This window comes from Geomonas ferrireducens (assembly GCF_004917065.1).
GTDB classification, from domain to species: domain Bacteria; phylum Desulfobacterota; class Desulfuromonadia; order Geobacterales; family Geobacteraceae; genus Geomonas; species Geomonas ferrireducens.
Genome location: NZ_SSYA01000002.1, coordinates 1,558,316 through 1,599,554 on the forward strand (window position 1 = coordinate 1,558,316; position 41,239 = coordinate 1,599,554).

Consider the following 41,239-nt stretch of genomic DNA (forward strand, 5'->3'; position numbering starts at 1 on the left):
CCAGTTGATACTGCGTATGCTCGCCCTTTTGGAGAAAAACGCGCGGCTCACCGAGGAAGGTACCTTCAAAGATTACCAGTTCTACCTGGACGGTGTGGATTTCATCAGGAACTACGCCGACCGTTTTCACCACGCCAAGGAGGAGGATGTCCTGTTCGAGGCGCTGGTGGCGAACGGCATGCCGAGGGCGAACAGCCCGGTGGCTGCCATGCTGATGGAGCACGATCTCGGTCGCGCCTTCGTGAAGGGCATGGAAGAGGCGGCGACCAAAGCGCTTAACGGCGAGGCAGGGCAGGAAGAGGCGATCGTCGCGAACGCAAGGGGTTACCTGGAGCTTTTACGCGAGCACATCGGGAAGGAAGATGACATCCTCTACCCGCTCGCGGAGAGGATTCTCCCGGAAGGGGTGCGCCCGGAGATCGTGGCGAAGTACCAGGAGGCGGAGGAGAAGGCCGCTAAGGGGCTCGAGGAGCACTACCGTAGCGTGGTGGAAAAGTACGAGAAAGGCTAAAAGCCACCCGGATCACAGAGGACACAGAGGAAAAGCCAAAGCGACACAGAGTAAAAAACGAAAGGTTTTGTTTTCCCCCCGGCAGTAGCCTTTCCTCTGTGTCCTCTGTGGACCTCCGGGTCCTCTGTGTTCCGGGCTTCGGGTTATAAAAAAAGGGCGGGGTCAAATGACTCCCGCCCTTTTTGCGTTCTGTTTGCACCCTTTTTATTCGAGGTTGTCCTCGATCCTGATGAAGGTGCTTCTGGCGCGGATCACCTCGAAGGTGTCGATCTCGGCCAGGGCCTTTCTCATGTCGTCCTCACGGGCCTCGTGGGTCATGATGACGATGGGTACTTCGTCCGCGGCACTCCTTGCACTCTGCAGCATGGAGGCGATGCTGATGCCGCGCGCGCCGAGCGCGCCGGCGATGCGGGCCAGTACGCCCGGACGGTCGAGCGCCTGGAAGCGGATGTAGTACTTGCTGACGATCTCGCCCATCGGCTTGATGGGGAGGTTGGTCACGTTGCCGTCCAGGTACCCTAGCGGAGCGCAACGACGGGTGATCCCGGCGCACATGCTGCGGGAGAGGTCGACGATGTCGCCGACAACGGCGCTCGCTGTCGCTTCCATACCGGCGCCGCGGCCGTAGAACATGACCGGGCCCACGAAATCGCCGGTGAGACGGACCGCGTTGAAGACGCCGTGCACGTCGGCGAGCGGATAGTCGATCGGGATCATGGTCGGGTGCACGCGCGCCTCGATCTTGCCGCCGTCCATCTTGCCGATGGCCAGAAGCTTGATGCGGTAGCCGAAGGTCTCGGCGAAGTCGACGTCTTCGGAGGTGATCGAGGTGATCCCCTCGGAGTAGACGTCCTTCAGATCTATCCTCGTGCCGAAGCAGAGGGAGAGGAGCAGGCAGAGTTTGTGCGCGGTGTCGACCCCTTCGATGTCGAAGGTGGGATCGGCTTCGGCGTACCCCATCTCCTGGGCGCTCTTCAGCACCTCAGCGAAATCGGCCCCTTCCTGGGTCATGCGGGTGAGGATGTAGTTGCAGGTGCCGTTCACGATACCAAGGACGGTGGAGAAGCGGTTACCTGCCATGTTCCCCTTGATCGCGGAGAGTACCGGGATCCCCCCGCCTACCGCGGCCTCGAAAAGGACCTCGACGCCGTTCTCTTTGGCGGCGGCGTAGATCTCTTCGCCGTGCACAGCGAGAAGCGCCTTGTTGGCTGTGACCAGGTGCTTGCCGTGGGCGATCGCCTTGAGCGCGAAGCTGCGCGCCGGCTCGTAGCCGCCGATCAGCTCGATGACGACGGAGATCTCCGGGTCGGTGAGCACGTCGTCCGCGTTCCTGGTGAGGATGATCCCCTCGGTGTCCACGCCGCGGTCGGTGGTGATGTCGAGGTCAACGATGGCCTTCAGGGAGATCCGGGTGCCGGTCTTCTCCGTGAGGAGGGCGGAGTTCTGTTTGAGCAGCTTCACGACGCCGGCACCGATGGTGCCGAAACCAAGTAGGCCTACTTTTATCTCTTCCATACTCCCTCTTTGATCATTTCATGGTTTGGAAATTGAATGTTGTCGAGCTGCCTTTCCCCCCCTTTGCGAAGGGGGGCAAGGGGGGATTTTGCCAAAGTAGCCACAGCGTTCAGTTGTTCGACGTAATCAAATCCCCCCTGTCCCCCCTTCGCCAAGGCTACGGGGGACAGGCTCCCCCTTCGCAAAGGGGGGAACGCTGGGGCACGTGCAGCGCTACGTGGGGGCTGCCCAAAGAGGAACTGTCCACGCAGCTTGCTGTTTATTCCTTGTCCGTCACGGTGGAGGCGATCTCGTCGAGGATGCCGTTCACGAAGGAGGCGGAGTCGTCGGCGCCAAACTTCTTGGCGACTTCGATCGCTTCGTTCATGGTGACGTTCTTCGGGATGTCCGGACGGTACACAAGCTCGAACACGGCAAGGCGCAGGATGTTCAGGTCGACGCGCGCCATGCGGGACATGCTCCAGTGCTTGGACTTCTCCGCGATACGGGCGTCGATCTCGGCAAGATGCGCGGCGACACCGCTCACAAGCTCGGTGGCGAAGGCATACGCCTTGGAGTTGGCCAAAAGGGTCGGCTCCTCTCCCTCGCCGAAGCTCTCGATGATCCTCTTCAGCGTGTGGTTCGGGTCCTGGGACACCAGGTCCTTGGAATAAAGCGCCTGCAGGGCGAGTTCCCTGCCTTCTCTACGCGTGGTCAATTATTTCATCTCCCTGTACAGATTGGCGGTCTCGATGACCGTCATGGCGGCGTCGAAGCCCTTGTTGCCGGCCTTGGTCCCGGCGCGCTCGATCGCCTGCTCGATGGTGTCGGTGGTCAGCACGCCGAAGGCGACGGGGATGCCGGCGTCAAGGGAGACGTGGGCAACGCCCTTGGAAACCTCGGCGCAGACATAGTCGAAGTGGGGGGTGGAGCCGCGGATCACGGCGCCCAGGCAGATGAGGGCGTCGTACTTGCCGGTTTCGGCCATTTTCTTAGCGGTGAGCGGGATCTCGAAAGCGCCCGGAACGCGCGCCACGGTGATCTGCTGGTCGTCGGCACCGTGACGCACCAGTGCGTCCAGGGCCCCCTCGAGCAGTCTCTCGCCGATGAAGCTGTTGAAGCGGCCGACAACGATGCCGAACCGGAGCCCTTCCGCGGTCAGTTTTCCCTCTACGTATTTAGGCATGATATGAACTCCTTAGAAACAGGTTGAGGTTGCGGCCAAAGTCGAGAACATCCGACCGGACCGCAACCCGTATTTTTCTGCTGACAGCCGAAGTGAAGGTGCAGGGGGCTAGATGTTTTCCAGCAGGTGCCCCATCTTCTCGCGCTTGGTCTTCAGGTATTTCTCGTTGCTCTTGCTCGGCTTGATCTCTATGGGCACCCGCTCCACGATGTCGATGCCGTACCCTTGGAGGCCGATCAGCTTCTTCGGGTTGTTGGTCATCAGACGGATCTGCTTGACGCCCAGGTTAACGAGGATCTGCGCGCCGATGCCGTAATCGCGCAGGTCGGCCTTGAAGCCAAGCGCCAGGTTCGCCTCGACGGTGTCTTTTCCCTGGTCCTGCAGGGCGTAGGCCTTCAGCTTGTTGGTGAGCCCGATGCCGCGTCCTTCCTGGCGCATGTAGAGGATGATCCCCTTTCCTTCCTTCTCGATGCGCTCCATGGCGGAGTGCAGCTGCTCGGCGCAGTCGCAGCGCACGGAGCCGAAGACGTCACCGGTGAGGCATTCGGAGTGCACGCGCACGAGGACCGGCTCTTCGCCCTTGATGTCCCCCTTCACGAGGGCCAGGTGCTCGAGCTTGTCGATGTCGTTCTCGAAAGCGACGGCACGGAAGTCACCAAAGGAGCTCGGGAGCGCAACGTCTACGGAGCGGCGCACAAGAGACTCGTGCTTCAGGCGATAGGCGACCAGGTCGGCGATGGTGCAGACCTTGATGCCGTGCTCCTTGGCGAACTTCTTGAGTGCCGGCATGCGGGCCATAGTGCCGTCCTCGTTCATGATCTCGCAGATCACGCCGGAAGGCTCGAGCCCGGCAAGACGGGCGAGGTCGACGGAACCTTCGGTCTGGCCGCTTCTGACCAGTACGCCGCCGTTTTTGGCGCGCAGCGGGAAGATGTGGCCGGGACGGGCGAGGTCGGAGGCCTGCGCGTCGGGCGCCACCGCGGTCAGGATGGTGTGGGCGCGGTCGGCGGCGGAGATGCCGGTGGTGACACCCTTCTTCGCCTCGATGGAAACGGTGAAGGCGGTGCCGAAGGAAGAGGTGTTGTCCTGCACCATAGGGGGCAGGTCGAGACGGTCGCAACGTTCCGTGGTCATGGTGAGGCAGATCAGGCCGCGGCCGAAGCGGGCCATGAAGTTGATCGCCTCGGGAGTCACGCACTGGGCCGCCATGGTGAGGTCGCCTTCGTTCTCGCGGTCCTCGTCGTCCACCAGGATTACCATCCTGCCGGCCCTGATCTCCTCAATGGCTTCCTCGATGCTTGAAACAGACATTTCTATACCCTCTCCTTGGTTCAGTGTCGGCCGGGAATTCATGACGGCTGTCATATCCCGGACCGATTGGTTGGACAACAAACCTTGCAGGTCGTTGACCATAACAAAAAAACGGTGAAAGTGGAAGCGAAAGCGGCTACATAAAGCCGTTTTTCGCCAACAGGTCCAGGGTGACGCCGCCTTCCCTTGCCTCCCTACCCGCGAGCAGGCGCTCCAGGTAACGGCAGAGAAGGTCGGTTTCTATGTTCACCTCGTCCCCCGCGCGCTTTTGCAGGAGCGTGGTTTTCGAGGCGGTGTGCGGGATGATGTTGACGCTGAAGCTGTCCGGGCCGACGCTGTTCACGGTGAGGCTGATGCCGTCGATGGCCACCGATCCCTTGGCGGCGATGTATTTAGCGAACTCGGCCGGGAAGCGGAAGCTGAAGACGATGTTGCCGGCGACCTCGCGGCGTTCGGTGACGGTGGCGACGCAGTCGATGTGCCCGGAGACGAGGTGGCCGTCCAGGCGGTCGGACAGGCGCATGGCGCGTTCCATGTTGAGCGGCGAGCCGCTTTTGAGGTTCTTGAAGGCGGTGCGGTCGATGGTCTCCGGGGAGACGTCGAAGGTGACCGCGCCGCCGCCTTTGCGGACCACGGTGAGGCAGGCGCCGTTGATGGCGATGGAGTCGCCGATCCTGATCTCGTCGAGCGGGAGCGCGGTCTTGACGGTGAGGCTCCCCGAGGCGCCGCGGCGCTCGATGGAAACCAGCTCGCCTACTGTTTCTATTAGACCTGTGAACATTGCATTTCCTTTTTTAGGATCGTCAGACCTGTCAGACCTGTCAGACCTGTCAGACCGGTCAGACCGGTCAGACCGGTCAGACTAGTCAGACTAGTCGGACTGGTCGGACTGTCGGACTGTCGGACGGCTGCTCGCTATTGCGGCTTCCCGGGCTGCACCGGGCTTCCTTCCACCAGAAGGTCGGCTCCTATCTTTTTTACGGTCATCCCTTCCAGGCGGATAGCGTCGGCCATGAGGGGCACGCCTTCGCCGGCGAAAAGACCGGTACCGGCGCCGCCGACGAGCTTCGGCGCCAGGAAGAACATGCAATGGTCGATGAGCCCCGCCCTCAGCGCGCCTCCGGCCAGATGATGCCCCCCTTCAAGCAGAACGGACTGCACGCCGCGCTCACCCAAACGCTCGAAAAGATGCTCCAGATCGACGCGCCCTTCCTTCTGCCGACAGACAAGCACTTCGGCGCCGCGCGCCCGCACCGCGTCGATCCGCGCGAGGTTGCCGCTGCAGGTGGCGATCACGGTCTTCGCTTCGGACTTCAAACTGAAAAGGGCGGCATGCAGCGGCAACCTGAGCGTCGAATCGACGATGACCCGCAGAGGGTCCTTGCCGCCGGGGACGCGACAGGTGAGCAGCGGGTCGTCCTTGATGACGGTGCCGACTCCAACCATGATGGCGTCTAGCTTCCCGCGCAGACGGTGCACTTCGCGCCGCGCGGCGTCGCCGGTGACCCACTTGGAATCGCCTCCTGCGGTGGCGGTCTTCCCGTCCAGGGTCATGGCGCTCTTCAGCACCACATAGGGGCGCTTGGTCTGCATCCACTTGATAAAGCCGAGGTTCAACGCGCGGCTCTCGGCCTCTAAAAGCCCGACCTCGACCTCGATCCCCGCCTCTTCGAGCATGCGGATGCCGTTGCCCGAGACGACCGGGTTCGGGTCGACCATGGCTACGAAGACACGCGCAACGCGGGCCTCGATGAGCGCCTTGGCGCAGGGAGGGGTCTTGCCGAAATGGGAGCAGGGCTCGAGGGTCACATAGACATCGGAACCTTCTGCCTTTTCCCCCGCGGCACGCAGGGCGTGCACCTCGGCATGCGGCGTGCCCGCCTTTTTGTGCCACCCTTTGCCGACGACGGCGCCGTCCTTCACGATGACGCACCCGACCGCCGGGTTGGGAGCGGTTTTCCCCACCCCTTTTCTCGCTTCGGCGAGCGCCATGCGCATCATTTTTTGATGGGTTGCGGACATTGGTTTTCCCTGTCTCAGTCGCGCCGCGCGGCGCGTGATCGCACGTTTCCCGCTTGTTCAAACTCCCCACTTTGCGAAGGGGGGCCGGGGGGGATTTGCTTTTTGGTTGGCACGTCCAAACAGCTGCTGCCTGTATCTGCATTCAGCCTGCACAGTTCGAAGGGATCGCAGGTCTAAAGGCAAATCCCCCCTGTCCCCCCCTTCGCAAAGGGGGGGACGCTGGGGCAAGTGCAATGATTTAATAGGTAGCTGTACTACATGTTCCCAGGCCCTTAAAGAACCTTCGCACAGTGGGAACCCGGGTGCTCATGCCGTGCTTCTATTTCTTTAAGAGGTCCTGCAGCTCGACCATGAACTCACTGATGTCCTTGAACGAGCGGTACACGGAGGCGAAACGGACGTAGGCGACCTGGTCGACGGCGTGCAGCTCGGACATGATCCACTCGCCGAGGGTGGTGGTCGGAATCTCCCGCTCACCCGACTCCTGCATCTTCGTTTCGAGGCGATCAACGAGCTTCTCGATGGTATCAACCGAGACGGGGCGTTTCTCGCACGCCTTCTGGATGCCGGCGACGAGCTTCATCCGGTCGAAGGGCTCGCGCCTGCCGTCACGCTTGGTGACTAGCGGCAGCACTTCCTCGACGCGCTCGTGGGTGGTGAAGCGTTTGGCGCACGACTCGCACTCGCGGCGACGGCGTATCGCGGCGCCGCCCTTGTCCGGGCGGGAGTCGATCACCTTGCTGTCGCTGAATCCGCAAAAGGGGCATTTCATGGCTGCGCCTCCTCGTACTTCTCGACGAGGATGCCGGACTCGCGGATCATCTCCTCCGCCAGCTGGTCAGGGTATCCGGTAAGGTAGACCACCCGCTTGATCCCCGAGTTGATCACCATCTTCGAGCAGATGATGCAGGGCATGGTGTTGCAGTACAGGGTCGCCCCTTCAATGGAGGTGCCGTGCTTCGCCGCCTGGATGATGGCGTTCTGCTCGGCGTGCAGGCCGCGGCAGAGTTCGTGGCGCTCACCGGACGGTATGCCCATCTGTTCCCTCAGGCAGCCGATGTCCAGGCAGTGGGCAGTCCCGGATGGCGCACCGTTGTAGCCGGTGGCGAGGATGTTCTTGTCCTTCACCAGTACCGCGCCGACCTGTCGTCTCAGGCAGGTGGAACGCTTGGCGACCAGGCGTGTGATCTCGATGAAATATTCATCCCAGCTGGGACGTGCCATAAGTAGCCCTCTCATGTGAAATTTGGCCAGAATAGCGGTTTTCTGAGGCCCGGTCAAGCGGCGTGAGAGAATGGCGGAGCGCTTTCACATGAGACGCTGGCGCGCGTGGTGACAACGGCAACTTCTTCGTGCTCAGGCGGTGCCGCGGCGGAGAGCTGCACGCCCCCCCAGAGCTCGGCGGCGAACAGGGCCACGGCGGCAAGTCCCACCGCAGCTGCCGCGTGAAAAACGGCGGTGAGCCCAAGCGTTCCCTGCAGGAGTGCTCCCAAAAGCGGCCCCGCCACGAACCCGGCGTTCAGCACGGCGTTGAAGGTCCCCACGGTCGCCCCCATGCCGTACCGGGTCCCCTCCTCGACGAGGAGCGCGCTGCTCGCCGGCTGGGAGACGACGCTGAAAACGCCGATGGCGACCGCCAGTACCAGCATGGAGCCGAAACTTGTTGCGGCGGGAATGAGCAGGTACAAAAGGGAAACCGCGCCGCCGCCGAGAAGCACCAGCAGCGGGCGCGGCGCCCGGTCGGACAGGATCCCCATCGGGCGCAGCAAAAGCGTCATCGCGGCGGTACCCGAGGCGAGCACGAGTCCCGAGCGCAGCCCGGAAAGCCCCAGCTTGCTGCTAAGCAGGATGGGTAGGAAGGAGCCGGAAAGCGAGATGCCGCAGGCGCGCCCGAAGATGAAGGCAAGAAGGCCGCGGTAGCTGCCGCGCTGCAGCCCCAAAAGCGGGACGACGCCCCCCGGCACCGCAGAGCGCCCCGCGCGGAGGGCAGCATGTGGCAGGCGCCGCAACGCGAAGAGGAAGGCGGCGAGGCTTAAAAGCGTCACGGCGGCGAAGATGCCGGGATAGCCCCAGGTGTCTTTCAAGGCTCCACCTATCAGCGGCCCGAGGCCGAGCGGCGCGTAAAAGGAGATGTCGAAGGTCGCCATCACCCTCCCCCGCTCCTCTTTTCCGGTGGCGCTTCCGACCATGGAGAGGATGACCGGACGGAACATCGCGCAGCTCACCCCCTGAACGAGGCGTAGCAGGATGAGCTGAAGGACATCACGGGTGCAGAGGTAGCCGACGGATACCGCGAGGTAGAGAAAGAGGCTCGCAAGGACGATCCTGCGGTAGCCGACCCGGTCCGCGCACGCTCCGAGCACCGGGCTGAATATTATCTTGGAAAGGGAATAAAGAACCAGCGGCAGCCCGAGCATGATTCCGCGGGCGCCGAGGCCGAAAAGGTAGGTCGGGAAAAAGGCGTCGGCGATGCCAAAGCCAAGCGTCACGGCGAAGTTGACCAGGAAAAGTGTCTTGAGCGGCGCGCGGTCTCCCATGGTTTACCCCCGCGAGGTGAGAAAGAGCTCGAAGGCGCGGTCGTGCACCTCGATGTGCTCGAGCCACATGAGGCGGATCCGCTCCAGCGCATCGGGCAGGGCGTCCTCCCTCTTTTGCAGCTGGTAACGGAGTTTCGCGGTATCGATGCTGATGGAGCGGTGGCGAATGCTGTGCTCACGCACCATCGGAAAGGCGACCAATTCCATGAAGCTCTCCTCCGGCCCGATATGCCTCAGGGTCTCGTTCACCAGTTGGTCCAGCTCGCCGCTCAGATCACAGCCGGGCTGCCGGCGCGCCTTTTCCGCGATCCGGTTCAGGCGAGCGATGATGCTGCGGTGGCGGCTGTCCCACTCGTCGAGGGAGCCGAGGCAACCGTTTTGCGGGGAGAACCCGTTGCTGTTCCGTTCCATGCGTGTCCTCAAAGTGCGGGGGGAGAGCCCCCCCCGCGGTCTTTTCACCTGCTAGAAACTCATCTGCCACTTGGCGCCGGCGATCAGGGAACGCGGCTCCTTCTGCCCCAGGGAGTTCTTGAAGTCGTTGATGTAGTCGACCTCCGGGACGATGTTGAAGTGCTTGCCGACGGCGTAGTTCACGTTGACGAACGAGGCCATGCGGGCGTCGGTGTGGGCGATCGAGTTGTCGTCGACCACGTAGGAGGCGCCGGTGTAGAGCGTCGCACGGTCGGTGACGCGGTAACCCAACTGCCCGAAGCCGCCGTAGGTGTGCGAGTTCTTGCCGTGCAGCACGTCGTAGTAGGCGCCGTTGGCCTGGCCGGGGTTGGCGAGGGTGTTGCCGGTGCCGTTGCCGGTCGCGGTGCTCATGAGGTCGCCGGTGTTCTGGCCGGCGAAGACGTTGTAGCTGAACTCGAGCGGTGCGAGATCCACCTTGCCATGGAAGAAGGCGAGGTAGGAGTAGATGTCGTGCTTGATCGGGGTCGAGTCGTTGACCGAGCTGGTGACCTTGTACATGTTGCCGGCGACGCCGCCGCCGTAGCTCCAGTTGTCGAGCTTCCCTTCGTAGCCGACCACCATCTTCGGGAGCATGGTGTCGTAGTCGGTGTAGGTCGTCTGGTAGCTGTTCCCGGTCTGGCTGTAGGCCGCGGTCACGTCGGCGTTGGGCGAGACGTTGGTGGTGTTGTTGGCCTGGTTGCCGACGCGCGGCTGCATGGCGGTGACGTAGAGGCCGTTGTTCATGGTCACCTTGATGTTCGCGTAGCGGCCGTCCCAAAGCGAGCCGTAGCCGTTGAAGCCGCCGTCGCTGTCCCAGACCTGTTGCGAGCGGAACACGTACGGGCTCGGCGTCTTACCGATGCGCAGTTTCCCTTGGCCGAAATCCCACTCGGCGAAGAGGAGGCGAACTTCCACACCCTTGGAGTACGCCTTCGGGTTGTAGAGACCGAGTTCGGCTACGCCGGAGTACTCGCCTTCTTTCACCTTGACGCCGACGAAGCTGTCGCCGAAGTTGTCGAGGCTGAAGTCGCTGTCGTGCCTCTTGTCGCCGGCAGCGTTGTAGAAGTTGTTCTGGGTCCAGAAGGTCCCGAGCTTGATGTTGCCGTAGGCGTTGAGGTCGACGGCCAGTGCCGGTGCGGAGCATGTCAGTACGCCGGCCAGTGCCATGGCGCCTAAATTCATCTTCTTCATGTACAGATCCCCTTACGATTGGTAGTCGTTGATCGTTTTGCACTGCCTGCCGCGGCGGCGGGCGCCACGGCAGGCTCTCCTCGTTACTTCTTCATCCCTGCGTACTTCAGTGCGTTCTCAGCCGCGATGCGGCCCGAGTTGATGGCGTAGCCCGCGGTGCCCCCGCCGAGGAGGAGGTCGTAGCTGTCGCCGTACATCCCGCCGGAGTCGGTGCCGACCGCGTAGAGACCCGGGATCGGCTCACCCTTCGCGTTCAGCGCCTCGGTGTTGCCGCTGATCTTCACGCCGCCCAGGGTCCCAAGGTGACGCGGCAGCAGTTTGACGGCGTAGAAGGGACCGTTCGCGATGGGGCGGAGGTACTTGGACTTCTTGTTGAACTGGCTGTCCTCACGCACGGCGGCGGACTTGTTCATGGTCTCGACGCTCGCCTTCAGGATCTTGGGATCCATGTTGAGCTGCTTTGCGAGGTCCTCGATGGTGTTAGCCTTGAAGGCGAAGCCGCGCTTTCTCGCGAGTTCCTTGTTGAAGGACTCGTCGAACTTCACGAGCTTCGTGCCCTGGAGAACCCACTCGCCCAGCGGCATTTCGATCCCCTTCTCGACGGCCTGCTTCCTGGTCGTCTCATCGAAGATGGAGTAGGCGGTGCCGCCGATCCTGGTGATGGCGTTGCCGGCATAGGGCCAGAACTCGACGCTCGACTCGTCAACGTAGCGCTCGCCGCGCGGAGTGACCCAGAAGTAGGGCTGCACCGCGAGGGCGATCATCTGGTCGGCCGGGTGGAAGCCCGGAAGACCGGGACGGTAGGCCTCAACGGTCCCCATACCTTCGAGCTGGGCGCCGACCTTCTGCGCCATCTGGATGCCGTCGCCGTCCTTGCCGATGTTGCCGACCGGGATCACCTCCGGGTACTCGACGTACTTCTTCATCATCTCCTTGTTGTTGGCGAAGCCGCCGGTCGCGACGATCACCGCCTTGGACCTGATCTTCAGCGTTTCACCCGACTTCTCCTTGGCCACCACGCCGACCACCTTGCCGTTGTCGGTGATCAGCTCGGTGCCCGGGGTTTCGAGGAGGATCTTCCCGCCGTGATCGATCACGTACTTCTCGAACACGTTGATCATCCTCTGGCAGTGGAAATCCCTCGGGTTTTTATCCGGGTAGTCCGGGCCGGGGGCGATCACGTGCCAGGTGAGCGGGCCGCCGAAGCCGCCGACGCCGACGTACTCGATCTTCACGCCGAGGTCGTCAAGCCAGTCGATGGTCTCGGCGGACTTGTCCACGAAGTTCTTGGCGAGCGCGCCGTTCGCCTTCCAGTGGCTGTAGTTCATGATCAGCTTGAAGGCGAAGTCCTTGTTGACGTCGATGCCGATGCGCTTTTGCGGCTTGCTCTCCGCCGCGAAGACCCCCTCGCAGAAGCTGCCGGTGCCGCCTACTTTTGCCTGCTTCTCGAGAACGACCACCTTGGCGCCCAGCTGCAGCGCCTCGACCGCGGCCGCCAGGCCGGAAGTGCCGGCGCCCACCACAACTACGTCGGTGTTCATCTCTTTCTCAGCCAGGGCCGGTGCGGCGAAGGCGAGAACGGCGACGAACACCATCGCGATACCACGAACTCTTCTCATCGATTCCTCCATTAGATGCCCCGCTTGCGGGGTTGGTGAGACGCGGCGTTGCCGCGTACTTTAGGGTCCGGGCTACTTGTCCTTGAATTCGAAATCGCTGTGGCACTCCAGGCAGAGGTACTCCGAAGGGGCGTGCACCTTGTGGCACTTAAGGCATGCCATCCGCCCGAGGTGCGAGTCGTGCGGGTTGTTGTGCATCGCCTTGGTGCGCTCGGCCATCTTGTCGTATCCGCCATGACATTCGAGGCATGCCGCCACTTCCGCGGCTGCCGTCGGCTTATCCGTCTTGTGGCAGTCGGCGCAGCCCAGTCCTTCCGAGGCGTGCTTACCCTTGATGGTCGCCCCCTGCGCCGGCATGAGATTTCCCCACGCGCCGAGCGCCGCCAGAAGCGACAGGGATACGAGAACTTTCTTCTTCACTTGAACCTCCCATTGTTTTTGTAGGTTTTGGGAACGCGCCGGACCGCGCATCCTTCCCGGAACCCGCCCGGTCTGGCAGAAAACGTGCTTGTTACGTGGGAATAGCAGCGAACGTGCCACGGATAAACAAATGAGATATCGGTGCGTTACGAGATTGATACGTATACAACGAGGAAATTGCCTATCATTATGATATGGTCTCTTATTATTATGGTAGGCGTGCAAGGAGGCGGGGATGCAATCGACGGATCTGGATTTACGCGAGCTACTTTCCTTTCGTCCCGACGGGGGGACGATGTTCTTCATGGGGCGCAGGGTGCTCCTCTTCGACGCCGTCGCGCTCGGGCTTTTGCGCAAGGAGCTGATCGACTCGCTCGGGACAGCGGCGGCCAGGAGCATCCTGACCCGGTTCGGCTACACGCACGGCATGAGGACGGCGGAGAGTCTCAAGATGGAGTTTCCGGATCTCTTCGCCGACAGCTGGACCGGCCCCAAGCTGCACATGCTGCAGGGGATGGTCCGCGTCGAGGAAAACCAGCGCAGCGACGGCGCGGACGGGGAGCCGAAGGTACAGTCCTTCTGGTACGACTCCTACGAGGTGGAGCAGCATCTGTTGCATCTCGGGCTCTCGGAGGAGCCGGTCTGCTGGACCCTGACCGGGTTCGCAAGCGGCTACGTATCTTACTGGGCGGGGGAGAAGGTCTATTTCATCGAGGACCGCTGCTGCGGCAAGGGGGACGCGGTCTGTCACGTGGAGGGGCGCACCAGGGAACAGTGGGGCGAGGCGCTCGAGCCGCACCTACCCTACTTCGAGTCGGAAAGCGGCGACGAGGTGTTCCAGAACCTGGCTAAAGCTTTGCGGGAAACGGAGGAGCGCCTGAAAAAGCAGCGGCGCCAGATGTCCTGCCTGAGCGCGCCAACCGAGGAGGTCGGCTGCATCACGGCGCGCTCGAACGCCATGCGGCGTGTGGTTGAGCTGACGCGCCGCATCGCGAGGGTCGACTCCTCGGTCATCGTGACCGGCGAGAGCGGCGCGGGGAAGGAGCGCATCGCGCGCCTCATCCACGAGGAGTCGGCGCGCACCGGGCGCCCTTTCGTGGCGGTGAACTGTGGCGCTCTCACCGAAACGCTCCTTGAGAGCGAGCTCTTCGGACACGTGAAGGGGGCCTTCACCGGTGCGGACCGCGACAAGATGGGGCTGATCGAGGCGGCCCACGGCGGGACGCTATTTCTGGACGAGATAGGGGAGGTCTCCCCGGCGATGCAAGTGAAGCTTCTGCGCGTGTTGCAGGAGCGCGAGGTACGGCGTGTGGGAGAGAACGTCTCGCGGCCGGTGGACATCCGGGTGGTCGCCGCCACGAACCGCAACCTTTCGGACGAGGTGAGCAATGGCAACTTCAGGCGCGACCTCTACTACCGACTGCGCGTGATCGAGGTGCGCGTCCCCCCGCTTCGTGAGCGCAACGAGGACATCCTACCGCTCGCGCGCATCTTTCTGGAGCAGGCCTCAAGGCGCGCGGGACGCAAGGTGACCGGCTTCACCCCGAAGGCGGCGGACCAGCTCCTGCGCTACACCTGGCCCGGAAACGTGCGGGAACTGCAGAACGCCGTGGAGCATGCCGTGGCGCTTTGCGAGGACAGCAGGGCGGACCTGGAGGACCTTCCCGAGGAGCTGAGGTCGGCGCTGCCGCGCGCGGGGATCGTCGAATCGGTGCGCCCGCTCGAGGAGGTGGAGCGGGAATATATCCTCGCGGCGCTCAGAGCCACCGGCAACAACAAGGCGCGCACCGCATCGGAGCTCAACATAGGCGTCGCCACCCTCTACAGGAAGCTCGCCGACTACGAGAAGCAGGGCTTCCTCCCCTAGCGCGCGGCGGGAAAGTTCTTGCCCCCGGGCCCCAAAGAGTGTAAGAAGGACCTCTTTTTTCGGGAGGGTTACTTTTGACCATGCACGCGACAGATACACAGGAACTCTTTGAAATCGTTGTAGAAGAAAGCGGGCTGCCGCGCAGGGGCGTGCTCGCCACGGTGGCTCTTTTGAACGAAGGGGGCACCGTCCCCTTCATCGCGCGTTACCGTAAGGAGCAGACCGGCGAACTGGACGAGGTGCAGATCCGCGAGATCGAGGACCTGCTCGCCTACCACCGTGAACTGGCCGAGCGCAAGGCGACGGTGCTCAAAAGCATCGAGGAGCAGGGAAAGCTCACCCCCGAGCTCTCCGCCCGCATCGCCACCTGCCGGAAGAAGACCGAACTCGAGGATCTCTACCTACCCTACAAGCCGAAGCGCCGCACCAAGGCGACCATCGCGCGCGAGCGCGGCCTGGAGCCGCTCGCCCAGTTGGTTCTCGCCCAGGAACTCACCACCGGGACGGCCGCCGAAGCTGCGGCCCCCTTCGTGAACGCCGAACTCGGTGTGGCCGACGCGGACGCGGCGCTCGAAGGCGCCTCGCACATCATCGCGGAACAGCTTTCCGAGGACGCCGACCGGCGCGCCATGGTGCGCGACCTCACCCGCGGGGAGGGGATCTTCTCTTCCCAACTCCTGGGCGAGGGGGCGGACCGCGAAGGCAAGTTCAAGATGTATTACGAATACCAGGAGTCTCTCAAAACGATCCCGTCGCACCGCATGCTGGCGATGCGCCGCGGCGAGAAGGAGGAGGTCCTGCGCCTCAACCTCCTGGCGCCCGAAGAGGAGATCGTTGCGCGCCTGAAGGGGGGGCTCGTCAAACGCGAGAGCGTCTTCAAGGGTGTGCTGGAAGCGGTGGCCCTCGATGCCTACAAGAGGCTCATCGCCCCCTCCATCGAGGTGGAGCTGAGGCTCGAGGCGAAGACGAAGGCGGACGAGGCGGCCATCGCCGTCTTCGCGCAGAACCTTAGAAACCTCCTTCTGCTCCCCCCCGCCGGGGGAAGGCGCGTCCTCGGTGTCGACCCGGGGCTGCGGACCGGCTGCAAGCTCGCCGCCATCGGCGAGACCGGGACCTTCCTTGAACATTCGACCATTTACCCGCACACCGGCGGCCCGAAGGCGGAGAGCGCCGGGGCGGAACTGCTGCGCCTCATCGAGCGTCACGACCTGCGTCTGATTGCCATCGGCAACGGCACCGGCGGGCGCGAGACCGAGGTGTTCGTGCGCGAGACGCTGCGCGCGGCCGGGGTGAAGGCCGAAACGGTGATGGTGAACGAGGCGGGCGCCTCGATCTACTCGGCGTCGGAGATCGCGCGCGAGGAGTTCCCGGAGCTGGACCTCACCGTCCGCGGCGCCATCTCCATCGGCCGCAGGCTGCAGGATCCGCTGGCGGAGCTCGTTAAGATCGACCCGAAGAGCATTGGGGTCGGGCAGTACCAGCACGACGTGAACCAGTCGCTATTGAAGAAGGCGCTCGACGCGGTGGTGGAGTCCTGCGTCAACTACGTCGGCGTCGACCTGAACAGCGCGTCATGGGCGCTTCTCTCCTACGTCGCGGGCATCTCGGAGAGCCAGGGGCGCGCCATCGTGAAATACCGCGACGAGAACGGCGCCTTCCCGACCAGGCAGGCGCTGCTCAAGGTGCCGCGCTTCGGACCGAAGGCGTTCGAGCAGGCGGCGGGCTTTCTGCGCATCCGCGGCGGCGACAACCCGCTCGACAACACTGCGGTGCACCCGGAGAACTATGTGGTCGTGGAAAAGATGGCGGCGGACCTGGGGGTCACCGTGGCGCAGCTCGCCGCCGATGCCGGGCTTTGCGCCGGGATCAAGCTCGAGCGCTACGTCACCGAGGTCATCGGCCTTCCGACCCTGAAGGACATCCTGGCCGAGCTTAAAAAGCCGGGGCGCGACCCGCGCGAGCAGTTCCAGACTGCGACCTTCAGGGAAGACGTCGTCACCATAGCCGACCTGAAAGAGGGGATGATCCTGCAGGGGGTGGTGACCAACGTGGCCGCTTTCGGCGCCTTCGTCGACATCGGGGTGCACCAGGACGGCCTCGTGCACGTAAGCCAGCTCTCGCACCGCTACTGCAAGGACCCGAACGAGGCGGTGAAGGTCGGCGAGATCGTGAAGGTGAAGGTGCTCTCCGCCGACCCGCAGACGAAGCGGGTCTCACTCTCCATAAAGCAGGCCGAGCCGGAGAAGGCGCAAAAGGGTGCGGCGCCGAAGGGACAGCCAAAGGCAAGGGAGCAGAAACCGGCCAATGACGCGTCCGCATGGGAGCGGGCGGGGTTCAGGGTTAAGAAGTAAGGGATGGAGGGCAAGACGAGGTGGGGGGACAGCTGTGCCAACGAAAGGCAAATCCCCCCTGTCCCCCCTTCGCAAAGGGGGGAACCTTTAGGCATCCTTCATCCTTTCGAGCGAACACACTTTCGGTTCCTCCGTAATTCTCGGATGAACAAAAAAAGGGGCTGCCGGATCATTCCGACAGCCCCTTTCTCATTTTGATAAACAGCGTGCTTTTCGTATCAGCAGGCGCTCCTCAGGAGCTTGCGACCGCTCTTGAAGACGACCTCGACCTTGCCGGACTGGCAGGCGGCGACGACGCCGGTGCCGAAAACGGGATGGGCGATCAGCGTGTTCGGCTTAAACTTTCCGTCCATGCTGTACGTTACAGCCAGGTCCGGATCGAGCGGTTCGATCATCGCTTCCCAGATCGCCTCATCCGAGACGGCCGGGGCCTTTGCCGCCCTGGTGCGCGGCGTCTTCGCCACTTTTTCAGCCTTTACTCCCTTCACTGCGGCGGCCTTTGGTTCTTTCGCGGGACGATGGTTGTGCTCGCTGCCACAGGTGTTGCATTTAACCCGCACCACCTGTCCCCCCACCATCGCCACGATGGTGTGGTTCAAGAGCGCCTTGCAACGCGTGCACTGCGAATCAACCATATCTCCTGCCGTTAAAGTTCTTCTTTCCATTGGGCCTCCCTGACCTTTTTATGCTCAAACAAAAAGGGCTTAACCGAGGCGGCTAAACCCTTTCCATGCGTTATCTGAGTGCGGTGCTCCCTGCTCCGCCATCTGCTACGTATCGTTGGTTTAACGTTGACTATTTCCTTGATGTGCCGTTGAAATATAAGGGATTTCGGCTTCGGATGCAAGGGAAAAAGCAGGCGCAAAAGCCGCACCTGACGCGGCGCCGCGGGCGAAGTGGCCGTATACGAAAGCTATTTACGAGGTGGCGCCGCCGGGGTCCTGCTTTCTGAAGAGCCAGTGGAAAAGGACGATCTCCAGCAGGACGCCGAGATAGGCGCCGGCAAGGACGTCGCTCAGGAAATGGTAGTTCGTGGTGACCAGGGCGAGCCCGAGCAGTACCCCGGTGACGGTCACCAAGATGCGGCTGCCGGGATAGAAGCGCCACAAAACGGCGAGGAGTGCGGTGATCACGATCATGTGTCCGGAAGGAAACCCCTCGCAGTGCTCCTTCATCTGGAACCAGTGGAAGCCGTAGATGCTTGGGTCGCGCAACCAGCAGCGCGTGTTGCTGCGTCCGAAGACGATTTTCAGCAGCGCCTTTGCCAGATAGGAGGATGGAGCGACCCAAAGCACCTCCCTGGCGAAGAGGGTGAGCCGATCGTAGATGGCGTGTCGGGAGCGACGTAGGTAGATCGCGAACGACCCTGCCATGGATATGAGCACCACGAACGAGAGCAGATCGGGAAGGTCAGAGGTAGTTCTGGACCAGTGGGCGTTGGCGTAGAGATAGTCCCTGACGAAGTGTGCAAGGGGGACGTCGAGGTAGAGGATGCAGAGGACGACGACCGGGGCAAGGAGCACCCCGGTCGTTATCATCCTTTTGATTGTCTGGTTGCTGGCATCGGGCATGCGGGTCCTGTACGGCGGAAGTGTCAAACAAGGCTACACGTAGCACAGGTCCGGTGCAACATGAAATACGTTATGCCGACGGCTAGTGCCCCTGCTTCAGACACTCCAGGCAGTTCCTGAAGGTGCAGATGCCGCAGGCGTGATGCATGAATACCGGTATGTCCTTCGCCTTTGCCACCTGCATCGCTTCGATCTTCACGCGATGCGACACCTTGTTGGTGAAGATGACCATGGCGTCGGCCTTTTTGAGTTTAGATGCTATGTTCGTTTCCGAGGTGCTGAAGAACTGCAGCGTCATCCCCGCACGTTGCGCCTCTTCCTGGTAGTGCTTACCCAAGCGATCCATCCCCCCGATCAGAGCTATGCACATAACGCCCTCCTGCCCGGCTTGCGGGCTTTGACATTCATTTTCACGACACGGACAAAAAAACGGTTGGTACTGCGTTGTAGGAATCTGCGACTCCTGCTGCGACGCTTCTTAAGCACTGCAAGGGGCTGCAGCCGGCGGCGAGCTTTTCAGACATCCTGCCGCGGCACTCGCGGTGGCACTCGGCGAGGCGCAGGCTCTGCTCCGGGTTGCCGAAGATCTTCCAGGGTCCCTGGCAGGTGAAGGCCAGCGGCGCCCATCCCATGAAGCCGACCACGTCCTTCAGCGGATAGCCGAGGAAGACGCCGATCTCGTGCGGGAACCCCTCCCCCGTCACCCGTTTTTCCAGTTCATCGAGGGTGGCGTCGAGATCATCCGGGTTGCCGTAACCGGATTTGCGCAGGATGATGGAGGCGCTTTTTTGCGAAAGGAGTTCGCTAAGCGCTTGCTGCGAGTAGAGCAGGAGAAGGATCGACGAACCGCGGTCGTCGAGCACCCGCACCTTGAGGCCGCTTTCCGCGAGAAGGACCTCGCCGTGCTCTTTCCAGAGGAGGTAAAGGTTTCTGCCGCAGGAGCGGCGCTTGTTGGTGAGACAGACGAGGTTCGCGGGTTTCGCGCCCTGCAGCACCTCGGCAAGCTCTAGGGCCAGGAAGGAGGCGAGACATTCCTCTTCCGTCGGGTAGAGCCCGGCAAAATCCTGCCAGGAAGTCCGCAATCCGCGTGTTGAACCCGCCGCTTCGACACCTTGCACCGCTGTCAGATCCTCTTTCACAGCAACAGCAACTTTCATCTCCCCTCCACAGCTCCTCACAGAGAATACCAATAATCTCTCAACACCTTATCGCACTGGCACACGGTTATTCCGGTGAACCGACTCGGCGATAATGAAAACTGTTATCAGTTTTATAAAGAAGAAGTGGTCCGATGTCAACAGCTAAATTTCTGGTGAGTGCATCTGTGTGATACTACCGAGGAAGCGGTGGTCAAAAGTGATGAGGGAACGGTGACAGTCGCCCCGGCTTCTGTTGGCGCTGGAGGCCGGGGCGTATGCCTTTATGTCAGTTGCCCCAAGGCTCTGTGAGGTGCAGCGCCTTTTTCAAAGCCTCGTCCGCAGCCTCAATGTTGTCCGGCTCTCCCAAAAGCGTCTCCACCCATTGATTCATGGCATGTACGCGACGCACCTCTGGCAGAGACGACAAGAGCAACGACGCCAGTTCGTCGCTCTTATCCTCGAAGTCGATGTCCAGGTACCAAAGGGCCAGGACATAGGAGGCTATCCCCTGCTCCGAGCTGAACCCCTTGTTTTCAGCCAGTTCGACTGCGGCGGCAAGAAACTGGAGGCGCTGTTCACGTTCGATCCTGTGGTAGTCGGCGAGGTCGCTTTCGAACGCAGCGTCGAGACGCTCCAGATAGGCAGCGTGTGCAGCGTCGTTCATCTGTTCGGTCCGTATTTCCATGATGCCTCCTCAACGTTCTTGTGAGGCTGTGCGATTGCCATCCTGTCATCGCGCAGCGCGTTGTCGATCAGGAAAAACTTTCTAGCTATCCCCGGGATGCCGTCCTCGGTAAGGTACCATTGCACAGGTCCAAAAAACTCCGTCGCTTCCTTCAGTGTGCACTTCGGTAAATAGTTCCGTATGACGTACGGATCGTAGAACCTGAAGTAGTATGATTTGCCGGCGTCATCCGACACATGGAACAAATGTCGGAAATGTTTGCGCAGCTCAATCATCTTGCCGTCACTCCCGCCGTAGATCCCCCAATGCCTGCCCCACCCTTTCGCCAGTAACCAGTTGGTGAAAGGACTGCCCTGCCTGAGCGATACAAGGTAGGGAGCTACCTGCGCCAGATCGGGAGGCAGCACGCCTCTCAGCAGGCAGAAGTGCTCCGCCTCGAAAGAGGCCAAAGCCGCAGGGAGATCCGGCACCGTGGCGCCATCAAGGATACTGAAAAGACTAAGACTGCGACACCCGCTTGAGAAGATTAGACCTTCAAGGCTTTGAATCATCATTTCCCTCATACTGTCGGCCGGACCAGCCGATTTACGGTCATGGTCATCTGTCGCATAATGGTGTATGTACCGCATTCGCTCTTTCAAAAGACCTTGTTTGAGGGTTAGCCTGTGAAATGTCGGCCACCTGTGTTGCGCCGGTACTCGCCGCACCAGCCCCTCCGGCTTCTTTTGGTGGCTTCGGATGTTCCGGGGATGCTCCGGTGCAAAACGCAGGCAAGCCGCCGCTGTTGATCAGCACCATCTTGCCGACTATGGTGACCCCGGCAGCACTAATATTGATGAAGTTATCTCCCACCTTCAGTGACAGTTGCGTTGAAGATTCAACTACGACGTTCTTGGCAGCCTTTATCTGAATCAGTTCTCCCGCCTGCAGGGCGCACGTCGCCTCCACCTTCAGTTGGAGATCGGCGCCTACTGACACGGACAGGGTTCCGTCGATCTTTTCATTGCAATCTCCCAGCACCTCGAGGTGCTGGTCGCGCGACACCTTCTCCAACCGGTCCCGGTTTACGACCAGGTGACGGTCCTGCCCTACCCATTCCAGTAAGTCCTCCTCTACTCGGGTCACCTGCTCCCGTTGAGCGTGGATGTACAACTGCTCCTCTCCCTTCTTGTCCTCGAAACACAGTTCGTTGTACCCTCCCCCTTCGGGAGTCGAACACGACTTGATGCAGCTTCTCGTTTTCTGGAGCGGCAGCTGGTACGGCGGCAGGTTCTGACCGTTGTGCAACTGGCCGATGACGATGGGGCGGTCCGGGTCTCCTCCGAGGAAGTCCACGACGACCTCCTGTCCTACCCGCGGCAGGAACAAGGCGCCCCAGCCGCTGCCCGCCCAGGGCTGGCTCACCCTGATCCAGCAGGAACTTTTGTCGTCACGCTTTCCCTCGCGATCCCAGTGAAACTGAACCTTCACCCGCCCGTATTGGTCCGTGTGGATTTCCTCGCCCGGCGGTCCCACTACTACCGCAGTCTGGGCTCCCTGCAGAACGGGCTTTGGCGTCAGACGCGGCGGACGGTACGGAGTATGGTACGGGATGCAGTCGAAACTGTTTCGGTAGCTCGACGGCTCATCGGTACCGTACCCTTCCATGGCATCATGACGGACCGACACGAGAAGCAGGTCCTTACCATCGAGGTTCGCGTTGCCGTGCCCCGTTAAGATGAAACGGTAGCCGCTGACAAAGGCACGACAGTCACTCCCCCCTGTGACAATAACTGAACGTGCCTCTTCCTCCTCCATTCGTATCTTCGCCAGCCGTTCCCCCTGAGCCAGTTGCTCGTAGCCGCCCGGAACATCGTAAACCTCGCGAATAGTGCCGGAGTGGCCGGGAGTGTTGCTTTGCACCTTCAGACTGGTACGAGGGACCATGAAGTTGTAATCGTTGAGGGAATATGTTGTAGAACGAAGCTGTCGGGATATGTCTAGGGAGGTGATGACATCTTCTTCGCGGGTGCCACTGGCACTGATCAGACATGAGGCTTTCCGCTGGAAAGGGCAAGGAAGATGCGCGTCCGGGGAATCGGCGAGGACCATGGTGTGTCGCCCCTTTTCATGCCTGAAGAAATAGGAGATGCCTTCCTCTTCGAGCAGGCGCGACACGAAGTTGAAATCTGTTTCTCTGTACTGCACGCAGAACTCTCTTTTCTCATAGCTCCCGCGTAATTGGAGTTGGTACCAGGAAAAGCCATGATCCGCGAAGACGCGTTCGACTATCTCGGGGGTGGACAGGTTCTGGAAAATCCTTATGTTGGCGCTTTCGCTAAGACACCAGAACCAGGGAACCACGTTACAGCGAAATGAAGAGAACCTCGCATCCTCGCCTTCCTCGCTGGCGGTCCGTCCTTGCGAAAAGGTGGAGATGATACCGTTCAGGTATCGTCTGTTGCCGTCGGCAAGAGCGATCGAGACGGTCACGTTACTTCCCAGTAGTGACTCGCACGAGATAGCGTGCTGCTCCGAAAGTAGAGACATCTCGAACCTGAAGCTGCGCGATATTCCTTCTTCCCCGCTCAGTTCGGTTAAAAGCAGAACGTCGTCGCCGAGTACTGTGCTTATGGATAAAAGCCTGTCCTGTTGGGTGAACGCCATGCGGGCCTCAGTCCTTGTGATGGGAAGAGGCGTTTGCCCGCTCTCTCCTGGCCCGAACTTCGGCAGGGGAAGGCGCCGGGAAAACCGCACCGCGCTCCGCCATCATCTCCTTCAGATGAAGCACCTTGTTATAGGTGGTGCTGCCGGGGATGTACTTCTTTAGGTGAAACTCGACTGAATAAGCAGGAGTTACACCATTTTTGGTCTCTACATGTACAGAGGCGCCTTTCTTAAGCAGCAATTCGGCCATATCGTAGTCCTGTATATCCATCGCGCACATCATCACGGTGTATCCTGCACCATCAGGATAATCTATAGGAGCTCCGCGGTTTAAAAATAGCTGTAAACATTCCCAACATGGTTGACTTGCCGCCTCGAAAATGATGTATTCCATCGTATCTTTGGAGAGCGTGGAAATCGGGGCCAAATCCAACAACAGCGATAGCATCCCAATATTTTCCAATGTCATCGCAAACAAGAAAGACCTCCCGAAGCCTAAGGCACTTAATTCCGGATCCGCACCAACTGAAATTAGAACTTTGACAGCCTCCTTATTATTTGCTGCGATCGCGTAATGAAGAGGTCTCAACCGATTGTATTTGTTGTCGAGCGGGCCTTCGTCGTTTGGGTTCGCCCCCTGAGCTACTGCAAGTTGTGCAGTGCGCATATCTCCCGCCATCGCAGCGGTCAACAAAGCTAACGTGCCCCGATCTGTAAAGTAGTATGAAGGGGGCCTCAACTTGAACTTGGATGCGGCTTCGGTGGTTGTAACCATCATGATGATTACTCCAATTGCTTTGACCACAGTGATAAGGGAATTAATAAGACGTCCAAGCATCTTTCTCTCCCGTTGCGTCCGTAATCCAATAAAGTTGCTTCACCCATACACCGGCAACCGCATATGCTTCCAGTGCCGTTGTGATGGTGCAATGCCCAAGACGCCCTCAATCTTAGGGCTGAGAAGAGGCTTTTGCCCGCTCTCTCCTGGCCCGAACCTCGGCGGGGGAAGGCGCAGGGAAAACCGCACCGCGCTCCGCCATCATTTCCTTCAGATGAAGCACTTTGTTATAGGTGGGGCTGCCGGGGATGTACTTCTTTAGGTGAAACTCGACTGAATAAGCAGGAGTTACACCACTGGGGGGGGCAATATGTATAGAGGCACCTTTTTGAAGCAGCCATTCGGCCATATCGTAATCCTGTAGATCCATGGCGGTCATTAGCACTGTGTACCCTGCACCATCTGGGAAATCAATGGGCGCACCACGCTCTAAAGATGCTTGTAAACATTTCCAGCACGATTTTCTTGCTGCCCCGAAGATAATGTATTCCATGGTGTCTTTCGAAAGCGTGTTAATTGGTCTCAAATCTAATAAAAAAGAGAATATTTCTAGATTTTTCAATGTCATTGCAAAGGAAAAAGACCTCCCATAGCCTAACGCAGGCAATTCCGGGTCCGCACCGACCGAAACTAGAACTGTGACTGCATCCTTATTGTTCGCTGCGATAGCATAATGAAGCGGCCTCAGTCGATTGTACTTGTTATCGAGGGGGCCTTCAGCGTTTGGGTCTGCCCCCTGAGCTACAGCCAATTGTGCCGCGCGCACATCTCCTGCCAGCGCAGCAGTGAGCAATGTCAACGTGCCATTATCTGCAAAGTAGTATGAAGGACCCCTCAACTTGAACCTGGGTGCGGCTTCGGCTGTTGTAGTCATCATGACGATAACTCCTATAGTTTTGATGATGGCACCTAGTGTGTTCAAAAAGCGACTGATCATTTTTTCCTCCTACCGTTCATGCAACCTTTCAATATTGTCTCGATTTCCATTTTTTGTTTTTCTGTTGAATCAATTACTTCATCCATCCCATGTAAATAAGTTCCATATTTTTCCTTAGCATCTACCTTCTTTGCCTGCTTAAGTTGGTCAATATATTCTTTGTCGTGCGAGGGGGGGATGTCTTCCTTTGTTCCGATGGCCTTGTTGGCCAAAAGAGAGAGCCCCCAGGATTGGAACAGGTTCTCTTGAGTAGATGTAAGTACTTCCCCCTTGACCCGAATCGCTGTGATTTTTTCAGCCTCAGCAGCCATGTGATTTAAGTCTGTTGAGTATCGGGCTACAGTTGCCGGATGCAGTCCTGCAGCGTTGTACGTTGAAGCTGTAAGACCACTGCCGCCTTGGGCTGCACTAGCTAATCCTCCACCTAACGAATGCCCCACAATGTGCATATCTGCCCCCCTAGCAGCTAAACGGTTTCCAATTTCCACGGCATTTTTATAATAGGGCGCCTCTTCATTCGCATCTTGATTGAAGTTGTTCTCCCAATCATCTTCAGCCATAGTAGAGCCTCGGAACGCCAACACAGCAGGCGGCCTCGGGTCCAGCCCCCACACTGCGGGATCTTTGACGTAAACAGCAGTCCTGAAATGGCTATCATCTGGCTTCAACATTTTTTCGTTTAAACCCATCTTCTCAAGCTGCTCAGCCGTCGGTTTGAGAAACCCCGGCGGCGGGTTGTCTCGCAATTCGGGGGGAGCGTCGGGATCGTTCGCCAGATACACATGCTTGGCGCAGCGCATGTTCTCAACCTCATCCATGTTCCTGCGCAGACGCGCCGCTTGCGCGGCGTGCCTCGGACAGGCAACCACTTCACTGCTCACCAAATCCATCCGTTCGCGGCGCCGCGCAGCCTTCGCATTCGTGATGCATTCCTGGCTGGCGGTGACCGGCATCGCGGAAAGCTCACCCAGTATGGAACGACGCGCCACCATGTACTCGTGCCGACGCATGGCGTCGGTCTTCCGAGCCGCTGCTTCCTGAAGCTCCTGCGACTTCTTGCGCGCCAACTCCGGCGCCAGCGCCCTCTTTATCGTGTCTGCGAACATGGCTACCCCACTTCGGACGCTGCCTGCTTGGCGATTTCGTCTGGATGGATCGTCACGAACGGGTCCTCATCGAGTGTGAATGCAGGGTCCTTCATCCAGATGGAATGGCCGAGCCTTGGTGCGTCTGGGGATGTGCAACCAAGCCTGCACACAGGGACTTCATCTTTCTTCAGCACGAGTCGAATCTCGATTTCGTATTCGAGCCCCGAAAGGAAACGCACCAGTGAGACCAGATGCCTCAGTTTCCGCACTCCCGACAGGTCGACGAACTCCTCATATCGCATGGGTCCCAGGCAAACCCGGAAGGTCGATTGGACATCGCGGGTTTCAGAGCCGCAGACGGCATCCACACCGAGCCTGCAGTTCGCCTGTCCCAGCGTTGCCTGATCCGACGGTTCCAGTGCAGCGACGCGCGGCACGAATGGTTCCACATCCGCCTTCACACCGAAAACAACTGTGACCATGCGTGCGATTGTTCCGGCCGACGTTCCCTGCCGGCTCGCTTCACCGCAGAAGTGCAGCAGTGCCGCCTCCAATGCGGCGAGGTGTTCCCGCAGTCCGCCCGTACCTAGGCCAAGAAAGCTGAAGAGATGACTGGAGAAGACATCGCTGTGGTCACGCTTTTTCTGCGGCAACAGCGCGTTTCGTTTCCAGGCGCGGTAAAAGAGGGAGACAAGACGGTGATGAAAGAGGTCGTAGAAGTCGCCCATGGAGTGATCCTTCGCCGTCTCCCGCGCGAGGACCAGTTCGTGATACCAATGCGGCAGCATGCCTGATGGACCGACGAGGCCCATGTGGGCAACCTCGACCTGGACGACGCCGTCGGCTCCGCAGCTCACACCGGCAACGTCGCCTGCGGGGAAGGCAAAGCCTTTCCGGGCCTTGAAGCGGATTCGCTCCGTGTCAGGCGAGATTGCCTCACCGACTCCCACGTCGCTCGGATGCATCCGCTCCAGCAGTTGGACGACCTGAAAAAATCGTGCGCCCTTCAGCGCGTTCCTTTTCACAGCAGCACCCTGTCGCCGCTTCGGGGAGGCCAAACCTTGATGACGGTGTCGTTGCTTGCATCCCTGGCAACCATCTGTACGAACGAATTCACCGAAACGTACTGCCCGAGGAATCTCTCCAGAATCGAGGAGAAGAGGTAAACGCCGCTGCCGACGTACTGCTCCTGGTCAAGAACGACGGTCACTTCGGTCCCACGGCAGAAGCCACCTGCCACCCTTCTGGTGACGGGGCGCGAGTTCACCGAGACGATGCCGTTGATCTGCTGCCTGGTGGCTGGCGACGCGGCAAAATCGTACAGCGACAGTAGCTCCCTCAGTGCACCCGCTCCACCGTCAACGAGTGAAAGGTAGTTCAAAGAGAGGTGGGAGATCAGACGCCGCTGCCGGGCACCATCGAGTGTGGGGCGCAAAGGCATGGTCGGCTTGACGAGGCAAGTGATCGCCGTTAAAGGCGCGGCAGACTCGGTTTCGAATGCACAGGCGGGAGCGCCGATGGAGAGTTTCGCTGGAAGATCGCGGTTGGAGCAGGTGGCGCGGACCAATACCGTTTCGTCACTCGGCGCGGTCCCATCGCCAGCAAGGTCGCAAAAGGAAAGGAAGATCTCGGTGCCGCCATCGTGCGGGCGCGAGGCTGGCCGTCGCTGCAACTGCCACAGACCCGCACCTTCACCAGCTTCACCATCTTCCCCGTTGCAGTCCGGAAAGACCGGGCGGTAGCGCTTCACCTGACCGGGTGCGGTGGACGCGGTGGAAGTCACCTCGTCCACGGTGAGCACCTCCATCGCCCCCTCCCGTCTCAGGTCCGGGACCACGCGGTAATCACTCTTCCGGTGATCCAGCCTGATCGGCTCGGCTACCCTTTGGAACGCGTTCACGACAGGGGTCGCGTAGAGGCAGAAAGTCTCCGGTCCAACGGTAAGAGGTTCCGGCACAGCGGTATCGAGGTAGCACAGCAGATCCAGGACGCGGCCGAACGCGCTATTTCTCAGTACGGACAGTCCGGTGATTTCGAAGAAGAGGAACTTCTGAGGAAATGCGAAGTATTCAAGGAGCAGCCGGTAGCCCGGAAAGGAGCGCTCAGGGTACGGGAAAAGCCCCTCGTCCGCGGCAAAGCCCACCGGAAGCAGGCAGCCGGGCGCAAGTTGCAGCGAGGCGGCGGACGAGGTGTCTGCAGATGCACATTCAACGGCGCAGACGTGGTTCATGAGCAACTGGTACAGCGGGAAGACGACCTGTGGCTGTCCGTTCAGATAAAAGCGCAGGGTATCGCCATGGAAGCGGGAAAAGTCGAGGCCGTTGTGAAAGAACAACCTGATCCTCACCATCCGCTGCGCACCCTTGATCAATTTTCCCGGTACCTCTAGGTGCGCGTCGATCACCTCTATGGGCCAGAGGGTAACGGGATAAACCGTCCTGAACCGGCAGGAAGTCCCGTTAACCGGCCTGGAAAAGAGCTCCGTCCCCCTTGCGACATGATAACCCGCCTCGGGGACGTTCCTGAAGAGCGGTGCGAAGCGCACAACGGACAGCGACGGGATCGGAGCGGTCAGTTGCGGGTAGAGAACTTCCAACAGCGACTGGGTGATCTCCGGCAGGCCGTCATCGATCTTGCGCTGAATGCGGGCGCACAAAAAGGCGCACGCCTCGATCAGGCGTTCTGTGTGCGGGTCCTCGCACTTGCCCGGCTCGAGCAGGAGCCTACCAGCGATTTTGGGATATTTCCTGGCGAAGTCGCTCCCCATATCGCGTAGGAAGCTCAGTTCTCTTTCGAAGTAGTCGAGGATGTCATCGGGCATGGCAGGTCACGAGAGAATGGTGTAGGAGCCGCTGTTGATATCGAAGTGGGTGTCGAAAGCCGTCGCAACCGCCACCGTTTCGATGTGCAGCACGGCCTCGATTCGGAAACTCAGGGTGCGTTCCTCCGGCGTCGGAGCAAAGCGGACCGTCACGTCTTTAAGCCGTGGCTCGAAGGAAGACAGGAGCCTGATGATCTCGAGGCGTATCGCCTGTCGCACCGCCTGCGAACGCGGGTTCTCCAGACTGAAATCGCGGCTGCCGTAGGTGAGGATTGAGTTGATGACGTGCGGAGCGAGTCCGAGGTTCGAGGTGAGGCCCGTGCATGACCTGGTGTTGAAGAGGTTCTCCAGGTCGCGCAGTACCGACGAGACCTGCGCATTGATGCCGGTGCGTGAACACTGGACAGGCTCATCCGGGCTTTCCGGCTGTTGGTCCATGAGCCTGTCCAGTAACGACTTTGCCGGTTCCGGCTGGTATCGCATTGTCCCTCCCGATCTGGATGCCTGTCCCGCTACACCTTCTTGTTCGTCTCGAGGTTCCACCCCGCCGCAACCTGTCCGCCGCCGGAGCCATCGGCGCGCATCTGCTGGGTGTAGGCGATTTCGATCTTGCCGAAGTTGAAGGCGATCTCCTCAACCGGGATGGCCTCACCCGCGTGGGCGCTGCCGCCGGGGCGGTCCAGGCTGATAATGACGTTGGAGAGCTTGTACTCCATGTATTTCAGCTTATCCCCGCCGGCGCGACAGATCTCCAGGGTCACGCTCGGAATGTGTTTCCCGTTGGCGCAGGCCTCGAAGAGCTTGGGGCTCGACTTGTCCAGTACCTTCACCACGCTGAAATCGGAAAAGCTCGCCCGCTCCGCCGACGCGCCTCCTGCGCTGCTTGCGGTGCCGGAAGTGGGCTGGGTGACGGAGAAGTTGTACGAGAGCACCTCGATCCAGTCCCTGTGCTTGTCGTCGCTGCTCTCCCCAGGGATCCCTTCTATCTTCAGGAAGGCATCAAAGGCCATTTTGCGTCCTCCTTTGCGCGTTCACCCTTCAGCCGTTTTGGGGCGAAGGGAGGTTGGCGACGAGCCTCAGCGAGATGGTGAGCTCGTCGAGCTGGTAATGGGGTTTCAGGAAGGCGACGGCGCGGTAGCATCCCGGCCGCCCCGGCTGGTCGTACACCTCCACACGTGCCTCCCGAAGCGGAAAGCGCGCCTTCATCTCCTGCCCGGCATCGTCGTCGAGAAGCACGTACCGGGAAATCCAACGGTTCAGGTAATCCTCGACGTTCTTCCTGGTCTCGAAGCTCCCCACCTTGTCGCGCATCATCGCCTTCAGGTAGTGGGCAAAGCGCGACACCGCGAGGATGTACGGCAACTGTCCGGAGAGTCTGGCGTTAGCATTGGCGAGGTCGGTGTCGTAGAGTTTCGGTTTGTGCGCGCTCTGCACGCTGAAGAAGGCGGCCGTGTCGGTTCCCTTGCAGTGCACGAGCGGAACGAACCCCAGATCGGCAAGCTCCTTTTCGCGCCGGTCCGTGATGGAGGTCTCGGTCGGACACTTCGCGGCCAGCTCACCCTCGCCGGTGTCGAAGGTGTGGATGGGAAGGTCGGCAACCGCCCCGCCCCCCTCGACACCGCGTATGGCGGCGGTCCAGCCGTAGCGGGAAAAGGCGTCGGTGACGCGCCCGGCGAGGCAGTAGGCAGCGTTACCCCAGAGATAGCTGCCGTGATCGGCCGTCTCCTCCTCGAACTGGAACGATTCCGCCGCGTCGCTTTCCGGCGTGTAGGGAAGCCGCATCAGCACGTGCGGCAGACAAAGCGCCACGTACTTCGCGTCCTCGGACATCCGGAAGGAGCGCCACCTGGTGTACTCGGCCCCCTGGAAGATCTTCGCCAGATCGCGCGGGGCGTCCATATCCGTAAAGCTGTCCAGCCCGAACATGGTGGAAGAGGCGGAAGTGAGAAGCGGTGCGTGTGCCGCTGCCGCCACCTCGGACATGCGCGTCAGAAGGGTCAGATCCTGGGGCGTGTTGCCGAACTCGTAGTCTCCCACGAGGCAGCCGTAGGATGAGCCGCCGAAGCTGCCGAATTCCTCCTCGTACACCTTTTTGAAAAGGGTCGACTGGTCGAACTCCGCTGCCTTCTCCATGTCGCCGGCGAGTTACCGCTTGGAAACGTTCAGGACGCGAACCTTAAGGTTGCTCCCCGTCTCGCTCCGACTCACGAGGGACCAGAGCCCGCGCCACGAAGCCTCCAGCTTCTGGAATTCCTGATGGTGCATGATCTCGTTCACCTGGTCGCTGATCAATTGGTCGATCTGGGCGATCCTCGCGTGAATCATCCGGGAGGTGTCCCCGGTGACCGTGATCTCTCCATCGACCACCTGCCGCACCAGCTCGGTCAGCATCTCGTGCGCGTATTCCTTCTGCTCTTCGCAACGCGCAAGACGCCCTTCGCTCACGATCAGGTCGAACAACGGGCCGCCTGGCCGCGGCACGGCGCACTGCACCACTTCTCTCTCTTGTTCTTCCATGCCATCCTCCTTTGTCAGGCACCCTCCCCGTTCCCGAGTTCGCCCTCACCGGGGCGGTGACAGATCGCCTTCAGGGCATCGCCGCTCTCCAGCAGCTCCCGCAGCAGTTCCTCCAGGCGGTCGTTGCCGTCCAGCCGGTTCAACAGGTCCGCGAGCCTGCGCCTTGCCTCAACCAGCTTCCGCAGCGGCTCGACCTGCTGCGCCACGCGTTCCGGACGGAAGTCTTCGAGGGCTCCAAAGCGAAGCTGGACGCCGAACTCAGAACCGTCGCCGCAGAGCGTGTTGGCGACCCGGAAGGCGAGCCTCGGCTTCATCCCTTCCATCACGTGGTTGAAATTGTCCCTGTCGAGTTCCACGAACCTCCTCTCCTTCAGCCTCGGAAGGGGCGCGAGCGGCGCTCCCGACAGGTCGGCGAGAACTCCCACCACGAACGGGATTTCCTTCACCTCGACCCCGTCTCCCAGCTCTACGTCGTAGGTGATGCGGACCCGCGGTGCCCTCACACGCTCCAGCTTGTGCTGCAGACTTTCCGAAGTGACCATGGTTCCTCCCTTTTCCTTTTCGATCAGATGCGGTACTGCATTGCCTTCGTCACGTCGAACGAGCAGATACGTCGCAAAAGCAGTTGTGCGAGGTCCAGATCGCTCTCCCGCGGTCCTCCGGCCAGGAGACAGCGGTAGTAGGTTTCCAGCACCTCGGCGATCCAAAGCGGCGACTCCCAGCGCTCCAGGTGCAGCTCTTCGATGATGCCGTGCAACTCCTCGACGATCGGCCGCGCGAGGTCCGGGCGTCCGGCTTCCAGGCAAAGCCGCCCAATCATGAGCCGCACGCGGTTTCTGTCGCGTACCGAACCGGCTGCGTTGCCCGCGTACAAGAGCATGGCGAGCGCTTCCTGAAAGCGTCCCGCCGCCAGCATGACTAGAGCCTCTTCCCAGAGCGCATCGGCGGCGGGCGCGGCAGTTACAACCTCGGATACGGCGGCTACCGGCGCATGGGCGGTGCCTCCGGCGGGGTTCTGTTCACGGTGCACTGCCGACTCGAGCACCGGGGCGACCGGGTCCGCATGAGCGGCGGGAGCTCCACCGTAAACCCGGTCGAGGAGTGCGCTGCAGGCGTCGATCACCCCGATCAGATCGGACAGGCTGGGCGCAGCGCCGCCGAACTTCTCTTCAAGAAGGAGCACGAGTTGCTCGAGGCTCTCGCGGCAGCCGGAGAGCTGTGCGCGGGTCTCCCTGGCAAAGCGCCCCTTCGACTGCTCGGCGGCGGCGTCGAACGCCTCGGCACTCACAGCATCCTCGGCGAGGAGCGCCTCCCGCCTGTTCTTTTTCTCCTCGTCGATCTCGCCGTAACGGTTCTTCGTCTCCGCCTCGCTGCCGACCTGGCGGGACTGCTGCCACTTGAGCCATGAGTATCCGTGCGTGACCTCGGGGTCGGTGAGAGGTATGTGCCTTACGTGCAGCGCGACCTTTTCGTTCAGGAACTGAAACGGGGCTGCACGGTACTCCAGGTCGCCGCCTTCGGGCTGGGGGTAGATTCCTTCCCAGAAGCGCTCCACGAGCCCCACAACCAGCCGCACCCCCTGTTCAAGGCCGCGGAAGCCGTGCAGCACGGTGAGGGCCTCGGCAAGCCAGACGGCAATTTGCAGGTCCTTGCTCCGCGTGCTGAGCGCCGATACGGTGAGGGAAACCGCCTTCTCCCAGTTCGCCGTCTTCACCGAATGCCGCCAGTCCCCCATGGAGATGTCATCCTCGCAGCGCCTCGCCTCCATGATCTCCTCGTAGCAGGTCGTGTAGCGCAGGTCTGTTCCTGCCGGGTCCGTCCCGGATATGGGCAATAGCAGCTCGTCGATGACTATTCCTTGCGTCATGGTGCCTCCCCTAATCCCAGCATTCCGCGATCCTTGCCGGAACTCTGGCCGGCAGCGAGTCCTCCTTAGGCGATGCGATGCCGTCGGCCCCGAATAAACGGTAGTTCACGCGGATGAACCGTATCCCCATCCGTTCCAGTGCCGCCTTATCGTGCGGGAAATCGCGTGGACGGAAGGTGTGCCTGCCCCCGGGGAAGTCCCGAAGAAACGCTGCGAAACCATCGCTTCCCGGATACCTCCTGGTGAGAACGGTGTCTCCCACCTCGATCTGGAAAACAACCTCGCCGCAGGCTTCCGGGGTCCAGATGAAGGGCTTGCTCACGGGGTAATTCATGTTGGAAATGACCTGGGAGCCGGTGGCGCAGTTAAGCTCCAGCCTGGTTCCCTGCGGTTTTATGCGTGCTTCGGGATTCGCATCGGTGGGGAGCCCCTTGATGGTGACCTGGTAGACCGCTTTCGGCGGGGGGGCGATGGAGGCGAGCCTGACCTTCCCTCCTCTCGCCAGGAAGGAATAGAACTCGGGCCGAAACGGGATCGACCCGCCGAGGGCCGACTTCGGATAGTAGCCGCGCGCCGGGCTCCAGCCGATGAAGGGGTTGGCGTAATCGCCCACATACTTCCACACCGGCCCGTCCTTTCCGAGCAGGTACTGCAGGGTCTGTGCGCCCGCGCTCCCCTGCACTTCCTTCAACACCGTCTGCTCCCACTGCGACTGCAGCACGCAGGCGGTCTCCATCCTTATGTAAGTGCCGTAGAAGGTGATCGGGCCGAAAAGAAGCCGGTAGAAGGTGTCGTCGTCGCCTCCCTGAATCAGCAGCCTGTTTAATTTCTGCGCCGCGTCCGCTGCCTGAAATAATGGTGATTTTCCCGCATCCGAAGCGTCGGTGAAGGCCTGCAGCGCCATCTTGTGGGCGAGCGCCCGTGATTTTGCCACCGGTGCGACCTGTGCCACCGCGTTCAGATACTCCTTCGCGAGGTTCACCCCTTCGTTATTGCCGGAGAAGCCACTGATCTTGTCCCCGGAGCGGCCCATGGCGCCGGCCACCCGGCTCACCTGCCCGGTGAAGGAGGCGACCCCGGCAGGGCCTGCCGAACGAAGTGCCTGGAATCGGTACAGCTCTGTGACCCATGACGGCAGCGCCTCGTTGCCGAGCGGCTCGATTTCGTTCAGCACCCTGCGCATGAAACTGAAATACGGTCCCTGCTCCCCCGCCATGACCGCCGCGGTGTTCTGCCACTCGCCCGGGGCGAGCAGGCGCTGTTCACCCAAAGGAAGTGAAACGGCGAAGTCCTGCCAGGCCTGGAAGGAAGCCTGGCGGTGACGGTGAAGGAAATCGGTACGCATCGCGTCGAGCGCCCCGGCATCCGGATACGCGGTGCAGATCTCGTCCAGGAGGCGGCGGAGCGTTTCACTCCCGCGACGGGTGAAGACAGGCATGATGCCCGGCTCCCCTGCCGCCGTCCGCGATCCGTGCCAGAACTCCTTGAGCGAAAGCGCCGCCCCCGCCTCCTCCCGGTTCACGTAGTCCAAGAGCCAGGAGAAGTCGTTGTTCCTCGCGATAGCCGCCTGCTTCAACAGCTGCTGCAGCCACTGCCGTTCATGGGTAATGCCGCCCTGGTCGGTGCGCCACGCGACGTAGGCGAGGTAGAGCTTCTCGGCATCCGGTGGCGCAAAGCGCTGCGGCCATGCCAGGGGCGGGCGCTGCGACGCAACATCCGCAGTTTCGTCCTCCTCGCTCTCCAGACGCTCCTTCAGAAGGTTGCAACGTCGGCATAGGTGGATGATGCAGGTCCCGACGACCTCATCCGGGGTATTTGGTGAGAGGCTCGCGACGGCGGCGACCAGCCCCGCATCGGCGCCGTTCAGGATGTGATCGCGGAAGCTGCGGCAATAAAGGCTTTTGAGGGTTTGTTCCGCGTCGAGGCTGCGGGTGAGACCGAAGCGGGGTACCCACCACCCACGGTTCTCCTGCTCCACCTCGACGATGGCGCGGCGCATTCTCTCCAGGACGGCGCTGTCCGCAGCAGGTTCGCCCCGTAATTGTGGCGCGGTGACGGCAAGGGGCGCGGCGTTTCGCAGTACGGTCAGGTTTTTCATGAAGGAGCCGGTCAGCAGCAGACAGAGGGAAACGCCGAAAACGAGGCAGCAGGCAAGAACCAGGTTGTCCGAGGTATGGCGCCACTTCGCGCTCCGCGCACTAGGCGCCCAAAGGCCACGGTCCCGCGGGAGCACCTTTTCGAAAAAGTCGTGCAGGAAGAGGCCTCGCCTCCCCCCCGAGTCCCCACCCTGCGCATCGCTTGCCGCAGATGGTAAGGCACCGTCTGCGCCATGCCGCGCGCTGCACAAGTAGATGCCACGCAAGCGGGGGGTCTCCTGGTAGTGGTTGCTCGCGAAGGCAGCGCGCATGAAGATGTCGAGCCCGGAACGGAGACCGCGCAGCCGGTCCGGGAACAGGAGCCGTCGCCCGTTCCAGCCAGACGCGTTGCCGCCCTGCAAAAGCAGCAGGCGCAACGTACGCAGGCGTTCATCCAGCGCTACGAGAAGCCGGTCTACGAAGGCGGAAGGTTCTTCTCCCGGATCGAGCTTCGCAAGACCCATCGGCTGGAACAGGCTCGCTTCAGGGAGCTTTCCGCAGAACTCGCTCATGCCGTCGATGAGGTCGCATCTGGTGATGAGGAGGTAGACGGGGAAGGTGATGCCAAGCAGACGGATCATCTCGTCGAGGCGGCAACGCAGCTCGCGCCCCTGGTCCTCCAGGTCCTCGGAGGCTCCTGCCGCAAGCTTGTCAGCCGCCACGGTCATGATGACGCCGTTCACCGCCTCGGCATGACGATACTTTTTCAAGAGGGCTAGAAATGCCAGCCACTCATCGCGATCCGTGGTATCGAGCGGCACCGCGTAGCGTCCCGCCGTGTCGACGACGATCCCCTGGTCGTAGAAATGCCACGTGCAGTTCGCCGTCGCGGTGCCATCTCCCTGGGCTTCCGAGAAAGGAGAGAAGAGGTGCGCGCCACGCACGGCGCTCGTCTTTCCGGAACCGCTCTCGCCGAGGACGAGGTACCAGGGGAGAACGTGCAGCGGGTCACCCTCCTGTTTGAGGTTCGACCGTTTCAGTACGCCAATGGCGCTCCGCCAGCTCTGCTGGAGGTCCCAGAGGCGGTCCCTATCCGCCGGGGTCAGTTCGCCCGGCAGGGAGGGTGCCCGCTCCTTTGGGGTCTCTTCCGATCTCTTTTGCAGCACCCTCCTCACCATTTCGAGCATCCCCCACAGGAAGAGTGCGATGAACGGCATGAGGATGCCGATGCGCCATGGCCAGGTGAGGACCGGGAACATCACGAGAACGATCACCGTCATCGGAAGCAGCGCCGCGATGAAAAGCACGTACTTGCAGCAGTTGAGCAAGGTGTACATCTTCACGATGCACCTCCCAGGCTAGGGGTCCGGAAGGACCAGCCCGCTTAGCACGTAGCGATAGACGAGGTACAAAACGACAAACAGGATGAACGGGGATGTGATCAGCATCGCGGGGAGCGGTCGCAGCGGGAACCATGTCACCTTTTCCGCCGCACGAGGCTGGCAGTCGGGCACGAGGGCGCCGGGGAATAACTCCATCCCGTCGATATCGGGAACTCCCTGCGGGGCGTCGAAGAGAAGCTTCCGTTGCGCGCTTCTGACCTGCTCCAGTTGAAGCTCTCCTTCCGGGCCGAGGTAGCGCCCCCTGAAACCGAGGGCGAGGCAAAGGCAGAAGACCTCGCGCGCCTGCTGTTTCTGCCCAAGCGCCTGCAACCGCTCGAAGGCCTCCACACCTGCGTCGGTGGTCTGGTAGAAGTGACGCTGCAACTGCTCATGCTGCCAATGGTGCGTGTCGCACCACTGCGAACCGAGCAGGGTCTCGTCCACCCAGGCGCACACGATGAAGCGGGCCGCGTCGTACTGTTCCGGGTCGAGGGCGCCTGCCCTGCTCATCGTCTCCGACTGCGCCAGGAGCTGTCGGATCTCACCTTTCACCTGTTCATACGGGGGGCACGCAGGCAATGCGTCGCGGAAATCGACGATCCGGGCAATAAGAGGCATGAAGCAGTCGATCACTCTCATGGTCTGCTCACTATCATGATTTCGGCCGTGAGGTCGGCAGGGGCCTGGTCCCAAAAGAGCGCGAGGTTGTTCCACTTCTGCACCTGTTCCCATTGGTCGCTGCGGCTGTCGATGGCGAAGTAGATGGAACGGGTGCGCCGCGGCAGTTCCTGGGGAGGAGTCGGGAGGTGGTGCAGTGGGATGCCGGGCAGCGCCTGGGAGATCAGAAGCGGAAGCCGTTCGCGGGCACTCAACTTCGCGACCCCGGCCAGGGAAACGAGCACGGACTCGGCCTCTTCGTCCGTGGAAAGAACCAGGAAGAAGCGGCCCCGCCCCTGGAAGTGGGAGGGCGCCAGCTCGGAGCTGAAATAGTTGCCGTCATAGGTCATGGAGAGGGAGTAATCGGGGCCTGCGGTGATCTGCTGCAGGAGCATGAGGATGAGGTCGTGAGCCTGGGAGAAGCATCGTGCCAGGTCGAGATGGCGGTAATCCGGCAGAAGGCGCTCTTCCCCCCCACATGAGACGGTTTCGGAAAACGATGAAAGTTCCGCGACTAGCTGCGTCAGCGCCCCGTAGACCAGCCACGGGTGGGACTCCCCCGCCAACAGGTGATCGAGCTGCGCCAGGTGACGGTTCAGCGTTCTAAGAGCGAGAAGATAGACGAGATCCTTGGAGCCGAACTCGGCGTCCTGAACGCCGCGCTGCTTCTTGCCCGCCTCGAGAGCACGGCAACGCGCGGAAACCAGATCCCGTATTTCACGCACCACCGCCAAGAGGGGCTGTGAGGACGCGATGCTCACCGAAGGAGGAATGAAATCACGGGAGAGCTCGACCGTTTCGTTGCGCAGTTCCAGCCTTGCAAAGGGGATGAGCAGGTAGTCGCCCAGGAGGTCGAGCTCGTCTTCCCAGAAGATCCTCGCAAGGTGGCTCAACTGTCGGACCTCCGCTGCCGGGCCTGCACCGTATAGGTCCGGACGGCTCATCCCCACCTCATCCGTCACGAAACGACTCGCCACCCGTCCGAGCGGCTCCCCTTGCTCGACGACCGTCACGTTCTCACCCTGCTCCTGCCACTTCCTCAGCCCGAGATAGGCGATCAGCGCACCGCCGGCCGCCTCCATGGTTTCCGGCAGCAGCCGCGGCTCGATCACGGCGTTTCCCGGAAATTTGAGGAAGGTTCCGTCAGGGAAGAGGAATTCTCCGGCGGTAACGGAAAGCGAACGCATGCCTGACGCGGCAAGCTCGACGTCGGCCCGGCAGACGCCCCAAAGATGCGGCGTGGTCCATTGACGGAAGGGAGTGAAGCGGAGTTCCGCGCTCCGTTCGGCGAGCTGGAAATGCTGCGGCTGCAGGAACATACCCTGGTGCCAGAAGACAGGTCCGTGTGGCATGGTCATTCCACCCTCGCCCCGGCGATCTCCAGCGCGCCCAAATCGACGCGGAGTCGCCCGCCCCTTGATTCGGTCGGCAGGGGCACAAGCTCCGTCGCCTTCTTCCCCTGGTGGTAATAGCCGGTGGCAAGGCCCAGGTAACGGGCTCCCTCCACCTTGTCGCAATTCTGGGACACCGTCTGTCCGGGTTGCACTACAATCTGGCGCGCACTGACCACCGATGCGTCGAAACGGCCGCACTCAAGGAGCCTCGGCAAGCCGTCCCGTGCCTGGACAAGCAGCCTGAATCCCTCCGGCTCCCTTAGCTGGTAGAGGCATAGCATCAGGGCGTGGCTGGTCTTTTCGTAGCGGTTCAACTGAGGATCCGCCTGCACCGTGAGGCTCATCACCGTGCTTCCGCTCCCCTTCCCCTCTCCCCGCACCTGCGGTGAACATGCGGCGGTAAGACAGCCCGCCATTACCGCGATGACCAGGTTGTACTTGTGCATAGGCCACCCCGCGCCAGTGAGATGTGGCGAGGAACACTTCGGATCCCCGCCCGGCGACAAGGCAAAAGATTAGCATAAATTTATTTTTAGCAAGTAGCAGGACGGGATTTAATTTGTGATCGAGCCGGAGGGGACTTATGGTATAAACGGATGTGCTTTGGTAACGATCGACGAGAACGATAAGGAATGCAGGGGACGGACAATGCCGGAAACCGAGGCTTTGGATATTACGGGGGCGATCCTCGTCGGTGGAAAGAGCCGTCGCATGGGACGCGACAAGGCGCTCCTTGAGTTTCGCGGCAGGCCGCTCTTCGAGCGCGTTCTAGATCTCTTCCAGGAGTCGTTTCCGCAGGTTGTGCTGGTAGGAAACCAGGGGGAGCGCTTTGAAGGGTACGGGGTTCGCGTCCTTCCCGACCTCGTCCCCGGCAGCTCGCTGGGCGGTATCTACACGGCGCTTGCCTCTGTGCAGACCGAATGGGTTTTCGTGGCGTCGTGCGACCTACCCTTCCCGAGCCGCGCGGTCCTGCATTATCTCTGCTCGCTCTCGGAAGGGTGCGACGCCGTCGTCCCCAGAACCGAACACGGCTATGAGCCGCTCTTCGCGCTTTACTCGCGCCGCTGCCTGCAGCCGATCGACGAGCTGTTGCAAAGCGGCGATTGCTGCGCCTACGCCTGGTATCCCAAGGTGAGGGTCAGGGAAGTGGGACCTGAAGAGATCGCCGCACTCGATCCTGCCGGGATCGCCTTCATCAATCTGAACACGCCGGAAGACATAGAAAAGACAGGAGAGACCCAATGACGGTAAAGGCAGTATCCTTCGTGGCAAAATCGAACACCGGAAAGACCACCCTACTGGAAAAGGTCATCGCCCACCTGAAAGAACGGGGTTACAAGGTGGGGGTCATAAAGCATGACGCGCACCGCTTCGACATCGACCATCCGGGCAAGGACAGCTACCGCCTCACCGCGGCTGGCGCCGACACCATGCTGATCTCGTCGCCGGAGAAGCTCGCCATCGTGAAGAAACACACCCAGTCCCCCCCCATCGAGGAACTCATCGAGACCTACTTTGCGGACCTGGACATCGTCCTGACCGAAGGGTTCAAGAAGAGCGGCATGCCCAAGATCGAGGTGAACCGTCAGGAGAGAAGCACGGAACTGCTCTGCCGCGGCGAAAATCACGACCCCACCCTCGTGGCGGTCGCAAGCGACGCCGATTTGGCGCTCGACGTGCCGGTATTGGACCTGAACGACCCCAGCGCCGTCGCCGACTTCATCGAGGAAACCTTTCTGCAGTAATTTCCGGAAGCATCAGATCAGGGCGCGTCTCTCCAGAGGCGCGCCTCCGGTCGCAGTTCGCGTCGTCAAGGCTCGCCGAACCGCTGTTCATGCGGCAGCTTCACCCTCCCCCCCCCCCGCGTCACATACCAATTTCTCCCGCTTGATTTCCGTGCACCCCACAGTATTGTTAATTTCGGTACATTAACAAAAACCACCACAGTCAAATCTTCGTCCACGGAAGAAAGGAGGTGCGATGTGACAAGTCAGAGTCCCCGAATACAGCGAAACTACCGCAACCAAGCGCCGACAAGATTTCACGAGGCCAACCAGAGGACAAGGACCGCCTTGGCGGACAAAACCAGATTTCCCGACACGTTCTGGGGGGAGAAACTGGGGCTGATCCAAGCGTATTTCACGGTATCCGATAAGCATGATGCCGTGTACCACGAAGCCAAGTACGGCAGCAGACTGGTGATCTCGCAACGGGACATACTCCAGGCACAGCTCGTCACGCTTTTGGATCAGATCGTATCTTTTCTGGAAATGGCTGCCGTGCGCGATCCGGAGATCCTCCTCGCCTCCGGCTTCGACATGACCAAGGAGAGAAGAGGTGGCTCCAGGGTAAAGGCAGCACCCGCAGCCCGGATGGCAGAAAATGCCGACTCTAAAGAGGGAGAAAGCAGCACCCAAGACTGACCCACTCTACCTATGCATTTTGGGTCGTGAGTTGAGGGGGATGCGGGTCGCATCCCCCAGTTTATTCCCAGCAGGAAAGCTACCTTTTCTGCCCCCCCAGGTATCTCCCCCCCCTTTCAAACCATATCTCTCGGTCAACGACTCATCCAGAGCGGTCAACGACTTGTCCAGAGCGGTCAACGACTCGTTCAGAGCGATCAACGACTCTTCCAGAGCGGTCAACGACTCGTGCGGAGCGGT

Annotated in this window: 39 protein-coding genes and 1 pseudogene (1 of these 40 only partly in view); 6 read left to right on the plus strand and 34 right to left on the minus strand. The window is 61.0% G+C overall.

What is annotated here, in order from left to right:
* Positions 1 to 511, plus strand: the 3' portion of a protein-coding gene (locus E8L22_RS15660) for a hemerythrin domain-containing protein (RefSeq protein ID WP_136526033.1). 38 nt of this gene lie to the left of the window's left edge; 511 of the gene's 549 nt are visible here — the last part of the coding sequence; the start codon falls outside the window, past its left edge; it ends in the stop codon at positions 509 to 511.
* A 204-nt stretch (positions 512 to 715) separates the two neighbouring features.
* On the opposite strand, the gene E8L22_RS15665 is transcribed toward E8L22_RS15660, so the two are convergent.
* From E8L22_RS15665 to E8L22_RS21405, 13 genes are all read right to left on the minus strand, one after another.
* Positions 716 to 2,026: a homoserine dehydrogenase gene (locus E8L22_RS15665; RefSeq protein ID WP_136526034.1), complete on the minus strand. Its 1,311-nt coding sequence runs from the start codon at positions 2,024 to 2,026 to the stop codon at positions 716 to 718.
* Positions 2,027 to 2,285: 259 nt separating this feature from the next.
* Positions 2,286 to 2,723, minus strand: coding sequence for a transcription antitermination factor NusB (gene nusB, locus E8L22_RS15670; protein WP_136526035.1), 438 nt, complete (start codon positions 2,721 to 2,723; stop codon positions 2,286 to 2,288).
* Positions 2,724 to 3,191: a 6,7-dimethyl-8-ribityllumazine synthase gene (gene ribH / locus E8L22_RS15675; RefSeq protein WP_136526036.1), complete on the minus strand. Its 468-nt coding sequence runs from the start codon at positions 3,189 to 3,191 to the stop codon at positions 2,724 to 2,726. It abuts the gene before it with no gap.
* A 108-nt stretch (positions 3,192 to 3,299) separates the two neighbouring features.
* Complete coding sequence (locus E8L22_RS15680; RefSeq protein ID WP_136526037.1) at positions 3,300 to 4,502, minus strand: bifunctional 3,4-dihydroxy-2-butanone-4-phosphate synthase/GTP cyclohydrolase II; 1,203 nt, start codon at positions 4,500 to 4,502, stop codon at positions 3,300 to 3,302.
* Positions 4,503 to 4,638: 136 nt separating this feature from the next.
* Positions 4,639 to 5,283: a riboflavin synthase gene (locus E8L22_RS15685; RefSeq protein ID WP_136526038.1), complete on the minus strand. Its 645-nt coding sequence runs from the start codon at positions 5,281 to 5,283 to the stop codon at positions 4,639 to 4,641.
* 134 nt (positions 5,284 to 5,417) lie between these two features.
* The gene (gene ribD / locus E8L22_RS15695; protein WP_136526039.1) at positions 5,418 to 6,524 is read right to left on the minus strand and encodes a bifunctional diaminohydroxyphosphoribosylaminopyrimidine deaminase/5-amino-6-(5-phosphoribosylamino)uracil reductase RibD; all 1,107 of its coding nucleotides are present in this window, start codon (positions 6,522 to 6,524) and stop codon (positions 5,418 to 5,420) included.
* A gap of 319 nt (positions 6,525 to 6,843) precedes the next feature.
* The gene (nrdR, locus tag E8L22_RS15700; RefSeq protein WP_135870944.1) at positions 6,844 to 7,296 is read right to left on the minus strand and encodes a transcriptional regulator NrdR; all 453 of its coding nucleotides are present in this window, start codon (positions 7,294 to 7,296) and stop codon (positions 6,844 to 6,846) included.
* Positions 7,293 to 7,748, minus strand: coding sequence for a deoxycytidylate deaminase (locus tag E8L22_RS15705; RefSeq protein ID WP_136526040.1), 456 nt, complete (start codon positions 7,746 to 7,748; stop codon positions 7,293 to 7,295). Before E8L22_RS15705 ends, nrdR begins: the two co-directional genes overlap by 4 nt.
* A 53-nt stretch (positions 7,749 to 7,801) precedes the next feature.
* Complete coding sequence (locus E8L22_RS15710) at positions 7,802 to 9,061, minus strand: MFS transporter (protein WP_136526041.1); 1,260 nt, start codon at positions 9,059 to 9,061, stop codon at positions 7,802 to 7,804.
* 3 nt (positions 9,062 to 9,064) lie between these two features.
* On the minus strand, positions 9,065 to 9,472 hold the full coding sequence (locus tag E8L22_RS15715) for a hemerythrin domain-containing protein (RefSeq protein WP_136526042.1): 408 nt from the start codon (positions 9,470 to 9,472) through the stop codon (positions 9,065 to 9,067).
* Positions 9,473 to 9,523: 51 nt separating this feature from the next.
* Entirely contained in the window at positions 9,524 to 10,702 is a 1,179-nt protein-coding gene (locus E8L22_RS15720) for a hypothetical protein (protein WP_136526043.1), read from the minus strand.
* 83 nt (positions 10,703 to 10,785) lie between these two features.
* The gene (locus E8L22_RS15725; protein WP_246044668.1) at positions 10,786 to 12,321 is read right to left on the minus strand and encodes an FAD-dependent oxidoreductase; all 1,536 of its coding nucleotides are present in this window, start codon (positions 12,319 to 12,321) and stop codon (positions 10,786 to 10,788) included.
* A gap of 72 nt (positions 12,322 to 12,393) precedes the next feature.
* Entirely contained in the window at positions 12,394 to 12,741 is a 348-nt protein-coding gene (locus E8L22_RS21405; protein WP_162604844.1) for a cytochrome c3 family protein, read from the minus strand.
* Between the two features lie 235 nt (positions 12,742 to 12,976).
* On the opposite strand from E8L22_RS21405, the gene E8L22_RS15735 reads away from it, so the two are divergent.
* Together E8L22_RS15735 and E8L22_RS15740 are read left to right on the plus strand one after the other, a co-directional pair.
* Positions 12,977 to 14,608, plus strand: a complete 1,632-nt coding sequence (locus E8L22_RS15735; protein ID WP_136526045.1) for a sigma-54-dependent Fis family transcriptional regulator — start codon at positions 12,977 to 12,979, stop codon at positions 14,606 to 14,608.
* Positions 14,609 to 14,688: 80 nt separating this feature from the next.
* Positions 14,689 to 16,959, plus strand: coding sequence for a Tex family protein (locus E8L22_RS15740; protein ID WP_136526046.1), 2,271 nt, complete (start codon positions 14,689 to 14,691; stop codon positions 16,957 to 16,959).
* 218 nt (positions 16,960 to 17,177) lie between these two features.
* Here the strand turns inward: E8L22_RS15740 and E8L22_RS15745 are convergent, their stop codons facing one another.
* From E8L22_RS15745 to tssJ, 21 genes and pseudogenes are all read right to left on the minus strand, one after another.
* On the minus strand, positions 17,178 to 17,624 hold the full coding sequence (locus E8L22_RS15745; protein WP_135870929.1) for a hypothetical protein: 447 nt from the start codon (positions 17,622 to 17,624) through the stop codon (positions 17,178 to 17,180).
* Positions 17,625 to 17,876: 252 nt separating this feature from the next.
* Positions 17,877 to 18,530, minus strand: a complete 654-nt coding sequence (locus E8L22_RS15750) for a phosphatase PAP2 family protein (protein ID WP_136526047.1) — start codon at positions 18,528 to 18,530, stop codon at positions 17,877 to 17,879.
* 82 nt (positions 18,531 to 18,612) lie between these two features.
* The gene (locus E8L22_RS15755) at positions 18,613 to 18,900 is read right to left on the minus strand and encodes a DUF2325 domain-containing protein (protein ID WP_136526048.1); all 288 of its coding nucleotides are present in this window, start codon (positions 18,898 to 18,900) and stop codon (positions 18,613 to 18,615) included.
* A gap of 40 nt (positions 18,901 to 18,940) precedes the next feature.
* Positions 18,941 to 19,687, minus strand: a complete 747-nt coding sequence (locus E8L22_RS15760; RefSeq protein WP_136526049.1) for a DUF3793 family protein — start codon at positions 19,685 to 19,687, stop codon at positions 18,941 to 18,943.
* A 268-nt stretch (positions 19,688 to 19,955) separates the two neighbouring features.
* Entirely contained in the window at positions 19,956 to 20,354 is a 399-nt protein-coding gene (locus tag E8L22_RS15765; protein WP_136526050.1) for a hypothetical protein, read from the minus strand.
* Positions 20,330 to 20,908 carry a DUF4123 domain-containing protein gene (locus tag E8L22_RS15770; protein ID WP_162604845.1) on the minus strand — a complete coding sequence of 193 codons (579 nt, stop codon included), beginning with the start codon at positions 20,906 to 20,908 and terminating at the stop codon, positions 20,330 to 20,332. Before E8L22_RS15770 ends, E8L22_RS15765 begins: the two co-directional genes overlap by 25 nt.
* Before the next feature lie 43 nt (positions 20,909 to 20,951).
* Positions 20,952 to 23,000, minus strand: a complete 2,049-nt coding sequence (locus E8L22_RS15775) for a type VI secretion system Vgr family protein (protein ID WP_136526052.1) — start codon at positions 22,998 to 23,000, stop codon at positions 20,952 to 20,954.
* 7 nt (positions 23,001 to 23,007) lie between these two features.
* On the minus strand, positions 23,008 to 23,838 hold the full coding sequence (locus E8L22_RS15780) for an ankyrin repeat domain-containing protein (protein ID WP_136526053.1): 831 nt from the start codon (positions 23,836 to 23,838) through the stop codon (positions 23,008 to 23,010).
* Between the two features lie 112 nt (positions 23,839 to 23,950).
* Positions 23,951 to 24,775 carry an ankyrin repeat domain-containing protein gene (locus E8L22_RS15785; protein WP_136526054.1) on the minus strand — a complete coding sequence of 275 codons (825 nt, stop codon included), beginning with the start codon at positions 24,773 to 24,775 and terminating at the stop codon, positions 23,951 to 23,953.
* On the minus strand, positions 24,772 to 25,881 hold the full coding sequence (locus E8L22_RS15790; protein ID WP_136526055.1) for a DUF2974 domain-containing protein: 1,110 nt from the start codon (positions 25,879 to 25,881) through the stop codon (positions 24,772 to 24,774). The genes E8L22_RS15785 and E8L22_RS15790 overlap by 4 nt, the downstream gene beginning before the upstream one ends.
* 2 nt (positions 25,882 to 25,883) lie before the next feature.
* Positions 25,884 to 26,888: a type VI secretion system baseplate subunit TssG gene (tssG, locus tag E8L22_RS15795; protein WP_246044669.1), complete on the minus strand. Its 1,005-nt coding sequence runs from the start codon at positions 26,886 to 26,888 to the stop codon at positions 25,884 to 25,886.
* Positions 26,885 to 28,684 carry a type VI secretion system baseplate subunit TssF gene (gene tssF, locus E8L22_RS15800; RefSeq protein WP_136526056.1) on the minus strand — a complete coding sequence of 600 codons (1,800 nt, stop codon included), beginning with the start codon at positions 28,682 to 28,684 and terminating at the stop codon, positions 26,885 to 26,887. The genes tssG and tssF overlap by 4 nt, the downstream gene beginning before the upstream one ends.
* A 6-nt stretch (positions 28,685 to 28,690) precedes the next feature.
* Positions 28,691 to 29,167 carry a type VI secretion system baseplate subunit TssE gene (gene tssE, locus E8L22_RS15805; RefSeq protein ID WP_136526057.1) on the minus strand — a complete coding sequence of 159 codons (477 nt, stop codon included), beginning with the start codon at positions 29,165 to 29,167 and terminating at the stop codon, positions 28,691 to 28,693.
* Between the two features lie 29 nt (positions 29,168 to 29,196).
* On the minus strand, positions 29,197 to 29,694 hold the full coding sequence (locus tag E8L22_RS15810; protein WP_135870913.1) for an Hcp family type VI secretion system effector: 498 nt from the start codon (positions 29,692 to 29,694) through the stop codon (positions 29,197 to 29,199).
* A 28-nt stretch (positions 29,695 to 29,722) separates the two neighbouring features.
* Positions 29,723 to 31,201 (minus strand): annotated as a pseudogene (tssC, locus tag E8L22_RS15815) (type VI secretion system contractile sheath large subunit).
* 14 nt (positions 31,202 to 31,215) lie between these two features.
* The gene (gene tssB, locus E8L22_RS15820) at positions 31,216 to 31,743 is read right to left on the minus strand and encodes a type VI secretion system contractile sheath small subunit (protein WP_136526058.1); all 528 of its coding nucleotides are present in this window, start codon (positions 31,741 to 31,743) and stop codon (positions 31,216 to 31,218) included.
* 23 nt (positions 31,744 to 31,766) lie between these two features.
* Positions 31,767 to 33,068 (minus strand): type VI secretion system protein TssA, encoded by a 1,302-nt coding sequence (tssA, locus tag E8L22_RS15825; RefSeq protein WP_136526059.1) that lies wholly within the window; start codon positions 33,066 to 33,068, stop codon positions 31,767 to 31,769.
* Between the two features lie 10 nt (positions 33,069 to 33,078).
* The gene (locus tag E8L22_RS15830; protein ID WP_136526129.1) at positions 33,079 to 36,480 is read right to left on the minus strand and encodes a type VI secretion protein IcmF/TssM N-terminal domain-containing protein; all 3,402 of its coding nucleotides are present in this window, start codon (positions 36,478 to 36,480) and stop codon (positions 33,079 to 33,081) included.
* Between the two features lie 21 nt (positions 36,481 to 36,501).
* The gene (locus E8L22_RS15835) at positions 36,502 to 37,164 is read right to left on the minus strand and encodes a DotU family type IV/VI secretion system protein (protein WP_136526060.1); all 663 of its coding nucleotides are present in this window, start codon (positions 37,162 to 37,164) and stop codon (positions 36,502 to 36,504) included.
* The gene (gene tssK, locus E8L22_RS15840; RefSeq protein ID WP_246044670.1) at positions 37,161 to 38,534 is read right to left on the minus strand and encodes a type VI secretion system baseplate subunit TssK; all 1,374 of its coding nucleotides are present in this window, start codon (positions 38,532 to 38,534) and stop codon (positions 37,161 to 37,163) included. Before tssK ends, E8L22_RS15835 begins: the two co-directional genes overlap by 4 nt.
* A 2-nt stretch (positions 38,535 to 38,536) precedes the next feature.
* Positions 38,537 to 39,022: a type VI secretion system lipoprotein TssJ gene (tssJ, locus tag E8L22_RS15845; RefSeq protein ID WP_136526062.1), complete on the minus strand. Its 486-nt coding sequence runs from the start codon at positions 39,020 to 39,022 to the stop codon at positions 38,537 to 38,539.
* Positions 39,023 to 39,224: 202 nt separating this feature from the next.
* On the opposite strand from tssJ, the gene mobA reads away from it, so the two are divergent.
* The 3 genes from mobA to E8L22_RS15860 all read left to right on the plus strand — a co-directional run bounded on the left by mobA (position 39,225) and on the right by E8L22_RS15860 (position 40,999).
* Entirely contained in the window at positions 39,225 to 39,821 is a 597-nt protein-coding gene (gene mobA, locus E8L22_RS15850; RefSeq protein ID WP_136526063.1) for a molybdenum cofactor guanylyltransferase, read from the plus strand.
* A complete protein-coding gene (mobB, locus tag E8L22_RS15855; protein ID WP_135870897.1) occupies positions 39,818 to 40,321 on the plus strand; it encodes a molybdopterin-guanine dinucleotide biosynthesis protein B in 504 nt (167 codons plus the stop codon). The genes mobA and mobB overlap by 4 nt, the downstream gene beginning before the upstream one ends.
* A 327-nt stretch (positions 40,322 to 40,648) precedes the next feature.
* Positions 40,649 to 40,999: a hypothetical protein gene (locus tag E8L22_RS15860; RefSeq protein ID WP_246044671.1), complete on the plus strand. Its 351-nt coding sequence runs from the start codon at positions 40,649 to 40,651 to the stop codon at positions 40,997 to 40,999.
* The last annotated feature ends 240 nt before the right edge of the window (positions 41,000 to 41,239 follow it).

Bases quoted from the DNA above. Each gene is read 5' to 3' on its own strand.
- E8L22_RS15685 (WP_136526038.1), bottom strand. From the start codon at position 5,283: ATGTTCACAGGTCTAATAGAAACAGTAGGCGAGCTGGTTTCCATCGAG.
- nrdR (WP_135870944.1), bottom strand. From the start codon at position 7,296: ATGAAATGCCCCTTTTGCGGATTCAGCGACAGCAAGGTGATCGACTCC.
- E8L22_RS15830 (WP_136526129.1), bottom strand. From the start codon at position 36,480: ATGTACACCTTGCTCAACTGCTGCAAGTACGTGCTTTTCATCGCGGCG.
- E8L22_RS15720 (WP_136526043.1), bottom strand. From the start codon at position 10,702: ATGAAGAAGATGAATTTAGGCGCCATGGCACTGGCCGGCGTACTGACA.
- tssB (WP_136526058.1), bottom strand. From the start codon at position 31,743: ATGGTCACTTCGGAAAGTCTGCAGCACAAGCTGGAGCGTGTGAGGGCA.
- E8L22_RS15725 (WP_246044668.1), bottom strand. From the start codon at position 12,321: ATGAGAAGAGTTCGTGGTATCGCGATGGTGTTCGTCGCCGTTCTCGCC.
- E8L22_RS15740 (WP_136526046.1), top strand. From the start codon at position 14,689: ATGCACGCGACAGATACACAGGAACTCTTTGAAATCGTTGTAGAAGAA.
- ribD (WP_136526039.1), bottom strand. From the start codon at position 6,524: ATGTCCGCAACCCATCAAAAAATGATGCGCATGGCGCTCGCCGAAGCG.
- E8L22_RS15785 (WP_136526054.1), bottom strand. From the start codon at position 24,775: ATGATCAGTCGCTTTTTGAACACACTAGGTGCCATCATCAAAACTATA.
- E8L22_RS15780 (WP_136526053.1), bottom strand. From the start codon at position 23,838: ATGCTTGGACGTCTTATTAATTCCCTTATCACTGTGGTCAAAGCAATT.
- E8L22_RS15705 (WP_136526040.1), bottom strand. From the start codon at position 7,748: ATGGCACGTCCCAGCTGGGATGAATATTTCATCGAGATCACACGCCTG.
- tssA (WP_136526059.1), bottom strand. From the start codon at position 33,068: ATGACGCAAGGAATAGTCATCGACGAGCTGCTATTGCCCATATCCGGG.
- tssF (WP_136526056.1), bottom strand. From the start codon at position 28,684: ATGCCCGATGACATCCTCGACTACTTCGAAAGAGAACTGAGCTTCCTA.
- tssE (WP_136526057.1), bottom strand. From the start codon at position 29,167: ATGCGATACCAGCCGGAACCGGCAAAGTCGTTACTGGACAGGCTCATG.
- E8L22_RS15735 (WP_136526045.1), top strand. From the start codon at position 12,977: ATGCAATCGACGGATCTGGATTTACGCGAGCTACTTTCCTTTCGTCCC.
- mobA (WP_136526063.1), top strand. From the start codon at position 39,225: ATGCCGGAAACCGAGGCTTTGGATATTACGGGGGCGATCCTCGTCGGT.
- E8L22_RS15775 (WP_136526052.1), bottom strand. From the start codon at position 23,000: ATGGCGTTCACCCAACAGGACAGGCTTTTATCCATAAGCACAGTACTC.
- E8L22_RS15770 (WP_162604845.1), bottom strand. From the start codon at position 20,908: ATGATGATTCAAAGCCTTGAAGGTCTAATCTTCTCAAGCGGGTGTCGC.
- ribH (WP_136526036.1), bottom strand. From the start codon at position 3,191: ATGCCTAAATACGTAGAGGGAAAACTGACCGCGGAAGGGCTCCGGTTC.
- E8L22_RS15710 (WP_136526041.1), bottom strand. From the start codon at position 9,061: ATGGGAGACCGCGCGCCGCTCAAGACACTTTTCCTGGTCAACTTCGCC.
- E8L22_RS15745 (WP_135870929.1), bottom strand. From the start codon at position 17,624: ATGGAAAGAAGAACTTTAACGGCAGGAGATATGGTTGATTCGCAGTGC.
- E8L22_RS15835 (WP_136526060.1), bottom strand. From the start codon at position 37,164: ATGAGAGTGATCGACTGCTTCATGCCTCTTATTGCCCGGATCGTCGAT.
- E8L22_RS15760 (WP_136526049.1), bottom strand. From the start codon at position 19,687: ATGAAAGTTGCTGTTGCTGTGAAAGAGGATCTGACAGCGGTGCAAGGT.
- E8L22_RS15715 (WP_136526042.1), bottom strand. From the start codon at position 9,472: ATGGAACGGAACAGCAACGGGTTCTCCCCGCAAAACGGTTGCCTCGGC.
- E8L22_RS15790 (WP_136526055.1), bottom strand. From the start codon at position 25,881: ATGTTCGCAGACACGATAAAGAGGGCGCTGGCGCCGGAGTTGGCGCGC.
- E8L22_RS15665 (WP_136526034.1), bottom strand. From the start codon at position 2,026: ATGGAAGAGATAAAAGTAGGCCTACTTGGTTTCGGCACCATCGGTGCC.
- tssK (WP_246044670.1), bottom strand. From the start codon at position 38,534: ATGCCACACGGACCTGTCTTCTGGCACCAGGGTATGTTCCTGCAGCCG.
- E8L22_RS15680 (WP_136526037.1), bottom strand. From the start codon at position 4,502: ATGTCTGTTTCAAGCATCGAGGAAGCCATTGAGGAGATCAGGGCCGGC.
- mobB (WP_135870897.1), top strand. From the start codon at position 39,818: ATGACGGTAAAGGCAGTATCCTTCGTGGCAAAATCGAACACCGGAAAG.
- E8L22_RS15750 (WP_136526047.1), bottom strand. From the start codon at position 18,530: ATGCCCGATGCCAGCAACCAGACAATCAAAAGGATGATAACGACCGGG.
- E8L22_RS15755 (WP_136526048.1), bottom strand. From the start codon at position 18,900: ATGTGCATAGCTCTGATCGGGGGGATGGATCGCTTGGGTAAGCACTAC.
- E8L22_RS15810 (WP_135870913.1), bottom strand. From the start codon at position 29,694: ATGGCCTTTGATGCCTTCCTGAAGATAGAAGGGATCCCTGGGGAGAGC.
- E8L22_RS15765 (WP_136526050.1), bottom strand. From the start codon at position 20,354: ATGGAAATACGGACCGAACAGATGAACGACGCTGCACACGCTGCCTAT.
- tssJ (WP_136526062.1), bottom strand. From the start codon at position 39,022: ATGCACAAGTACAACCTGGTCATCGCGGTAATGGCGGGCTGTCTTACC.